Origin of the sequence: Spirabiliibacterium mucosae (assembly GCF_014884965.1) — a bacterium.
Taxonomy (GTDB): domain Bacteria; phylum Pseudomonadota; class Gammaproteobacteria; order Enterobacterales; family Pasteurellaceae; genus Spirabiliibacterium; species Spirabiliibacterium mucosae.
This window is the reverse complement of record NZ_JABTBO010000002.1, coordinates 1-56,578: the sequence shown is the minus strand read 5'-3', so window position 1 is coordinate 56,578 and position 56,578 is coordinate 1. Positions and strand designations below refer to the sequence as shown.

Here is a 56,578-nt window from a genome sequence, read left to right as displayed (position 1 = left end):
GTGCGCTCCAGCGCCACGGCAAAGTTCGGGTGCGCGCCAAAAGAGGCAAAGCAGGTGCCATTGGCGGGATTGAGCAGCACCACGCAAATCACCGGGAACTGCCCGCCGAGCGAGGCATCAAAGGCATAAATCGGGAAGCCCTCCGCCTCAAGGGTGGCAATCGCCTGCTCAATGTGCGGGTAACGCGCGCGCACCGCACTTGGGATTTCGGGCAGCGAGATGCACTCACTGATGATCTTGTTTTTCACAAAGCGCTCAAACACCTCTGAAAGCGCCTGCACTCGCGCCTCATTCTCGCTGTTGCCGGCCGACATCCCATTCGAGACATACAAATTGGCGATAATGCTTTGCGGGAAGTAAATCACCTGCCCGTCGCGCACGCGCTTATAAGGCAGCGCCACAATGCCACGCTCAGCATTGCCCGATTGCAAATCCACCAAATCGCTGGGGGCGAGCTCACCCTCGGGGTCGAAATAATCCCACAATGCCTCATCAAGCAGCCCTTGCGGCATCACATCGCCTGCAAACGGGAACCATTTTTCACTCGGGTAGTGGACAAAATCCCCCGCGGCGATGCGTTGGCCCAAATAAAAATCGGCGAAAAAATAGTTGCTGGAAAGCCGCTCAAAATACTCCCCCAGCGCCGAGGCCAGCGCGGCCTTTTCGCTCGCGCCTTTGCCGTTGGTGAAGCAAAGCGGGCAGTGCTTGTCGCGAATATGGATCGAATACACGTTCGGCACAGGGTTGAGAGCGTTCAAGTGCTCTAATTCAATGCCTAAATCGGCCAATTTTTGCGTGAATTGGGCAATGCTGTGTTCAAGGCTGGCATCTTTGCCGGCGATATGGGTTTGCGCCATGGGAGTTTCCTGCTGATAAAAAGGCGAATAATAGGCAAGAATGGGCCGCAGAGCAACTCAATTTTGTGGCGCGCAGCACATTTTTTGCACAAAGTGATTGAAAAATTCCCAAAAGAAACTATTCTGTGCAGTGATAAACCCCATCACGGGCAACACAACCAAGGAGACTTTTATGGCACAAGGGTGGTATGAACTGAAATTAGCCAAAAACGGCCAATTTGTTTTAATTTGAAAGCGGCCAACAGCCAAGTGATTTTGACCAGTGAAATGTACAAAACACGCGCCGCGGCAGAAAACGGCATCGCCTCGGTGCAAAAAAATGGCGCCACTGACGCGCTTTATGAAATCCGCGTGGCGAAAAACGATAAGCCGTATTTTGTCTTGAAAGCGAAAAATCACCAAGAAATTGGCCGCAGCCAATATTACAGCAGCCAAGCCGTGGCGAAAAAAGGCATTGCCTCCGTCAAACGCAACGCCGCCACCACCGTGGTGAAAGACAAAACCCAAGAGCAAAAAGCCCAAAAAGCCAAAAAGGCATAAACTCTGCAATCCCAGTGGCAGCCTAGGTTGCCGCTGTGTGAAGATCATAAATTAATAATCTCGCAGCGCATTTTGCGCATTTTGTGGCATTTTGTGATAGAATGAACTTATTAGCAGCGAGGTATTTGTTATGGATCAAGAATATAAAGCGTATTTAATCAAAAAAGTTGAAGCGGGTCTAAAAGATATTGAAGAAAACCGCACTATGACTTGGGAAGAAGCTGTCAACAAAGCAAGACAGGCTGCTTTGGAGGATGAAAACCTTAAGCAGAAGATTGCTTAGATGAAAGTCACGATATCGACCACAGCGGCTGGTGATTTAGTCCAAATATATCGATCTATCTCTGATTATGTCGGTTCTATTAGTGCGGAGAAAGTGCTTGACGATATTTACTCGTCAATACTTTTAGCTTTAACTCAGCCCGAAATGGGGGCGCAGGGCGCGGTTCCTAACACAAGAGAGCTTTTTCCTCGTGGTGGAAAGTACCGCGTCGTTTATCAAGTCCGTAAAGATGAGTTGTATATTATCACCATCTTATTATCAAAGAAAAAATACCCTTAGAAAACGCTATTCAAAAGTGCGGTCAAACCGCACTTTTCCCGTCTTCTCGGCGTTTGACAAACGCTAAATAGTCCTCTAACTGTTCAATGGCCGCTTGGCAGCGGGTGATGCGCCCTTGGGTGTGGGCGATGTGCTCATCGCGCACCGCACTTTGCCCCTCGGCCTTGGCGATTTGCTGCGCCTCGAGCTTGGCTTTGAGCCGCGCAAGATAGGTGTAATACAAATCCAGCCGCTCGCGTGGTGGCAAGCTGGCGACTTGCGCGCGCGGCGTGCTGTGGACTTTTGGCGGCGTGGTTGCAGGCGCAGGTTGCACGGCGGCGGCCAGTGCGCGGTATTGGCCGGTGAATTGCTCGGCTAAAAATTCAGCCGCCTGCGCGCTGGTGGCGTGGCGCAGGGCGGTGAGAGTTTGCGCCATTTGCGCTTGCGCCTCGGCCACGGTGTGCGGGTCGGCGGGGAAGAGCACAGGGCTGAAAAACGCCGGCAGCGTTTTCGCCTTGTGGGCATCAAAGTGCGCAATGGCGCGCGCCAAATTCTCAAGCTGTGTGTTCATCCTCCCCCCCCCCTTTTGCGCGCAGTGTAGCACACATCATCAAGCAGGCCAAAAGGCAAAAAGTTCAGCAAAATAAAAGTTTTTTCTCAAAATTGGATCTACGTCACAAAAAATAAAACAAGATTTCGCCCCCAAATTCGAAAGCCAAAACCGCACTTTTATTTGTTTTATTTTCAATAACATAATAAAAACGAAAGTGCGGTCGCGCTATGTGTTAGCCGCACTAAAGGCGATGGCGGAGGCCAAAGTGCGGTTGACTGAACGAGTGATTTTGATAACCAATTGAAATTAAATGATTTAACATTAATGAAACATCTAAATAGTCACGGGGCGAAACCTTGACACACCTTGCGCAAACTGTCATATTCCACACCAACAAGAAAATGAACTGCTATTTCAAGTTTATTTTCACGCAATTGTGTACTAGCGCACAACGCATTTCATTTCAATTTGAGTATTCACTTTAGTAAAAGGACAGACATCATGAAAAAAACTCTTGTTGCTCTCGCTGTTGCTGCCATGGCGGCCACCAGCGCCAATGCTGCTGTAGTTTACAACCAAGACGGCACCAAAGTGCAAGTTAACGGCCAATTCCGTATGCAATTGCAACGCATTGGCAACTCTCGCACCGACCTTTACGACCGCGGCAACCGTTTGGAAGTGATGGCCAACCAAGATTTGGGCAATGGCTTCTCAGCAGTGGGTAAATATCGTTTAACCTTCAACGGCAAAGACGACAAAGACTCCACTGGCTCCACTTTCGGCAACCCAACCACTGACCAACTTTATGCTGGTTTTGAGCAAAAAGACATCGGTCGTTTATACTTCGGCCGCTTGCCAACCAATGGTGATGCCATCATGCTCGGTGACTACCAATTAAGTAGCTCTGGCGGCAGCAACCCATTGACCTCCAGCGCCAAAAAAGGCATCCACTTCAAATCCGCTGATTTCTCAGGCTTCCGTGTGGGTGCAGACTACATCTTCGGCACACCAGATAAAAATGCGGAAGGCCGCGTGCTGAAAAACGGCTATGGTGTGGCAGCTTACTACGACGGTAAACTGGCTGAAGCGACTAAATTGCGTGTGCGTGCTGGTTTAACTCACGACCGCTATGAAAACTCAGACTACAAAAAAGCCTGGCGTGCGGCGGCTGAATTGGCGCAAGGCCCATTTGCGTTGGCTTATAACTACGGTGAAATCCGCGCGAAAGAATTGGGCGTGACTAAAGACAAAGAAACTCGTCACTTTATCGCGGCTAAATACAACATCACCGACATGACCAGCGTGTTTGCCCAATTGAAATTGGAAAAACGTGAAGAAAAATCCAAAGGCTATGTTGTCGGTGTTGACCACTGGTTGAACAAAAACTTTGGGACCTACATCGAGTTTGCGCGCGACAGAAACACCAAAAAAGTCGGCTCAGACTACCAAAACAAATACTTCACAGGCTTCCGTTATATTTTCTAATATAAGGAACATATTGAAAAAGGCTGGGCGACCGGCCTTTTTTATGCCAAGTGCGGTTTCATTGTGTTGCAAAAAAGCGATTTAGTTCACAAAATGAAAGAAAAATGTGATAAAAATTGCGCGAGTGAATAGTTGTTTTTGTTAACTATTTGATTTTTGGTGAGTTAAATATAGTGCAAAAATGGCGTGAGGCTTGACACTGCAAGGCCTTTCTGTCAGTATGAACTCGAATTTATAACCGTTGGACATTTTGCTTGGCAAAAAGTTCAAATTAATAGTTTATTTATGCACTAGCATCGTAAATAAACCAACCTTAACTTAAGTAAAAAGGCAGACTATTATGAAAAAAACATTAGTAGCTTTAGCAGTAGCAGCAGTCGCTGCAACCTCTGCAAACGCAGCAGTTGTTTATGACAACGATGGTTCTAAAGTAGAAGTTAAAGGTTCACTTCGTCTTCTTCTTGCCCGTGAAGGCAACCAACGTGGTGATCTCAAAAACAACGGTTCACGTTTAATCTTAAACGCTCAACAACAATTGGGCAACGGCTTGAGCGCATTCGGTCAAGCTCAAATCCGTTTTGACAAAGACAAAACTGAAGGTGACACTTTCGGTAACCCATCAACTAAACGTTTATTCGCTGGTCTTGCTCAAGAAGGCGTGGGTGCTTTAAGCTTCGGTAAACAAGCAACCAACGGCGACGATGTTCAATTGGGTGACTACACTTACGTTTGGGGTGGCAACAACAACCTGACTGACGAAGCTAACAAATCAGTTAAATTCCGTTCAGCTGACTACAACGGCTTCAGCTTCGGTTTAGATTACATCTTCGGTAACGCTAACAAATACAACAACGAAAACATCGCAGCTGGCAAAGCGAAAGCTGATGATGACAAAAACGGCTACGGTGCAGCAGTATTCTACACCACTCCGTTCTACAACGATGTTAACTTGAACTTAGCCGCAGGCTACGGTCAAGACAAAAACAACGCTGGTGACACTCGCATCAACTGGCGTGCAGCTGCTGAATTCGAATTCGGCCCTGCAGCATTGGCTGGTAACTACGGTTTAAGCAAAACAAAGGTGATGACACTAAAACTACTTACATCTTAGTAGGTGCCAAATACACCATCGCTGACACTTCAACTATCTACGGTCAATGGATGCGTGAAAAACAACTGATGAGCCACGTTTGAACTCATACGTTGCAGGTGTTGACTACAAACTTCACAAAAACGTAGTAACTTTCTTGGAATTTGGCCGCGCTCAAACTATCAAAGACAACGGCGACAAAGACCACGAAAACAAATACGGTGCAGGTTTACGCGTATTCTTCTAATAGAACGCAATGCACAACAAAAAGCCAGCTCACGCTGGCTTTTTTTATGCTGAAAGATTGCCAAAGTGCGGTTTTTCAGGCTAAAATTAACCCAAAATAAAGAGAGGATTTTATGCCAAATGTGATTTTAACCGATACGGTTGCCAGCATCACCGAGTTCAAAAACACCCCATGGCGGTGATCAAAGCCACCAAAGGCCAGCCACTGGCGATTTTGAACCACAATGAACCTGCGTTCTACTGCCTTTCACCACAGGCCTACGCCTACTTGCTTGAACTGGCCGAAGACGCAGAACTGGCCAAGATTGTGCAAGCCCGCGCAGGCGAGGTGAGTTATCCCGTTGATTTGGAAGATTTACTCAAATGAGTTACACCATTGAGTTTATCCCCTCGGCGGAAAAGGAGTTTCGGAAGTTAGATTTAAGCATTCGAAAGCAATTTGTTGAAAAGTTACGCCAGCGGGCTGAAAACCCAAAAGTGCCGAGCGCTAGACTGCACGGCTTGAAGGACTGCTTCAAGATAAAGCTACGCGCATCGGGCTTTCGTTTGGTTTATCAGGTGATTGACGAGCGCATTGTGATCAAAGTGATTGCGGTGGGTAAACGTGAGCGTAATCTTGTTTATCGTAACGCCAAAGTGCGGTTATAAGCATAAATTTCATACCACAAACGGCGCAATCCTTGCTACAATGACGTGAAAGTGAGGAGCGTTATGACAAAGCCATTATCTGAAATTCGCCAGCAAATCACCGCGCTGGACCGCCAATTGCTAGACATTTTAAGCCAGCGCCATCAGCTGGCGTTTGATGTGGTGAAAAGCAAAGAAGAAACCCAAAAGCCCCTGCGCGACATCAACCGCGAGCAGCAGCTGCTCAAAGATTTGGTGGATTATGCCAACGAACACAATTTGGGGCTGGATAGCGATTACATCATCGCCATGTTTCAACGCGTGATTGAAGACTCCGTGCTCACCCAACAGGCCTATTTGCAAAACAAACTCAACGCAGCAGCCCAAAGTGCGGTCAAAGTCGCCTTTTTGGGCGTGCGTGGCTCGTATTCCAACCTTGCGGCGCGGCGCTATGCCAAACGCGTGCAAAAGCAGCTGGCGGAACTCAGCTGCGACAGCTTTAGTGAAATTTTCGACAAAGTCAATTCAGGCGAGGCCGACGTGGGCGTGCTGCCGCTGGAAAACACCACCTCGGGCGCAATTAATGAGGTTTATGACCTGCTGCAACACACGGAGCTGGCTATCGTTGGCGAGCTGGCGTATCCTATCAAACACTGCGTGCTGGTCAGCCAACCGACCGCACTTTCAGTTATCGACACGCTTTATAGCCACCCGCAAGTGCTGGCGCAATGCAGTCATTTTATCCGCGCGCTGGACAACGTCAAAACCCATTATTGCGAAAGCAGCTCGCACGCCATGCAGCTGGTGGCGCAGCTCAACAAACCGAACATTGCCGCCCTAGGCAACGCCGAAGGGGGTGCGCTTTATGGCCTCAACGTGTTGCATGACCACATCGCCAACCAGCCAAACAACATCACGCGCTTTATCATCATCAGCAAAAGTGCGGTCAATGTGTCACCGCAGGTGCAAAGCAAAACCTTGCTGCTGATGAGCACCACCCAAAAAGCCGGCGCCTTGGTTGACGCCCTGCTGGTGTTCAAAAATCACGGCATCCAAATGACCAAGCTCGAATCCCGCCCGATTTACGGCAAACCGTGGGAGGAGATGTTTTATCTCGAAATCATCGCCAACATCCACAACGACAGCACCCAACAAGCCCTGCGTGAGCTCAACGCCGTGTGCCAATACCTCAAAGTCCTCGGCTGCTACCCAAGCGACCTTGTCATCCCGGCCTAAACTGAAAAGTGCGGTTTGACCGCACTTTGTATTTAAACACCGATTTGTGATTTCGATCGGTTTATTTTTGTGCAAAATGCGCCTATAATTCATGCGATTTTTACAAGAGGTGAGTTATGGCAAGTGATAATTACAGTTTGCAGGTGGTGCCGCGCTCTGAACGCAAGGGTGTGGTGGCGTTGACGTTTGTGATGCTGGGGTTGACGTTTTTCTCCGCCAGCATGTGGACAGGTGGGACGCTGGGGACGTCGCTGGCGTTTGATGATTTTTTCATCGCGGTGTTACTCGGCAATTTAATGCTGGGGGTTTACACCTCATTTTTAGGATACATTGGTGCGAAAACGGGCTTAACAACACATATGTTAGCCCGTTATTCGTTTGGGGTGCGTGGCTCGTGGCTGCCGTCTGCACTGCTCGGTGGCACGCAGGTGGGCTGGTTTGGTGTGGGCGTGGCGATGTTTGCCATTCCGGTCAATAAATTCACAGGCATTGATGTCAACACCTTGATTTTGCTCTCCGGTGGGTTGATGACCATCACCGTGTTTTTCGGCATCTCGGCGCTGACCGCACTTTCCGTGGTGGCGGTGCCGGCGATTGCGATCTTGGGGGGGTTATTCCGTCTATTTAGCGATTAGCGACGTCGGCGGCTTAAGCGTGTTGGAGGCCATTGTGCCGCAACAAGTGATGAGCCTGCCGATGGCGATCACGTTGGTGGTCGGCTCGTTTATCAGCGCGGGCACCTTGACGGCGGATTTTGTCCGCTTTGGCAAGCGCGCAAAATACGCGGTGTTGATCACCATGATTGCGTTTTTCTTGGGCAATTCGTTGATGTTTATTTTTGGCGCAGCAGGCGCGGCGGTTAAAGGCGTGGCGGACATTTCCGATGTGATGGTGGCACAAGGCTTGCTGCTGCCGGCAATTATTGTGCTTGGCTTAAACATTTGGACGACCAACGACAACGCCCTTTATGCCTCCGGCCTTGGCTTTGCCAACATCACAGGGGTGAGCAGTCGCATATTGTCGGTGCTCAACGGCATTGTCGGGACACTGTGCGCGCTGTGGCTGTATAATAATTTTGTCGGCTGGCTGACGTTTCTTTCCGCGGCGATCCCACCAATTGGCGGGATTTTGATCGCCGATTATTTAACCCGTCGCAAAGCCTATGCCGATTTTTCAACCGCGCATTTTGTCAACATTAACTGGGCGGCGATCATCGCCGTGGGGGTGGGCGTGATGTGTGGCCACTTTTTGCCGGGCATTGTGCCGCTCAATGCGGTGGTCAGCGGTGCGGTTGCCTATTTGCTGCTTAACCCTGTTTTGCGCAAACAATTTGCCTAAGGAGAGAGTATGTTAGTGACCAATGCCCGCATTGCCGGGCGTGAAGGCGAGTGGGATATCGCCATTGAACAGGGGCAATTTGCCCGCATTACGCCTGCGGCCAACACCGAGCGCGGCGACATTGACGCCCGCGGGCTGATTGCCTACCCGCCGTTTGTAGAGCCGCACATTCACTTAGACGCCACGCAAACAGCAGGGCAGCCGAAGTGGAACCAATCAGGCACGCTGTTTGAGGGAATTGAGCGCTGGGCGGAGCGCAAAGCGCAGCTCAGCGTGGAGGATGTGAAAGCGCGTGCGTGGAAGACGCTGAAATGGCAAATCGCCAACGGCATTCAGCATGTGCGCACCCATGTGGATGTCTCCGACCCAACGCTGACCGCACTTCACGCCATGCTGGAAGTGAAAAAGGAGATCGCCCCGTGGGTTGACTTGCAAATTGTGGCCTTTCCGCAAGAGGGGATTTTGTCTTATCCTAACGGAGCGCAGCTGTTAGAAAAGGCGATGGCTTTGGGCGCGGATGTGGTGGGCGGCATACCGCACTTTGAGTTCACGCGGGAATATGGCGTGGAGTCCATGCACATTGCCTTTGACATCGCGCGGCGCTTTGATGCGCTGGTGGACATTCACTGTGATGAAATCGACGACGAGCAATCCCGCTTTGTGGAAACCGTGGCCGCCTTGGCGCTGAAATTTGATATGGGCGAGCGTGTCACCGCCAGCCACACCACCGCGATGCACTCATACAACAATGCTTACGCCTCGCGCTTGTTCCGCTTGTTGAAGCTTTCCAAAATTCATTTTGTCGCCAACCCGCTGGTGAACATTCACCTGCAAGGCCGCTTTGACAGCTACCCTAAACGCCGCGGTGTCACGCGTGTGAAAGAGATGCTCAAAGCGGGCATTAATGTGTGCTTTGGCCATGATGATGTGTTCGACCCGTGGTACCCACTCGGCACCGCGAATATGCTGCAAGTGCTGCACATCGGGCTGCATATTTGCCAACTGATGGGCTATCAACAACTCAACGACAGCCTGGCGCTGGTGACAGAAAACAGCGCCAAAGCACTCAATTTGCGTGATTACGGCATTAATGAGGGCAACAGCGCCAACTTTGTGCTGCTGCCTGCAGAAAACGGCTTTGACGCCCTGCGCCGGCAGGTGCCAACGCGCTATTCCATTCGCCATGGTAAGATTATCGCGCAAACCGAGCCTGCGAAAAGCATGATTGAGCTTGAAAAAAGTGAGATCATCACCTTCAAATAACCCTGCCTGAAAAAAGACAAAGTGCGGTTTTGTGACCGCACTTTGGTTTTTGTAACAAAATTGTTGTTTTTGCTCAAAGTGTGATCCCTCTCACTTACACAATATGACAATCATCATAGAGTAAGAGCCAAGATCTCTTATAACCTAATGCTGAGATTCGTTATCAGCAACTCTAGTGCATGAAAAGGAGCAACCTATGAAACCATGGAAAAAACTCTTAACTTTAAGCTTGGCCAGTGTGTTGGGTGTGTCGCTGTTTTCCGCTCAAGCGAGCGCCAAAGCTGACAATTGGCCAACGGGGCCTGTGACCATCATCACCCCTTGGGCGGTGGGTGGCTTGGCTGACCAAGTTGCACGCGCGATGACAGAGTTCGGCAAAGCCGAGTTTGGCCAGCCGTTGCTCGCCACCAATATTCTCGGCTCAGGTGGTGCGGTGGCGCTGACAGAATATGTGAAAGAAAAACCAAACTCCGACAAAATGATCTTCGGCGGGGAAGGCAGCTTTGCCATTGCGCCATTGACCATGAAAATCAGCTACAAATTTGATCAATTTGTGCCAGTGATCAACGTGTATTCATCCACTTTTGTGTTTATCTCCAACCCGAAATTAAACATCAAAAACTTTGCTGATTTGGAAAAATACGTTAAGGAAGGCAAGGTGGTGAAAATCGCCGCCAACGGCACCAACTCCTCTGAAGCTTTGCAATCCGCCGCGTTGATTGACGCCATGGGCGGCAAATTCAAAATCATCCCGTATGAAGGCGCCAATGAAGCCTTGACTGCCGTGGTGTCAGGCGAAGTGGACTTTGCCACCACCCACGCCTCACTGGCGAAAGAGTTTGTCAAAGCCGGCAGCGTCAACCCAGTTGTGGCCTTTGACGACAAACCGCTCAAAGATGATGTGTATGATCTTTCAAGTGTGACCGAGCACGGCTTTGATACCTGGATGACCAACATCTGTGCCGTGTTTATGCGTGCGGGCACCGATGAAGCCAATGTGCAAAAAGCCTACACCGCACTGAAAAACATCATGGAAAATGAAAAATTCCAAGGTATCGCGAAAAACATCGGCGTGCGCATTGATATCCAAGACGGCGCTTGGGTGAAAAACTACATTGAATCAACCATGGCGAAAGCGAAAAAATACGCTGAGTTAGTCAAATAAGATTCAATCAATGGGGTAAGCTATGAAAATTGAGATAAAACAAAATTTGGTGGGTGGACTTGTTTTCTTGATGTTTTCGTCACTGCTGTGGTGGCTTATCCCGTCTCAAATTGTGCTAAAAGACACGGCAGAGGCCATCAATTCCCAAACCTTCCCGCGCATCATCGTGGGCTTGATGTGGCTTTGCAGTGTCATTTTAGTCGCCAAAGAAATCCTCCTGCTGGTGCAAAAAAAGCCTGTCAAAGTGGTGGTGTTTGACTTAAGCGAAGAGCTCCGCTCTGTGATTTTGATCGCGCTGTTAATTGCCTACTGGGGGATGCTCAAAGTGCTGCCATTTTTGGCCGCGTCACTGATTTTTGTGATTGCCTTTTTGGCGCTCTCGCGCTGTCGCAACTGGAAATATTACGCCATTGTGTGCACCACGGTGATTTTGGTGAGCGTTGTTTTCGAGCATATTTTGCACGTCAAATTGCCGTAAGGAGTGAGTATGTGGGATCATTTTGTCAATGGATTTGATGCTTTTTTCTCATTAAGCAGCTTTTTATACATCAATTTGGGGCTGTTTTTAGGCATTATTTTCGGCGCGGTGCCGGGCCTGACGGTGATGCTGTGCTTAGTCTTGCTGCTGCCCATCACCTACAATCTCGGCGCGATTGACTCTTTTATGTTCCTGCTTGGCATCTATTGCGCGGGCAGTTACGGCGGCTCAATTTCAGCAATTTTGATCCGCACCCCAGGCACCCCGCACGCCACCGCCACCATGATGGACGGCAACCCGCTCTCGCAAGCAGGGCATTCACAAAAAGCGTTGAACATCGCACTTTATGCCTCCTTTATCGGCGGCACCTTCAGCGCCTTGGTGCTGCTGTTTTTAGCCCCAGAGGTAGCCAAAGTGGCACTGAAAATGGGCTCGCCGGAGTACTTTTTGATTTGCGCCTTTGGCTTGACCATCATCGCCGGTGTCAGTGGCGAGAGCCTGCTCAAAGGGATTATTTCAGGCTGTTTGGGGCTCTTTTTAGCCACCGTGGGGCAAGATCTCATCAGCGGCGGCACCATGCGCTTTGCTTTTGATAATATCTACCTCTACGGCGGGTTTGATTTGGTGATTGTGCTCATCGGCTTGTTCGCGCTGGTGGAAATCATCAACAAAGGCCACTTGCTGGCAAAAGACAAGCCCAATAAAGTGAACCAAAAAATTGAATTTGAAAACGAACGCTTGACCAAAAAAGAGTGGGGCAGAATGTCCAAACCGTTGACGTTCTCCTCCATCATTGGCTCGATTATCGGCATCATCCCGGGCACAGGGGCGTCGATGGCGTCGTTTTTAAGCTACGATGTGGCGCAAAAAGTTTCCAAAAAGCCAGAAGAGTTTGGCAAAGGCTCAATTGAGGGCATTGCCGCAGCGGAATCCGCCAACAACGCCGTGACGGGGGCAACCTTGATCCCACTCTTAACGCTTGGCATCCCAGGGGATGGCGCGGTGGCGATCATGCTTGGCGCGTTGATGATCAACGGGCTTACACCTGGGCCAAACTTATTCCAAAACCACGGCACCACGGTTTATGCCATTATGATCGGGTTGATTTTCGTTAATCTCTTTATGCTGCTGCAAGGCAAATATTTAACCCGTATGTTTGCTAAAGTGGTGAAAGTGCCAAGCCAAATTTTGGTGCCGATCATCGCCGTGTTCTGCTTTGCCGGTGCCTATTCCATCAAAAATTCGATGTTTGATTTAGGCACGGCGATCACCTTCGGCGTGGTGTCGTATGTGATGAGCAAGCTCGGCTTTTCAGCCATTCCTGTCTTGCTCGGCTTGGTGCTCGGCTCAATTACGGAGAAAAACTTCCGCCGCTCGTTGATGATTTCAGACGGCAATTGGGATATTTTCGTCACCCGGCCGTACGCACTGGCGTTTTTCATTTTGTTAGTTTTGGTGCTTTGTATGCTGATTTATAACAACTATAAAAAAGCAAAAAAAGCACGCCATTAAGGGGGAGTTATGGCTCGACCAAATATTTTGTTCTATTTTTCTGATCAACAACGCTGGGACACCATCGGCGCCTACGGCCAGCCGCTGGACGTGACACCGCACTTAGACGCACTCGCCCGCCAAGGCGTGCTGTTTGAAGAGGCCTACTCACCGCAGCCAGTGTGTGGCCCGTGTCGCTCAGTGTTCCAAAGTGGGTTGTGGCCAACGCAAACAGGCTGCTTTCGCAACAACATCGCCTTGCCGTTGGACACCAAAACACTGGCGGATTATTTCACTGAAAACGGCTATGAAACAGCCTACATCGGCAAATGGCATTTAGCCAGTGACGGCGAGCTTGAAGCCACGCCAACGATTGATTACACCATCACCGCCGTGCCGCCAGAGCGCCGCGGAGGCTACAAAGGCTTTTGGCGCGCGGCTGACGTGTTGGAATTTACCTCCCACGGCTACGACGGCTATGTGTTTGATGAAAATATGAATAAATGCGAATTCAAAGGCTACCGCGTGGATTGCATCACCGATTTTGCCCTTGAGTTTTTGGATCAATACGATAACGAAAAACCGTTTTTCATGACGATTTCGCACATTGAGCCGCACCATCAAAACGACCACCACACCTACGAAGGCCCAGAGGGCTCGAAAACTCGCTTTGAGCACTACCAACTGCCGCACGATCTCAAAGTGCTGCGTGGCAATGCCGATGAAATGTACCCAGATTACCTCGGATGCTGCCGCAGCTTGGATGACAACTTAGGCCGCGTAATCGACAAACTCAAAGAAAAGGGCCTGTTTGACAACACCATCATCATTTATGCCTCCGACCACGGCTCGCATTTTATGACGCGCAATAAAGATGAACACTTAAACGGCTATGACGACTACAAACGCAGCTGCCACTCCAGCGCACTGCATGTGCCGTTGATCATCGCAGGCCCAGGCTACCAAGGCGGGCTGCGCATTAAAGAGTTGGTCAGCACCGCCAGCTTGCCGAAAACCTTCCTCGCCATGGCGGGCATTGACGTGGGCGATAAGATGATCGGCGAAAACTTGCACGACGTGGTTGAACACCGCAATCGTGATCGAAAAAACGAAATCTTTGCGCAAATCAGTGAAAGCCGCATTGGCCGCTGCATCCGCACCGAGAAATACCTCTACAGCGTTTACGCGCCTAAAGTACACGGCGGCGCCCAAGGCGGCAGTGATGTGTATTGCGATGATTTTTTATATGATCTCGACAAAGATCCGTATGAACTCACCAACGTTGTCGCCGACCCTGACTACCGCGAGGTAAAAGCACAACTGCGTGAACGCCTGTGCCAACTGATGGAACAAGCCCACGAGCCCCGCCCTGTGATCAAAGACAACGCCTAATAGACAAAGTGCGGTTGGGCAACAAAAAAGCTGAGCGAGAGGCTCAGCTTTTATATGGTTCAGCGTGAAATTACGCGGCCACCATGACCATAGCAGGGCGGATGACGCGGCCGTTGAGGAGGTAACCTTTTTGCAAAACTTGCGTGATTTGGTTGCTCTCAAAGCCGTCGGTTGGGTTCATTGCGATAGCTTGGTGGAGATCAGGGTTGAACGCTTCGCCCACATCGCCGACCGCACTTATGCCAAATTTATTGACGGTGGAAATCAGAGATTTGTAGGTCAGTTCCACGCCGTCGAACATCGCTTTGCTGCCTTCATCAATGTCGGCGGGTTTGGAGGCGATGGCGCGCTCAAGGTTGTCTATCACCTCAAGCAGTTCTTTTGAAAATTTTTCCAAGGCAAAATTATGCGCTTTTTCCACATCTTGCTCGGCGCGGCGGCGTACGTTTTGCAGCTCGGCTTGGTTGCGCAGTTGGAGGTCTTGCAATTGTTTTTTCACATCGTCTTGCTGAGCTTTAAGCGCCTCTTCAAGCTCTTGCACGCGGGCAATCGCCTCTTCAAGGGCGTCGGCTTCTTGCTCGAGCACCGCACTTTCATCGTCTTGCGCTTGGCTGTGTTGCATCTCTGGTGCTTCTTGTGCTTTCTCGCGCGTTTCGTCTTGCGGCTCTTGAGCAGTTGGATTGGCGTGTTTTTCTTGTTCTGACATAATATTCTCCGTTTAAAGTTGCCTGGCTATTCTACCCAAAAAACGCGCCATGCGTAAGGGCGAAGCCGAATTATGCTGTTATTCTAAATGCTTTTTGATAATATAGTGGCAAAAAGTGCGGTTTCAAGGCACGCTGACTTTTACCTTTAAGAAAAACTATGCAACAACACACAGCAGATTCTCAGGCAAAACAACGTTTTAACACCATTGCATTGGTTGGCAGACCGCGCAATCATAACGCATTGCAAATGCATAAAAATATTTATCACTGGCTGCAAGAGCGTGGCCTGCGTGTGTTGGTGGAAGAAGAAATTGCCAAAGAGCTGGCGATTGCAGACAGTGATTGGGCAAGCCTTGAGCGCATTGGTGAGCAGGCGGATTTAGCCATTGTGATTGGCGGTGACGGCAATATGCTGGGCAAGGCACGGATTTTGGCGCGCTTTGATATTGCGGTGATCGGCATCAACCGTGGCCATTTGGGCTTTTTGACCGATATTGATCCGAAAAATGCCTATTCTCAACTCCATGCTTTGCTGGAAGGTGGTGAGTATTTTATCGAAGAGCGGTTTTTGCTTGAGGCGAGCATTGAGCGTGATGGGGTTGAGATCCCGATCAATAATGCGCTCAATGAGGTGGTGATTCACCCTGCTAAAATCGCGCATATGATTGATTTTCAAGTTTATATTGACAATCGCTTTGCCTTTTCTCAACGCTCAGATGGCTTGATTATCTCAACTCCTACGGGCTCCACAGCCTATTCACTCTCTGCCGGCGGCCCAATTTTAACCCCGCAATTAAACGCCATTGCCCTGGTGCCGATGTTCCCGCACACGCTCTCTTCACGCCCGCTGGTGATCGACGGCAACAGCGTGATTTCGCTGCGCTTTGCGCAATACACCGAGCGCCAGCTTGAAATCAGCTGCGACAGCCAGGTGACAGAGCTGTTTTCACCCGATGACAAAATCATTGTGCGCAAAAGCCCAGACACCTTGCGCTTGGTGCATTTGAACGATTACAACTACTTCAACGTGCTCAGCTCCAAACTCGGCTGGCTGAAAAAATTGTTCTAACGATAAAAAACGCTTTACTGTATAAAAAAACAGGATATACTGTATTTAACTGTATAAATGTTCAGTAAGGCGTGATTATGTTACTTCATCTTAGTGTTAATCAATTTGCAATTGTTCACCACCTTGAGCTTAATCTCAAGTGCGGTATGAGTGTCATCACTGGTGAAACTGGGGCAGGGAAATCCATCGCGATTGATGCCCTTGGGCTGTGTTTGGGCGAGCGCTGCGACAGCGCGATGATTCGTCACGGCCAAGAGCGCAGTGATGTGCGCGCTACTTTCAGTGTGGCGGACAACCCACAAGCGAAAGCCTGGCTTGATGAGCATGAATTGTGTGATGAAGACGCGCCAAGCCAATGCACGCTGCGCCGCGTGCTGCGCAGTGATGGCCGCTCAAAAGCGTTTATCAACAATTGCCCCGTGCCCGCCGCGCAGTTGCGTGAACTGGGGCAGTATTTTATTCAAATCAACGGCCAACACAGCACGCAACGCTTGCTGAAAAATGATTATCAACTCAGCCTGCTGGATACATTTTGCCACAACGATGGGTTGCTTGCACAAATGCATGAGGCGTTTCAAGCCTGGCGGGCGGCGAAAAAGGCGCTGCAAACATTCCAACAACAGCGTGAAAGCCAAGCAGCGCAAAAGCAGCTGCTGGAATATCAAGTCAGTGAGCTTGACGAATTTGCCCCGCAAGAAAATGAATTTGAAAGCCTAGAAGAGCAGCAAAGCTGCCTTGCCAACAGTGAGCAGATGACAGAGCTGGCGCAATCAGCGCTGAATTTACTCAGTGACGGGGCAAGCAATATCGAATCAATGCTCTACAAAGCAGGCCAACATTGTGAGGAGCTGGCGCAAATCAGTCAGCAATATGCTGGCTTGCAGCGGTATTTAGATGACGCGCTGATTCAGGTGCAAGAGGCCAGCAGCGAGCTGAGTTCACTGAGCTCCACCATTGAGCAAGACCCGCAATTGCTCGCCGAGGTGGAGCACCGCCTTGCGCAATATCTGCAATTGGCGAAAAAGCACCAAATCAAGCCGCAGCAGTTGTGCGCACAACACGAAAACTTGAAAGCCACCTTAGCGCAGTTAAGCGATGTGAGCGAAAGTGAAGCGAAATTGCAAAGTGCGGTTGAGCAGGCAGAACAGGCTATGAAACAACACGCCGAAACCCTCTCGGCGGCGCGCCGTGAAGGGGCGAAAGCCCTAAGCGATGAACTCAATGCCTTGCTTGCCTCACTGGCGATGGAAAACGCCCGTTTTGCCGTTGAGTTAAGTGATGCACCTGTCACCGCCTTAGGCGCTGATGAAGCAACTTTTATGCTGCAAGCCAACCTTGGCCAAAGTTTGCAGCCGTTGGCGAAAGTGGCCTCTGGCGGTGAGCTGTCACGCATTGCGCTGGCATTGCAGGCCTTGACGGCGGATAAATACGCCATCCCAACCTTGATTTTTGATGAAATCGACACCGGCATCAGCGGCGCGACTGCTACCGTGGTGGGCAAATTGCTGCATCAATTAGGGCAGAAATGCCAAGTGCTGTGCGTGACCCACCTGCCGCAAGTGGCTGCGTTTGGTGATCATCACTTCAGTGTGGAAAAATTCACTCACAACAGTGAAACCATCACCGAGATGACCGCACTTGATGATGAGCAGCGCATTTATGCACTCTCCAAACTGCTGGGTGGTTCAGCGGTGACCAAAACCACGCTGGCTAACGCTAAAGAGCTGTTGCAGCTGGCGAGTTAATTTAGGCATAAAAAAACGGCTCCTGTGAGCCGTTTTGGTGTTTCATTAGTGGTCAAGGTGCAAGAACTGCATATGACGCTCGTATTGGTTGAGCATATCGGTGATGATTTGCTCTTTACTGTAACCGACAAGGTCATACTCTTGGCTGCCTTCCCGCAGGAACACTTCCGCACGGTAGTAGTGCTCTTCACGCGAGTTGGTAATATTCCCCGCCTGACCAAGTGCCAGCACAGGCTTGATGGCTTTGATCAACCGCACTTCATAGATGAAATCTTCTTCGGTGTCTGGGCTGTCATCGCCGTGCACTACGTGGAAGACAAGTTCAGAGCCGTCTTCGTTGCGGTCAATGCGTGAGAAGATGCCTTTGTTTTTCAGCTCATTGGCCACATCCTGCATCGCAGGTTCAATGCTTTGGTGCATAAAGCCGAGTACAGTTTTCTTGCTTGGGAAGTGGACAATACGCGCCAAACGTTCACGCCAAGTGCGGCCGCCTTGGAACACAGGCGCCATGTCAACGTTGCTGGCTTTGCGTTTTTTGCCCTCGCGGCTAAGGCTCAACCACATGGAAGCCATGTAAATTAACAGCACGATGGAAAACGGCAAACCTGCCACCACCGAAACCGCCTGCAATGAGCTAAAGCCACCGGCAAACAACAAGCCAAGTGTGATAAGCCCAGTGGCCGCCGCCCAGAACAAACGCAACCAAATGGGCGCGTCCGCACCTGAGGCGAGGTTTTTCGAGCTTAAGTTCGCCAACACCAAAGCACCGGAGTCGGCTGAGGTGACGAAGAAGATCAAGCCGATCACCACAGCCATAGAGGCCCAGACCGAGGCTAATGGATATTGATCAAAGAGTACAAACATCCCCATGGCAGGGTCATCAAGGGCGATTTGGCCAAGCTCGGTTGCACCGTTGCTGACAAGGTCGATGGCGCTGTTGCCGAAGATTGAAAACCACGCAAAAATAAAGCCCAGTGGGATGAACATTACGCCGAAGACAAATTCACGCAAGGTGCGCCCGCGCGAGATGCGCGCGATAAACAGGCCCACAAACGGCGCCCACGCAACCCACCAGGCCCAGAAGAACACAGTCCACCACGATTTCCATTCAGCGCCGTGCTCGCCTTCATAGGCATAAACATCAAAGGTTTTGGCGATGATAGTTTGGAAGTAGTCACCAATGTTTTCAGTAAATGCGTTGAGCAAGAAGATAGTCGGGCCCATCACAAGCAGGGCGATCAACAAAATGGTCGCGCCGCCCATGTTGATTTCAGACAAACGACGCACGCCTTTTTCCACCCCAGACATGGCAGAAAGCCCCGCCACAACGGTCACCCCGATGATGATGGCAGATTGTACAAATTTGCTGGATTCCACGCCAAACACGTGGGTTAACCCCGCGTTGGCTTGCAGCACGCCGATCCCAAGGGAGGTGGCGATACCCAGCAGTGTACACACCACACCAAAGGTATCAACGCTGTGGCCAAGCCAGCCGTCGGTGCGTTTTTGCCCAAACACAGGCACCAACGCACTGCGCAGCGCCAGTGGCAAGTTTTGGCGATAAGCAAAATAGGCCAGCGCCATGCCGATCAAGGCGTAAATGCCCCAGCCGTGCAAGCCCCAGTGCAAAAAGGTTTGCGCCAGTGCCGCGCGCGCCGCCGCTGGTGTGCCGCCCTCGCCCATGTTGGGTGTGAGGTAGTGCGCTAACGGCTCGGAGGCACCGAAAAAGAGCAAATCAATCCCGATACCCGCAGAGAACAGCATCGCCGCCCACGCCAAGAAGGGGAAGTCAGGTTTGTCGTGATCTTGCCCAAGTTTAATGTCGCCGTAGCGCGACACCCCCACAAATAGGGCAAAAATCGTGTAGGCGGCCACCACGAGCATGTAGTACCAACCGAAGGTGTCAGACACCCAGCGCAGGGAGTTGTCGAGCAACTGGCCACTGGTTTCTGGGAACAAGATGGTAAAAAGAATTAAGGCAATGGATAAAATTGCCGAGGCGAGGAAGACAATTTTATTCACTGACAATTGGGCATTGTCAGCCTCAGTCGCCTTTGTTTGACTGTGCATATACAATTTTCCTTTTGTTGTGTTTATGTGAGTTGACCGCACTTTAAAACCTAAAGTGCGGTTGAGGTTATTTCCGTTTTGGTTCGCCGTGCAGTGGTGCACCGTTGGCGACATAGTAGTCGACTTTAGCGCGCGCCAATGGCGTGTTGCCACGGATGCGATCGGCAATTTTCTCTGCCAACATCACGGTGGTCGCGTTTAAGTTACCCGTGATGATATTTGGCATGATTGACGCATCTACTACACGCAAGCCGTCGATACCATGTACGCGACCTTGGCCGTCAACCACCGCATCGTTGCCTTCACCCATAGCACAAGTACAGGATGGATGGTAGGCGGTTTCGGCGTGGTTACGCACATATTCGTCAAGCTGCGCGTCAGTGGTGATGTCCTCTGTTGGGGTGATCACTTTGCCGCGGTATGGGTCAAGTGCTGGTTGGTTCATAATCTCACGGGTGATGCGAATCGCCGCGCGGAACTCTTCCCAGTCTTGCTCGTGGCTCATGTAGTTGAACAAAATGCTTGGGTGCGCTTTCGGGTCACGCGAGAGCAGCTTGATGCGCCCGCGGCTTAGTGAGCGCATGGAGCCCACGTGGGCTTGGAAGCTGTGGGATTTCGCGGCATTGCGTCCGTCATAGCGTACCGCAATCGGTAAGAAGTGGTATTGAATATTTGGCCATTCAAATTTTTCATCACTGCGGATGAAGCCACCGGCTTCAAAGTGGTTGGTTGCCCCCAAGCCTGTGCCGTTGAACAGCCACTCGGCGCCGATTGCAGGCTTGTTCCACCAGTTAGTGGCAGGGGAGATAGACACTGGCTGCAAGCACTCATATTGCATATAAAGCTCAAGGTGGTCTTGCAAGTTGTTGCCCACACCTGGCAGGTCTAAAATTTCTTTCACACCTGCTTCACGCAACCATTCGCCAGGGCCCACGCCTGAGCGTTGCAAAATTTGCGGGGAGGCAATAGCACCGGCGCACAGCAGCACTTCACGTTTCGCGTAGGCAGTTTTGCTCTCGCCTTTGTGCTCAAATTTCACGCCTTTGGCACGTTTGTTTTCAATAATGATGGTATCGGTCATCGCTTGGGTCAAAATGGTTAAACGATCACGGTGCTTCGCCATGTCGAGATAACCACGCGCTGTTGATGAGCGGCGACCATTTGGGGTGACAAAGCGATCCATCGGGCCAAAGCCCTCTTGTTGATAGCCGTTTAAGTCATCAGTGCGCGGGTAACCTGCATCCACACCCGCTTGAATCATGGCTTCAAACAGTGGGTTAACGTCTTTTTTCGCGGTGGTGACATGCACAGGGCCGTTGCCACCGTGGTAGTCATTGCCGCCGGCATCACGCTGTTCGGCTTTTTTGAAATATGGTAAACAGTCGAGATACGTCCAGTCTTCCAAGCCTGGGATTTTGGCCCAGTGGTCGAAATCGAGCGCGTTACCGCGAATGTAGCACATGCCGTTGATAAGCGATGATCCGCCCAAGCCCTTACCGCGGCCGCAATCCATACGGCGATTGTTCATGTGCGGTTCTGGATCGGTTTTATAGCCCCAGTTGTACATCCGCCCTTGCAATGGCATTGCCAGCGCTGCGGGCATTTGGGTGCGGAAATCTAGGCGGTAATCTGGGTGGCCGGCTTCGAGCAGCAGCACGCTGACGTCGGCGTCTTCGGTCAGGCGCGCAGCAAGCACGTTGCCCGCCGAGCCTGCGCCAATGATAATATAATCATATTCTTGAAAAGTTGACATAAGTTTCCCTTTTGTTGTTATTGTTGATCCAAAATACAAAGTGCGGTCAGCTTAAAACACGCTGACAAAAGGTTCGAGCTCCACTTGCACGGATTTGGTTTGGGTGTAATGCATCAATGTTTGAATGCCGTTTTCACGCCCCACGCCAGATTGCTTATAGCCACCCACTGGCATTGGCGCTGGGGATTCGCCCCAGGTGTTGACCCAGCAAATGCCCGCTTCAATTTGCGCAATGATGCGGTGCGCGCGTTTGAGATCGTTTGTCACCACGCCGGCTGCAAGGCCGTATTCGGTGTTATTAGCGCGCTCAATGGCCTCTTGCTCTGTTTCATAGCTAAGAATGCTCATCACGGGGCCAAAAATTTCCTCTTGCACAATGGTCATGTTATCTAGGCAGTCTGTGAACACTGTTGGTGCCACATAAGCGCCATTGGCAAACTCACCGCCTAAGCGCTCACCACCGCAGAGCAATGTCGCGCCTTGTGCTTTGCCCTTTTCGATAAAGCCAAGCACCTTTTCCATGTGTGGGAAGCTCACCAGCGGGCCAAAGTTGGTATCTGGATTTGTTGGGTCGCCAATCTTTATGCGTTTCACGCGCGCGAGCACTTTTTGCTCAAACTCAGCTTTCAATTTGGCTGGCACAAACACGCGCGTACCGTTGGTGCACACTTGCCCTGAGCTGTAAAAGTTAGCCATCATTGCAATATCAGCCGCTTGGTCTAAATCGGCATCATCACAAATAATCAGTGGGGATTTGCCGCCAAGCTCCATGGTCACCTCTTTCAAGGTGGACGATGAGGCCTGTGCCATCACTTTTTTGCCGGTGGGCACGCCGCCGGTGAACGACACTTTGGCAATATTTGGGTGATCGCTCAACGCTTGGCCGACGCGGTAGTCGCCTTGCACCACATTGAACACGCCATCTGGCAGGCCAGCTTCGGTGAAAATTTCAGCCAGCTTAAGTGCGGTCAGCGGGGTGACTTCACTTGGTTTGAAGATCATCGCATTGCCCGCCGCCAACGCTGGCGCAGCTTTCCACATCGCGATTTGAATAGGGTAGTTCCACGCGCCGATGCCGGCCACTACGCCCAGTGGCTCTTGGCGGGTGTACACAAAGCTGGTTTCCCGCAGCGGGATTTGGCGGCCTTCAATGGCCACGGCTAGGCCTGCGTAATATTCAATCACATCGGCACCAGTGACAATGTCCACCGCTTCGGTTTCAGAGTATGGCTTGCCAGTGTCTTGGGTTTCCAGCGCGGCGAGTTCGTCGTTGCGCGCACGCAGCAGCTCAACGGCCTTGAGCAAAATACGGCTGCGCTCAACTGGCGTCATTGTCGCCCAAATTTTTTGCCCTTTGACCGCACTTTGTACGGCAAGATTAATTTCGTCATTATCGCTTTGTTGAATTTTGGCAAGCACGTCGCCGGTGGCTGGATTAATGGTGTCAAAAGTCTCTGCGTTATTTTTCAGTTCAACATAACGCCCGTTAATATAAGCAGTTTGCGTTTTCATAATGTCCTTTTTTGTTATTTTCAGAGTTATGAATAAAGCAAAGTGCGGTCAAAATGCAATAATAATCAATCGGATATCCATCTTTATTGGCACCGCACTTTGCACATTTTGGCAATGGAATGTTAAGGTGGAAATAACATTTCTGCGAAAAATTAACGGTATTTTAACATAGCGTGACGAATTTGTCACATGGGTGATATTTCGATTCTAAAGTATTAAAAAAGCTAAGCCGAAGCTTAGCTTTGTGATTATTTCTCGCCAACAAGAATTTCATCTTCTTTAATATCATCGCCGTACACTGGCAGCAGCGTTTTTTGGTAGGCTTGTTGCAAGCGCCCGTCGCGCGCAAGTGTGGTGATTTCATCATTGAGCCAGTTGAGCAGCTTGTCGTTGCCTTTTTTTACCGCGGGTGCGATGTATTCCACCTCGCCTAAGCGCGACACGCCCACACTGAAGCCTGGGTTTTCTTTGCTCCACGCCAGTAGCAAGGTGTTGTCATGAGCTACCGCCGCACCGCGTTTGTCGCGCAGCGCCTCAAAGGTTTCGGTGTTTTGCTCAAATTTCAGCAGCTTGATGTCAGGGTAGTGCTTGGTGAAATAGGTATCCGCCGTCGTGCCTTTGTTGACAATCAGCGTTTTGTCTTTCAGCGCATCAACGCTATCAATTGGCGCGTCTTTAGGCGAAACAATGCCCAGGGCGACTTGCATATATGGCTTGGCAAAATCCACCACTTCTGCCCGCGCTGGCGTGTGGGTGAAGTTCGCCAAAATAATATCGACTTTATCCGATTGCAAGTACTCCACGCGGTTGGCGGCTTCGACCACCACAAACCGCACTTTTGCAGCATCGCCGAGCAGATCGTGGGTGATCGCTTTGCCAATTTCGACATCAAACCCTTGGTTTTGCCCTTGTTTATCAACATAGCCAAACGGTGGTTTGTCGCCAAACACGCCAATGCGCACCACGTCATTTTGCTTGATTTGCGCCAGCGCATCGGTGGCTTTGTTGTCATCACAGCCACTTAACACACTACTCAGCGCGCCAAGGCCAATAAAAAGTGCGGTCAGTTTTTTGAAGTGTTTCATCTAAGCTCCTTAGTAGTTAAGCATATTTAAAAAGTGCTGAGCACGTTGCGTTTCAGGGTGGTTGAAAAACTGGTGCGGCGGCGCGATTTCCAAAATCTCGCCGTGATCCATAAACACGATGCGGTCGGCCACCTTTTCGGCAAAGCCCATTTCATGGGTGACAATTACCATGGTCATGCCCTTTTGCGCGAGGGTTAAAATCACATCAAGCACCTCGCGCACCATTTCGGGGTCAAGGGCAGCGGTGACTTCGTCAAACAGCATAATCTCAGGGTTCATGCACAGCGCGCGAACAATTGCGATGCGCTGCTTTTGCCCGCCGGAGAGCTCGCGCGGGTAGGCGAGTTTGCGCGCTTTCAGCCCGACAATCTCGAGCAGGGCATCGGCTTGGGCTTCCACCTCCGCGCGTTGGCGTTTTTGCACCTTGGTTGGGCCGAGCAAAATGTTGTCAATCACGTTCATGTGGGCAAAAAGCTCATAACTTTGGAACACCATGCCAATGTGCTCGCGCGCTTGCTCCCAGCGGATGTCGTGGCCCAAGCGGCCAAAAGGGGCGAGGGTGATGTCACCTTGATTGGGTGTTTCAAGCCCGTTGATGCAGCGCAGCAAGGTGCTCTTGCCGCAGCCAGAGGGGCCTAAAATCACGACCACTTCGCCGGTCTCAACGCTGAGATCAATGCCGTTTAAAATCGGCTTGTCGCCGAAGGATTTGTGGATGTTGTGTAATGTGAGTTTGCTCATAGTCCGTCCTCATGGGCAAAGCGTTTTTCTAAAAAATAAGAAAGCTGGGTTAATGGGTAGCAAATGATAAAATAGAGCGCCATGATCACGCCGTAGATCCAAAGTGCGGTATTTTGCGAGCTCAACAGTGAGGTTTCGATCACCTGCTGGCCGACTTTGATCACCTCCAGCACGCCAATTAGCATTGCCAATGAGCTGGTTTTGATCATCCGCGTGAACAGGTTAATCGCCCCCGGCGTGATGCGGCGGATGCTTTGCGGCAGCGCGATGTAGCGGATAATTTGCCCGCGCTTGAGCCCAAGAGCATAGGCCGATTCAATTTGGTGCTTTTCAATTGACGAAAACGCCCCGCGCACCAAATCGCCCATTTCCGCCGCGCCCCAAAAGACAAACACCATAATGCATACCTGTACATTGTCCCACTGCACGTGGAACCACTTCGCCAGGCCAAAATAGCCAATAAACAGCAGCACCAACAGCGGCATGGTGCGCACCAGCTCGAGATAAAAGCGGCAGACAAGCCTTAGCCAGCGCTTGTGGCTCAGCATTGCAATGCCCACCAGCACGCCCAAAATCAGCGAAAAGAACACCGAGATAAACGAGATTTTGGCGGTGAGCCATAATCCGTCAAGCAAACGGGCAAAATTTTGCCCCTCAAACAGCACATTAATGCCCATACGCCGCCCTCCGTTGCTTGCGCTCAAGCGCGCTGATGCCCCACGACAGCGGCAGCAAAATCAGCAAATAAAACACCACCAGTAAAAAAAGCGCCTCGTTGGTTTTGTAATCCATGCCGATCACATCTTTGGTGATAAACATCAGCTCACCCACGGCAATGGCGCTGACCACGGAGGTTTCTTTGACTAAAAACAAACAATTGGCACCCAAGCTTGGCAGCGCGACGGCGTTGGCTTGCGGCAGCACGACGTGATAAAACACTTGGCATGGGCGCAAGCCTAAACTTTTGCCCGCCTCAATTTGTTTTATCGACACCGCGCCAATGCCCGCACGGAAAGATTCCGCCATGTAAGCACCGCCCAAAAACGCCAGCCCAATCACCGCGCAGGCAAAGCCGCTTAAGCTAATGCCGAGTTTAGTTAAGCCAAAATAGAGGAAAAACAGCTGAATCAACAGCGGCGTGTTGCGCGATAGTTCAATATAGCCTTTGCACAAGGCGCTCAACACCGGCCAGCGGTAGCTTATTGCCAAGGCGCACACAAGCCCAATGACCAGCGACAACACAATCGCCAACCCCGAAAGCGCCAACGTAATCAGCGCCGCGTTGGCAAACTGCGGCACAGCACCGGCCACATAATCCCAATTCATAAAACCCTCACAACTAACATCGAGTGAGATTATGCTAGCGCAATTAGTCGCGATTAATTAATAGGCTTTTTTGATGAGATATAACCAAAAGTTCTAAAAACTTAATCAAGACCAGGAGAAAGATATTATGATCACAAATTCACGGGGATTGAAAAAGGCGACTTTTTGGAAATGACCTCTCGCTTATCTAGTGCGGAGATTCCCAAAAGTCGCCTTTATCTAATATCAATGATAGACGTTAATTGCAGATTTTACAAGACGATGATACCTGTGATCCCCTCAACAAATCCCCCAACAATGAATCCATCTCAGCCAAAATTAAAAGTTCTAAAAACTCAAAGTGCGGTTAGGAGTTCGTCGAGGTATTGGCAGAGCAAAGTGCGGTCGTGGCGGTAGTGGACTTCGCTGTCGTTGAGGGTTTGGGCGATCACTTTTTTGCCCTCAAGGCCTTGGATGCAGGCTTGTGGGTGGGTGATGACGCCTTGCACGGTGCGTTGGATGCGTTGCTCAATCCAACACAAACGATCGTGGAGGTGCAAGTTGGCTGCGGGGCTGTGCTCTGCGCCGAGGTTGTCGATAAACACAATGTGCGCTGCACTTTGGGCGATGGCCTCGGCCAGCTCGGCGGTGAGCAGTGGCGGCATGATGCTGGTGAAAAAGCTGCCCGGCCCAAGCAAAATGAGTTGTGCGTTGGCCACGGCGCTGACGGCCTCATCGGTGGCGGGCACATTGGGCAGCAAAAAAAGTTCGCTTGGGGTGGTGGTGAGCTGGTCAATGTTCACCTCGCCGACCACGGTTTCCCCAGTGGGCATGCGCGCAGCGATGTGCACGGGCAGCTCCGACATGGGGATGAGGTTGGCTTTTACGCGTAAGAAATTGCGCACCAATTTAATACTTTCAAACGGGCGGATGTGCAGATCTTCCAACGCACGGAAGATCAAATTGCCTAAATTGTGCCCTGAAAGCTCGCCTTGGCCTTGAAAGCGGTATTCAAAAATCGCCGCCGCGGTCGACGGCGTGTCGTTGAGTTGCATTAAGCAGTTGCGGATATCCCCCCACGCGATGCCGCCTTGTTGCGCGCGAATGCGCCCGGTGGAGCTGCCGTTGTCGGTGGTGGTGACAATGCCGGTTAAGCGAGATTCTAAAAAGTTTAAACTGGCCATCACCCGCCCAAGGCCGTGCCCGCCGCCAATGGCGACAACAGAGGAAAGCGCGTTGAGGTTAGGGTAGTGCATAACGGCCTGCTTGGTTAATTGTTTGTTTCATTCTAATCAAATTACCCAGGCTTGTCAGTAGCGGTGGTGAAATCTGTGTGCTCACTCACATTTTGAGGGGGCTTGTTGCGCGCATCTTAAGCGATACGCCTAATTAGGGATTGCGTATGCCAGAACAACACTTTAGAATGAATCAAAAGCATTCTCCGAGCTCAGCAGCCTACGTTGAAAAATACGGCTGCCAGCCTGTTAGCAATTTTGCTACGCCGGATACGCTGGAAACGGCCTGTCCGCTCGTGTTTAGAAAGGTGTTTAATGCAACAAATCCCTATCCGTGATGTCGGCGGCACGCTCGTTGACCGATATGCACGGCAATATCACTATCTGCGGCTTTCAATTACCGATGTGTGTAATTTTAAGTGCAACTACTGCTTGCCCGACGGTTACAAGCCAAGTGCGTCGCGCACGCCGTTTTTGCGCGTGGATGAAATCCGCCGCGTGATCAATGGCTTCGCCGAGCTTGGCACCCGCAAAGTGCGGTTGACCGGCGGCGAGCCAACCCTGCGCAAGGATTTCACCGCGATTATCGACACCGTGCGCCAAAACGCGGCGATTGACACCATCGCACTGACCACCAACGGCTACCGCATGGCCAAATCAGTGCATGAGTGGCGTGCAGCTGGCCTTGATGCCATCAATGTGAGCGTGGATAGCCTTGACCCGAAACTGTTTCATCAAATCACGGGGGAAAATTTATTCCACCAAGTGATGGCGGGCATTGAGCGTGCGCTGGAGGTGGGTTATTCGCAAATCAAGGTCAACTCGGTGCTGATGAAAGGGCTCAATGAGCGCGATTTCAACGCCTTTTTGCGCTGGGTGAAAGACAAGCCGATTCAAATGCGTTTTATTGAATTGATGCAAACCGGCGAGATGGACCACTTCTTCTCGCAATATCACCTCTCAGGCGCGGTGTTGATGCAAAAGCTCCAGCAAAACGGCTGGCAGCTGCAACAGCGAGCGCTCACCGACGGGCCGGCCAAAGTGTTCACCCACCCCGATTATGTCGGCAGCATTGGCTTGATTATGCCGTATGCCAAAAACTTCTGCGCCGATTGCAACCGCCTGCGCGTGTCAGCCAAAGGGCAGCTGCATTTGTGCTTGTTTGGTGAAGAGGGCATTGACCTGCGTGATTTGCTGCAAGCTGACAGCCAACAAGCTCAGCTGAAATTGCGCTTGCAACAAGCGCTCGGCAGCAAGCGAGAACATCATTATTTACACCAAGGCGACAGCGGCGTGCGCGCGCATCTCGCCTCAATTGGTGGCTGATTTAAGGTTTTTATGACAACATTTACCCACATTAATGCCAACGGCGAGGCCAATATGGTTGACGTTGGTGACAAACTTGAAACAGCCCGTGAGGCAAGGGCTGAAGCACTTGTGACAATGTCACAACAAACCCTGTCCATGATCATCAACGGCGAGCATCACAAAGGCGATGTGTTCGCCACTGCGCGCATTGCGGGCATTCAAGCCGCCAAGCGCACATGGGAACTGATCCCGCTGTGTCATCCATTGCTGCTCACCAAAGTTGAAGTGCGCCTTGAGCCGATTGTGGAGCGTAACCAAGTGCGGATTGAAAGCCTTTGCCGCTTGCGTGGCAAAACGGGCGTGGAAATGGAAGCGCTGACCGCCGCCAGTGTGGCCGCCTTGACCATTTATGACATGTGCAAAGCCGTGCAAAAAGACATGGTGATCGAACACGTGCGGTTGCTGAGCAAATCTGGCGGCAAGTCGGGCGAATTTAAGGCGGGCGCATGATCACAGTGAAATTTTTTGCCCAAGTGCGTGAGCTGGTCGGCACTGATGAACTCACGCTTGACCGCACTTTTGACACCGCCGAGCAGCTGCGCCAAGCACTGAGCGACAACGGCCCAAAATGGGCGCTAGCGCTGGAAAAGGGCAAATTGCTGGTGGCGATTAACCAAGAACTGCGCGAGCTGGAAAGCCCAATTGCCGACGGCGATGAGGTGGCCTTTTTCCCGCCGGTGACAGGGGGCTAAATGACCGACATTCAGATTGGCGTGCAACAATCGGAGTTTGACCAAAGTGCGGTTTACCGCTGGCTTTCGGCCTTGCCAAAAAGTGGTGCGGTGGTGATGTTTGTCGGCAAAGTGCGCGAAATGAACCTCGGTGACGATGTGCAAACCCTCACCCTTGAGCATTACCCCGGCATGACAGAAAAGGCACTGCGTGAGATTGTCGAGCTGGCCTGCCAGCGCTGGGCGCTGGATCGCGTTAGTGTCATCCACCGCGTGGGCACATTGGCCACGGGCGATGAAATTGTGCTGGTGGGGGTGAGTTGCGCCCACCGTGGCAGTGCCTATCAAGCCAATGAATTTATAATGGATTACCTCAAAACCCGCGCGCCGTTTTGGAAAAAAGAGCAAACCTCACATGGCGAGCGCTGGATTGAAGCGCGCGATTGCGACCAACACAGCGCTGAACGTTGGCAAAAGTAAAAGTGCGGTCACAGCACGGGGCTGACGGTGGCGATAACATTTTGCCAGATGCGGCGATAAAACGGCCACGCCGCCACATCTTCTAGCCGCACTTCAACCGCACTTTGTAAATAGGCCTGCTGGCGTTCAAAAATCGCCTCGCTGGTGGCGGCATCTTGCAGCAAAATGTTGTTTTCATAATTCAAATTAAAACTGCGCATATCCAAATTGGTCGAGCCAATCAGGCTGACAAGCGTGTCGATCGTCAACGTTTTGGCATGCAGCAGCCCACCTTGGAATTCAAAAATCCGCACGCCTGATTGCAGCAAGCGTTTGTAGTGGCTGCGACTGGCGGCTGAAACCACCCACGAGTCATTGCGCCGTGGGAAAATCAGCGTGACATCGACCCCGCGCAATGCCGCGGCACACAGGCTTTCAATTGTCATGGTATCAGGCACAAAATAGGGCGTGGAGAGCACAATCTGTGTTCGCGCACAGTTAAACAGCGTTGAAAACAGCTGCGGGCTGGAGTTGTGGCGCTCGGTTGGGCCGTCGCCAATCACCTGCGCTGGGAAGCCGCTGTCAGGCGCGCGTGATGGCTCAACAGGCACTGTGTGGCTCGGCGGTGTGAACGCCTCACCGCGCGCTGCCAGCCAATCGCTTTCAAACAACAGCTGCATCTGCTTGACCACATCGTCTTCAAAGCGCAGCAAAATATCCACCCACGGGGCAAATTTTGCCTTGATCCGAAATTCAGGATCGGCGCAATTTTGGCTGCCACAATAGAGAATTTGCCCGTCGATTAGCGTGATTTTGCGGTGATTGCGCAAATCCAGCCGGCTGGTGATGATGGTTTTCAGCGGATGATTAATCGGCAACGCCACCGCCAGCTCAGCGCCAGCTTCGCGCATTTTTTGCCAATGACGAGAACGCACAAACAGTCGCGAGCCAAGGCCGTCTACCATCACGCGGCATTTCACCCCGCGCTGGGCGCATGCTACCACTGCATCTGCCACACGCTGGCCAGTGGTGTCGTCGAGCCAAATGTAATAGAGAATATCCACACTGTGCTGGGCGTTTAAAATGTCTTGCGCAAGGCGCTCGCGCGCGCTGTGGGCATCGGCCATCAGTTCGGCGTGATTGCCGGTTAAGGTGTGAAAGCCGTTAATTGAGGCAGCATAGGCAAACGCGGGGCGGTAGGGCTCAAGGATATCGCGCTCGCTTTGGCGTTGGTGGCTGATAAGTGCGGGGTAGTGCTCGCGCAGTTGGCTAAAAAGGGTGCGATACTCTGTGCTAAAACGCCGACCGATGTTGTTTTCACCAAAGAAAAGGTAAAGTGCGGTGCCGATATAAGGCACAATCACCAGCACCACAAACCACGCCAGCCGCGTGCTCGGCTCAAGGTCGTCGCGCAGCAAGATGCGCAGGGTAAAGGTAAAAACCAGCGCAATGTGCAACAGCGTAAGAATTAGCATAACACCCCCAAAAATAGGCAAAAAAAGAGCGCACAAGGCGCTCTTTCATTCAATTACAGCACGTTGACGATAGCTTTGCACAAATAGTCAATGTTGTCGTCGGTGATACCCGCCACGTTGATGCGCCCTGAGCGCACGATGTAGATGGCAAATTCCTCTTTCAAGCGATCCACCTGCTCTGGCGTGAGGCCGCTGAAGGAGAACATGCCGTTTTGCTCATTGATGAACGCAAAGTTTTGTTGCGCGCCGTACTCTTTGAGCAGTTCCACCAATTTGCCGCGCATTTGCTTGATGCGGTTGCGCATTTGGCTCAGTTCATCTAGCCATTGCGCTTTCAATTGCGCGTCACCGAGCACAATCGCCACCGCGTTGGCACCGTGGGATGACGGGTTGGAATAAAGGGTGCGGATAATGGTTTTCACTTGGCTGAAGGCTTTTTCTGCTGTGGCCTGATCCGCTGCGACTAACGTGAAGGCGCCCACACGCTCGTTATACAGCCCAAAGTTTTTCGAATAAGAGCTCGCCACAAGCAATTCTTTGTGGTTTTGCGCAAAGGTGCGCAAGCCAAAAGCGTCTTCTTCAATGCCGTTGGCCAGGCCTTGATAGGCGAAGTCAAACAGCGGTAACCAGCCATTTTTGGCTGAAAGATCGGCTAATTGTTGCCATTGCTCAGGGGTTGGGTCAATCCCGGTTGGGTTGTGGCAGCAGCCGTGGAGCAGCACCACGTCGCCTTCGCTAGCGTTGCTGAGATCGGCGAGCATATTCTCCCAATCCAGGCCATGGGTGTTTTCATCGTAGTAGCGGTATTGGCGAATGGTCATGCCCACGGCGTTGAAGATCGCATTGTGGTTTGGCCACGTTGGCGAGCTGATCCACACATTTTGTGCGCTGGTTTGGCGTTTAATAAATTCTGCCGCCACCCGCAGCGCACCTGTGCCGCCTAAGCTTTGCGCGGTTTTAGCGCGTTTTTGCGCCACAATCTCAGCCCCTTCACCAAAGAGCAGCTCCTGCGTGAGTTGGTTGTAGGCTGGGATGCCATCGATAGTGAGGTAATTTTTCGTTTCTTCACTTTCAAGCAGGCGGCGCTCGGCCTCTTTCACCGCTTTGACAATCGGGGTTTGCCCGTGGGCGTCTTTATACACGCCGATGCCAAGGTTCACTTTTGGGCTGCGTGTTTCGGCTTTAAACGCCTCGCCTAGGCCTAAAATCGGATCCGCAGGCGCGGCTTCAATTTTTTTCAAACATAATGCTTCCTTTTTGTGTTGTATGATGTTGTAAGCTTCTTTTATACGCATTTTGCGCGCAAATGACAACTCATCGGCGCCATTTTATCGCAAATTTTCAATCGCCCACGCGAGGCCCGATTGATAATTCGCCTCCAGCAGCGGTGAGAGCGCCTCAAGTGCGGTGATGACCGCACTTTTATCTGGGTGAGCAATGTTAATGTGCCCCAGTTTACGCCCTGGGCGCACCGCTTTGCCGTACCAATGCAGCTGACTGTGCGGCACACGCAGCCACTCGGCGTTGTGCTCGCTGCCAATGAGGTTGACCATCACACTGGGCATCGTCAACGCAAGGGCTGGCGTTGGCAAATCAAGCAGCGCGCGCAAATGCAACTCAAATTGGCTGATATTCGCGCCTAGCTGTGTCCAGTGCCCGCTGTTGTGCACTCGAGGTGCGAGCTCGTTGACCAGCAATTGCTCGCCGATGACAAAACACTCCATCGCCATCACGCCAACATACTCCAGTGCGGTCAAAATCGGGGCGAGCATTTTCTCCGCTTGGGCTTGTAGTGTGCTTAAGTGCGGTTGCTCGCAATGCACCACGCTGTAGCGCAAAATGCCTTCTTGTTGCAAATTGCGCGTGATGGGGTAAAAACGCATTGAGCCATCCCGAAAGCGCGCGCCGACCAGCGAAATTTCATAATCAAAGGGGATAAATTGCTCCGCAATCACTTCACCGAGCAGCTCATCGCTGATCTGCGCGCGGTTATCAGCGTTGACAATCCACTGTCCGCGGCCGTCGTAGCCACCGGTGCGGCGTTTAACCACCAGTTTTTCACCAATATTATCAAACGCCTCAGTGAGTTCCGCTTGGCTTTCAAGCACGCACCACGGCGAGGTGGCAATGCCGAGCTCATCAAGCAGTTGCTTTTGGGTTAAGCGATCGGCTAGGCGGGCGAAAACGTCTTTGTTGGCAAAGTGCGGGTGTGCGCTCAGTGCGTCGGTCAAGGCGGTGTGCGGCCAGCGCTCAATTTCAGCAGTCACGATCGCACTTTGTGGAATGTCAAAGTGCGGTTCGTCAAACCCCAGCGGGCGGACATCAATGTCCAGCGGTGCGCCTGCGTAGCGCAACATACGGCCGAGTTGGCCGTTGCCGAGCACAAAAATGGGTGGGTACAGTGCGCTTGGCATCACGCTTCCTCCCGTGGGTCTGGGTGGTTGAGCACCTGCTCGGTTTGGCTGGTGCGAAACGCGCTTAAGCGCTCGGCAAGCTCACTGTCGTGATTGGCTAGGATCTGCGCGGCTAATAGCCCAGCATTGGCGGCACCAGCGCCGCCGATCGCCAGCGTGCCGACGGGGATCCCGCGTGGCATTTGCACGATGGAATAGAGGCTGTCGACCCCGCTGAGCATCGAGCTTTTCACGGGCACGCCCAACACAGGCACCAAGGTTTTGGCCGCCAGCATGCCAGGCAAGTGCGCCGCGCCACCCGCACCTGCGATGATGACATGAAAGCCATTTTGTTTCGCTTGCTCTGCGAAGGTGAAGAGTTTATCCGGCGTGCGGTGCGCGGAGACAATTTCGACATGATAAGGGACATTTAAACGGTCAAGCATTTCAGCGGCTTCCCGCATGGTTGGCCAGTCACTTTTTGACCCCATAACAATGGCAACAGGGCAGTTGGGCATAGCAAGCTCCTTGCAAAAAAGTTGTGCACAAAGTGGCGTTAGAATAGCACGAATTGCGCAGAATTTAACCCTGAGGGCGGAAAATTTTTTGCAATGATAGGCTAATATGATTGCAACTTGGCGTCTAAAATTCTATGCTTACGCCCCAATAGTTATTCATTCATTTGGAGCACCCATGCAGCCGAAAGCAAAATACCGCAAAGACTATAAACCCGTCGATTTCACCATCACCGACATTGATTTGGATTTCACCCTTGACCCGCAGCACACTACGGTGGTGAGCAAAAGTGCGGTCAAGCGCATGAACCCGCAGGCAAGCACGTTGCGTCTTGACGGTCACAGCTTTCAATTTGCGGATATCAAACTCAACGGCAAGCCGTTCACAGCCTACAGCCAAGACAGCCAATCGCTCACCTTGGATTTAAACGGCATTGACGCCAGTGCCTTTGAGCTTGAAATCACCACTATTTTGCAGCCGGCCAACAACACCTCACTTCAAGGGCTTTATCAATCAGGCAAAGCATTTTGCACCCAATGCGAGGCTGAGGGCTTTCGCCAAATCACCTATATGTTAGACCGCCCCGATGTGCTGGCGCGCTACACTACCAAAATCACCGCCAACAAAGCGCAATATCCGTTTTTGCTCTCCAACGGCAACCGCATTGCTAGCGGCGAGGCGGGCGACAACCACTGGGTGCAATGGCAAGATCCATTCCCAAAACCAAGCTATCTATTTGCCTTGGTGGCCGGGGATTTTGACTTGTTATCCGACAGCTTCAACACAAAAAGCGGGCGAGAAGTGGCGCTTGAAATTTATGTCGACAAAGGCAACCTTGAGCGTGCTCACTGGGCGATGCAGAGCTTGAAAAAATCCATGCGTTGGGACGAAGAGCGTTTTGGGCTGGAGTACGATCTCGACATTTACATGATCGTGGCGGTGGATTTCTTCAACATGGGCGCGATGGAAAACAAAGGCTTGAATATTTTCAACTCCAAATTTGTGCTGGCCAACCCCGCCACGGCCACCGACAACGATTACCTCGATGTGGAACGCGTGATTGCGCACGAATATTTCCACAACTGGACAGGCAACCGCGTGACCTGCCGCGATTGGTTCCAACTCAGCCTGAAAGAGGGCTTGACGGTCTTTCGTGACCAAGAGTTTTCATCAGATACCGGCTCGCGCTCGGTCAATCGCATCAACAACGTGCGCTTTTTGCGCAGCGTGCAGTTCGCCGAAGACGCCGGCCCGATGGCGCACCCAATCCGCCCTGAAAAGGTGATTGAAATGAACAACTTCTACACCGTCACGGTGTATGAAAAAGGCGCGGAGGTGATCCGCATGCTGCACACCTTGCTCGGTGAGGAGCGCTTCCAACAAGGCATGCAGCGCTACATTGCCGCCAACGACGGCAAAGCCGCCACCTGTGATGATTTTGTGCAAGCGATGGAAGAGGCCAGTGGCATAGATTTGGCCATTTTCCGCCGTTGGTACAGCCAATCGGGCACGCCTGAATTGACCGTGCGCGATGAATTTGACGCGCGCGATGGCGTTTATCGCTTGTATGTCAGCCAAGTGACGCCAGCGACCCACGATCAGCTCGATAAAATCAATTTGCATATCCCACTCAAAGTCGCGCTGTATGACAAGCAAGGTAAAGCGCTGCGCCTTGAAAACGCCAACGGTGCCCAGCGCGATGTGCTCGATGTGACCCAATATGAGCAAACCTTTGAGTTCCACGGCTTGCTTGAAAAGCCGGTTCCTGCGCTGCTGTGTGAATTTTCTGCGCCCGTGAAACTGGATTACCCATACACCACCGAGCAGCTGTTGACGTTGCTTTCCCACGCGCAAGATGATTTTGTCCGCTGGGATGCGGCGCAAACGCTGCTCAACCGTGAAATGCAAGCCAACCTTGAGCGCCTGCGCCAAGGGCAGGCGCTGAGCCTGTCAAACGAATTACTCAACGCATTCCAACACGTATTGGAGCACTATGAAGACGACCTCGAGCTGACCGCACTTATCCTTAGCTTGCCGAAAGAAACCGAATTTGCTGAGCAGTTTAAAGTGATCGACCCGCAAGGGATTCACCATGTGCGCGGCTTTATGTTCAAAACCATCGCCGAACACCTGAAGGCGACCGCACTTCGTATTTATCACCAAATTGATTTGCCAAGCTACCGTGTTGAGCAGCGCGACATCGCCCTGCGCAGCTTGCGCAATTGTTGCTTGAGCTTCCTCGCCGCGACCGATTTTGGCAATGCTTTGGTGCACACCCATTACACTCAAGCGGACAACATGACTGACACCTTGGCGGCGTTGAGCTGTGCCTGTGCCAATCAGCTGGCCTGCCGCGACAAATTGTTGGCAGACTTTGAGCAAAAATGGGCGCACGACGGTTTGGTGATGGACAAATGGTTCATGCTGCAAGCCACTCGCCCAGATGCGGACGTGCTGCAATTGGTGATCAAGCTGATGGATCACCCAAGCTTTGAGTTCACCAATCCAAACCGCGTGCGTAGCTTGGTGGGCAGCTTCTGTGGGCAAAATCCAAACGCCTTCCACACCGTGGACGGCTCGGGCTACCGCTTCTTGGTGGATGTGCTGATTCGCTTGAATAAGAGCAACCCGCAGGTGGCCTCACGTTTGATTGAGCCATTAATTCGCCTGCGCCGCTACGATAACCAGCGCCAAACCTTGATGCGCCGCGGCCTAGAACGCTTGGAGAAAATTGACAACCTCTCCAACGATTTGTATGAAAAAATCGAAAAAGCCTTGAACTAAGGAGGGCGTGTGAACCCACTTTATTCTTTTATTCGCAAGGGGTTGTTCGCCCTCGACGCCGAGCGCGCCCATGAGCTGACGATCAAAACCCTAAGTGCGGTCGGCAAAACGCCCGCGCGCCACTTGCTCTCATTGGGCCAATGCCGCGTGCAAGGCCAGCGCGTTGAGTGCATGGGCTTGCAGTTCCCCAACCCCATTGGGCTGGCCGCCGGCGCGGACAAAAATGGCGAGGCGATTGACGGCTTTGGCGCACTCGGCTTTGGCTTTATTGAAGTAGGTACCGTCACGCCATTGGCGCAAGACGGCAACCCCAAACCGCGGCAATTCCGCCTGCCTGAGGTGCAAGGCATCATCAATCGCAACGGGTTTAACAATCTCGGGGTCGATAATTTGGTTGAAAATGTCAAAAAATCCCATTTTGACGGTATTTTGGGCATCAACATCGGCAAAAACACCGCCACAAGTGTTGAAAACGGCAAAGGCGATTACATCTATTGCTTAAATAAAGTCTATCCACACGCGGATTATATCGCCATCAACATCTCCTCACCCAATTCACCAGGCTTGCGCAATTTGCAATACGGCGACGCGCTGGATGACTTGCTGCAAGGCTTGAAACAGCGCCAAGGGGAGCTGGCGCGCTATCACAACCGCTACGTGCCAATTGCGGTGAAAATCGCGCCAGATTTGAGTGAAGCCGAGCTGGTGCAAATCGCCGACAGCCTTGTGCGCCACCAAATCGACGGCGTGATTGCCACCAATACCACCATCTCACGCGACATGGTGCAAGGCGTTGCCCACAGCGAGCAACAAGGCGGCTTAAGCGGCCAGCCCCTGTGCGCCTTGAGCACGCAGATTATTGCGCGCTTGCACCAAGAGCTCGGCGGCAAGCTGCCGATCATCGGCTGCGGCGGCATCACCAGCCTCGCCACAGGCCAAGAAAAAATCAACGCCGGCGCCAGTCTTTTGCAGCTCTACTCCGGCATGATCTACCAAGGCCCAGCCCTCGTACGGGAATTGGTTGAGCATATTGAATTGAAATAAAAAGTGCGGTCAGTTGACCGCACTTTGCTTTTTAGCGTTTTTTCGCCAAGAGGGTGGCGAAGCGGAGTTTGATGCGGTTGCCGTTTTCGTCGGTTTTGTGCAGTTCGCCGATGTTTTCGTTGTACTCCACGATCTCCCAATCTTGGTAATATTGCTTCAATTCGCCCGTTTTGAAGGTGAATGGGAAGGGCATTGGGCACGGGTAGTCGTCGGTGGACATGGCGGCGACAATCAGGTTGTAGCCGTTTTGGTGGGTGTGCTCTTGCATGTTGACGATTACGCGCGGGATGCTCTCAGCGGGCAAGAACATCAACACCACGGTGGAGATGATAAGATCATAGCGATCTTGAATGGCGGCCTCGGTGATGTCGTAAACGGCGGTGTTGAGCTTATCTAATTGCTCTTTTTCTTTCACGTTGTTGAGAAAGGCGATGCTCGCCTCGTTGCGATCCCAGGCGTCAACCTCAAAGCCCATTTTGGCTAAAAACAGGCTGTTGCGCCCCTGCCCGCAGCCGAGATCAAGCGCTTTGCCCTCACAAATGTGCTCCATGGTGCGCATCACGTCGCTGTGGGTGGCGGTCATGTTGTATTTTTTCGCGCCGAAATTTTTCAGCTCGCAATAAAATTCCAAATAACATTCCAAATCGTCACTCAGTGGCTCAACGCGGTGCCATTGTTGCGGCTCAACAAAGGGCGCTTGATTGTCTTTATCAAAAACATATTCCGCTTGGATATTGCCTTGCTCATCAAGGGCATAGAATTTGAGCGAGCCGTTTAAAATGGTGAGTTTGGCCCAGGTGCCGACTTTGGTGTTGTGCATTTTTTGGAACATATCCGGCAGGGTTTTAGCGGTCCAGACGGGCATTTTTTTATAACAAACTAATTGACTTGGGGTCATGGCGTGTCCTTAAAGATGTATTTTAGATGAATGATTAGAGTGTATAAAAAAAGTGTGCGCCGTGCAATCTATTCCTGATTAATTTAGTCAAGCATACTTAAAAAGTGCGGTTAGAAGTGCTAGAATGCCGCCCTATTTCAATTTTGGAGAAGATTATGGCTGGAGAAAATGAAAGTGCGGTTGCCGCACCGAATATTGATATTACCGAAAGTGCGAAAGAGATCATCAACGGCGTGCAGGGGCTGGATATGCACACTGTGATTTATGATTATGTGATCCCGTACGGCACCAAAATTTTGCTCGCGATTATCATCTACTGGGTGGGCAAGCGCGTGGCACGGGTGTTTAGCAACATTTTAGGCAAGGCGATTGCGCGCTCTAGCGGTGATGAAATGCTGCAAAGCTTTGTGCGCTCGATTAGCTATTTCGCGCTGATGCTGATGGTGGTGATTGCCGCACTGTCGCAAATTGGCGTCAACACCACCTCACTGGTGGCCCTCATTGGTGCCGCGGGCTTGGCGATTGGTTTGTCACTGCAAAACTCGCTGCAAAACTTTGCCGCCGGCGTGATGATTTTGATCTTCAAACCATTTCGCAAAGGAGATTACATTGAAGCCGGCGGTGTGGCAGGCAGCGTCGAGCAAATTGGCCTGCTGGTGCTGGAGTTGCGCACCGTAGATAACAAAACCGTGCTGGTGCCTAATGGCAAAGTGTTTGGCGACAGCATCACCAACTATTCGATTAACGAAACGCGCCGGATTGATTTTATCTTTGATATTGCCTATGAGGCCGACATTCGCAAAGCGAAAGAGGTGCTGGCACTGTGTTTGGAAGAAGAACCACGCGTGCTGCGTCACCCTGAGCCGCTGATTGCCGTCGGTGCGCTGGAGGCGAGCAGCGTGCAGCTGTTTGTGCGCCCGTGGGTGAAAACCAGCGATTATTTTGCGGTGCAATTTGCCTTGACCGAGCGAGTGAAGTTGGAGTTTGACCGCGCGGGGATTGAAATCCCATACGATCAACTCGATATCCGCTTTCCTGAAAAAGAGCTGGCGAAGTTGGAAAACACCTTACACGACACTCACTAAAAAAATCCCCTCAGGTGAGGGGATTTTTATATCAAGTGCGGTCACTCGTTGAAAAGTGCGGTATAAAGCTGCTTTTCAAATTGCACTAGCGGGCGGCGCTTGGTTTTTTGCTCCAAGTCGCCGGTGACATAGCCGCTGACAAACTGCACAAAAGCGATTTTTTCACCGCGCGCGTTGGTGATAAAACCTGCGAGGTTATAAACGCCTTTGAGCGAGCCGGTCTTGGCGATCAAGTTATTTTGAATCGGTGGTGCGATCATCGAGCCACGCCCGCTGATGGTGCCGTCTACGCCTGCAATCGGGAAGGTGGTGAGCAAATCGAGCTTGTCGTCGTGGGCGTTGATGTATTCCAGCACTTGCAGCAGCGTTTGCGGGCTGATTAAATTATGGCGCGAGAGCCCTGAGCCGTCGGCGAGTTGATCGTTGCCAAACTTGATGCCTGCTTGCTTGCGCAGCACGGTTTTAAGCGCAACCGCACTTTGCTGAAAAGACACAGGGCGGTTGTAATAAGCAAAGCCAATGCGGCGGAATAGACTGTCGGCGATTTGGTTGTCTGAGTGCTTCATCATTTTTTTCAGCAGCACAGGCAGCGGCTTGGATTCGACAAACGCTAGCTCCTTGCCTGCGCGTGGCACTAGGCTAACGTTCACGCCGCTGTGTTGAATGCCAAGGCGCTTGAGCTGGCTGTCAACATAAGAGCCCGCGTAGCTGTCTGGGTCTTGCACGGCAAAGCTCAAGCCAAAGGGTTTAGGGTTGCGCGCGATGCAGCCTTTTAATGTATAGCGGTTGTTGTCACTGACGCTGACATCAAAATTGCAAAAGCCCGCGGCTTTCGGGTCAACAATTTGCACTTGGCTGAACACCTGCACAGGAAATTGTGCGGGGATCGTGACACTCACTAGCTCGCCAGGCTTGGCGGAGGCGTCAAGGTTGACGGAAAAGCAGTTGCCGTCCACGCTCGCCGCCGACGGTAGGGCGTTAAAGCACATGGTTAAATCATTCCAAATCCAGCCCAAGCCGCGGTCGTGGCTGGCAAACACGGTGGAATCAAGCCACACATTGCCGTCAATACGGTTGATGCCTTGCTGCTTAAGTTGTGCTAATAACTGATAAAGCTGCCCGCTGGTTAGCGTCGGGTCGCCTGCGAATTTCACGATCACATCGCCTTTGAGTGCGCCATTGGTGACTTTGCCGGTGGTTAAAAGTGCGGTTTTGAAGGTAAAATCATCCCCGAGCAGCAACTTTGCCCCCAGTGCGGTGAAAATTTTCTGCGTGCTGGCTGGCAGCATCAGCTGCTCGTCATTGAGTGAGGCGATGCGTTGGTGATGGTTGAGGTTTTCAGCCACCAGCGCCACTGTGGTGCCTTGTGGCAGAGTAGCGGCGTAGTCCTGCGGGGTGACGGTTGGCCAAGCGCTAAGCGCACAAAACAGCCCGCCAGCGAGAAGGGGTAATCTCATCATAGTGAATTCACATTGCAATTTTTAGATAAAGCCCATAATATAGTGCCAATGACCGTTATTTAAAAGCGAATTTGAACACCTTCAAATTCTTTTACAAAACACCAATTGCTTACGGCAAAGGCGCTTTGCCGTAGGTTTTTTTTGTCTTAACGCAAGGAAGTTATTATGCAACAAATTCCAATGACAGCCCGCGGTGCGGAACAATTAAAACAAGAATTGGAACAACTGAAAACCGTTCGTCGCCCTGAAATCATCAAAGCCATTGCCGAGGCACGTGAGCACGGGGACTTGAAAGAAAATGCGGAATACCACGCTGCGCGCGAGCAGCAGGCCTTTTGTGAAGGGCGCATTCAAGACATTGAAAGCAAACTGGCGAATTGCCAAATCATTGACGTGACTAAACTCAAAAACAACGGCAAAGTGATTTTTGGCGCAACGGTAGTGTTGGTGAATGTGGACACCGACGAAGAAGTGCAATACAAAATTGTCGGCGACGATGAAGCGGATATCAAACAGGGCTTGATTTCAGTCAACTCGCCTATTGCGCGCGGCTTGATTGGCAAAGAGGTGGACGACAATGTGGCGATCACCACCCCAGGTGGGCAGGTGGAATTTGATATTATTGAGGTGATTTATCAAGCCTAAAGCGAAAGTGCGGTTGCAAAAATGCCTTTCAAGCGAAAGGCATTTTGTTTATTTCGGCAAGCGGATTTGCGGCTCGTCGCCCGCACGGTAGAGCACCAGCACGTGCCCGATTAATTGCACCGCTTCAGCACGAGTTTCACGCACAATGGCGTCAATGATCAGCTGCTTGGTTTCGCGATCGCTGCCTGCGATTTTCACTTTAATCAGTTCGTGGTGATTGAGCGCGTTGTCAATTTCCGCCACCACGCCTTCAGTCAGGCCGTTGGCGCCGAGCAGCACAACGGGTTTTAAATTGTGCGCTAGGCCTTTTAAAAATTGCTTTTGTTTGGTTGAAAGTGTCATAGTTACCCTTAGTGTTTCCAGTGTGTGGGAATCTTCAAAAATGTGCTTGAATATAAAAATTTTAGCACCATATTAACATTTAAACCATCATTTGATGCCTTGAGAGAAAAAATGGGAAAGAAAAAACGCTCAGCTAGCTCCAATCGCTGGCTAAATGAGCATTTTAAAGATCAATTCGTTCAAAAAGCGCACAAGCAAAAGCTGCGTTCGCGCGCTTACTTTAAATTAGATGAATTGCAAAGTCGCGATAAATTATTTAAACCTGGCATGACGGTGGTTGACCTTGGTGCGGCACCTGGTGGCTGGTCGCAATTTGCCGTGGCCCAAATTGGTGGGCGTGGGCGCGTGATTGCCTGCGATATTTTGGACATGGACCCGATTGCTGGCGTGGATTTTTTGCAAGGGGATTTTCGTGAAGAGAGCGTGCTGACCGCACTTTTAGATCGCGTCGGCGAGCAAAAAGTGGATGTGGTGATGTCGGATATGGCGCCCAACTTTTCAGGCATGCCGTCGGTGGACATTCCACGGGCGATGTATCTGGTGGAGCTGGCGCTGGATATGTGCCGGCAAGTGTTGGCGAAAAATGGCAGTTTTGTGGTTAAAGTGTTCCAAGGGGAGGGCTTTGATGATTACTTGCGCGAAATCCGTTCACTGTTTACCACCGTCAAGGTGCGCAAGCCAGAGGCCTCGCGGGATCGCTCGCGGGAAGTTTATATTGTGGCAACAGGTTATAAATTGTAGTAATCTATTGCCTTATTTTATCACTATGGGAAATCATAAGAGGTCGTAACTTGAAGAACGATATGATAAAAAATTTAGTGTTGTGGACAGTCATCGGCGTGATTTTGATGTCTGTTTTTCAAAGTTTCAGCTCGGATTCAGATGCGAGAAGCGGCGTTGACTATACGACCTTCATTTCTGATGTGGGCAAAAATCAAGTGCGTGAGGCGCGCTTTGATCAAAACGAAATTACCGTGACCAAAACCAATGGTGATAAATATCAAACAGTGATGCCGCTTTATGACGACAAGCTGCTCGATGATTTGATCAAAAAAGACATCAAAGTGCTCGGCACCCCGCCTGAAAAACGCGGCCTGCTGTCACAAATTTTGATCTCTTGGTTCCCAATGTTGCTGCTTATTGGTGTGTGGGTGTTCTTTATGCGCCAAATGCAAGGCGGTGGCGGCAAGGCGATGAGCTTTGGTAAAAGCCGCGCCAAAATGATGAGTGAAGATCAAAACAAAGTGCGGTTCACCGATGTGGCCGGCTGTGAAGAAGCGAAAGAAGAAGTGGCCGAGGTGGTTGACTTTTTGCGCGACCCAGGCAAATTCCAAAAACTCGGCGGTAAAATCCCGAAAGGCATTTTGATGGTCGGCCCACCAGGGACAGGTAAAACCTTGCTGGCAAAAGCCATCGCGGGTGAAGCCAAAGTGCCGTTTTTCACCATTTCAGGCTCTGATTTTGTGGAAATGTTCGTCGGTGTCGGTGCCTCGCGCGTGCGGGATATGTTCGAGCAGGCGAAGAAAAACGCGCCGTGTTTGATCTTTATTGATGAAATCGACGCCGTCGGCCGCCAACGTGGCGCAGGCCTGGGCGGTGGGCACGATGAACGTGAACAAACCCTAAACCAAATGCTGGTGGAAATGGACGGCTTTGAGGGCAACTCAGGTGTTATCGTGATCGCCGCGACCAACCGCCCAGACGTGCTGGACCCTGCATTGACTCGCCCAGGGCGTTTTGACCGCCAAGTCACAGTCGGCCTGCCGGATGTGCGTGGCCGTGAGCAAATTTTGAAAGTGCATATGCGCAAAGTGCCAGTGGCAGATGATGTCAACCCAATGGTAATTGCCCGTGGCACACCAGGCTATTCTGGTGCGGATTTGGCCAACTTGGTCAATGAAGCGGCATTGTTTGCTGCGCGCACCAACAAGCGCATCGTGACGATGCTGGAGTTTGAAAAAGCGAAAGATAAAATCAACATGGGGCCAGAGCGTCGCACCATGATGATGACCGACAAGCAAAAAGAGTCCACCGCCTACCACGAAGCGGGCCACGCGATTGTCGGCTACTTGGTGCCAGAGCATGACCCTGTGCACAAAGTGACCATCATCCCACGCGGGCGTGCGTTAGGTGTGACCTTCTTCTTACCAGAGGGCGATCAAATCAGCATTAGCCAAAAACAATTGGAAAGCAAACTCTCCACGTTGTATGCCGGGCGGATTGCAGAAGAGTTGATTTATGGCGAGGAAAATATTTCAACAGGGGCGTCAAACGACATTCAAGTGGCCACCAACATTGCGCGCAAAATGGTGACCGAATGGGGCTTTTCTGACAAGCTTGGCCCGGTGCTTTATGCCGAAGATGAAGGCGAGGTGTTCCTTGGCCGCTCAATGGCTAAAGCGAAACATATGTCGGATGAAACCGCGCATTTGATCGACGAAGAAGTGCGCGCGATTGTCAGCCGCAACTACCAGCGTTCGCGCCAGTTGCTCGAAGACAACATGGACATTTTGCACGCCATGAAAGATGCGTTGATCAAATATGAAACCATCGAGCTTGAGCAAATCAAGCAGTTGATGGCGCGTGAAGAAGTCAGCCCGCCAATGGGGTGGGAAGAGGTGAAAGGCAACGCGCCTGAGCCGTCGGACGAGGAGCCGAAATCTTTTGAAGAAGTGAAAGAAGACGAGCAACAAAAAGCCGAAGACGAGCAACCGAAAGACTAATTGACCGCACTTTTAAAAGCACCTTGCGAGGTGCTTTTTTATGCCTGAAAATAAAAAGGCAAAGTGCGGTTTTTTTGCTAGCGTGATCACAAAAATAGCGTTAAAATACGCCAATTTTGTGTGAAAGACACACCCTGATTCACAAGGCTAGTTTATGATCGATCCTAATCTTTTAAGAAGCAATCTGTCAGAGGTTGCAGAAAAACTCAAAATCCGTCGTAATTACACCTTAGACGTCAATCACTATTCTCAACTTGAAGATCAACGCAAAGCCCTGCAAGTGAAAACCGAAACCTTGCAAGCCGAGCGCAACACCCGCTCAAAAGCGGTTGGCGCGGCCAAAGCGCGCGGTGAAGACATTGCGCCATTGCTCGCTGAAGTTGATAAAATGGGCAACGAACTCAATGAGGCCAAGCAAGCCCTTGAGCAAGTGCAAGGGGAAATGCAAGAGATTGCCTTGAGCATCCCGAATTTGCCTGACGATGCAGTGCCTTTAGGCAAAGATGAAAACGACAACCAAGAAGTTTTGCGCTGGGGTGAGCCGAAACAGTTTGATTTTGAGGTGCGCGATCACGTCACCTTGGGTGAAATGGCACAAGGATTGGATTTCGCCACCGGTGCGAAACTTTCAGGCGCGCGCTTTGTGGTGATGCAAGGCCAAATTGCCAAGCTCCACCGTGCACTGGCCCAATTTATGCTTGATTTACATACCGAGCAACACGGCTATCAAGAAACTTACGTGCCCTATCTCGTCAATCACGAAACTCTTTACGGCACCGGCCAGCTGCCAAAATTTGGTGAAGATTTATTCCACACCAAGCCGCTGGAAGGCGAGCAGCCTTATGCACTCATCCCAACCGCAGAAGTGCCCGTAACTAACATTGTGCGTGGTGAGATTTTAGATGAAGACGCCTTGCCAATCAAAATGACCGCGCACACGCCGTGCTTCCGCTCTGAGGCGGGCTCTTATGGCCGTGACACGCGCGGGCTGATTCGTATGCACCAGTTTGACAAAGTGGAAATGGTGCAAATTGTCGCCCCTGAACACTCCATGCAAGCGCTTGAAGAGCTAACAGGGCACGCCGAAAAAGTGTTGCAATTGCTCGAATTGCCGTATCGCAAAGTGCTGCTGTGCACGGGTGATATGGGCTTTGGCTCATGCAAAACCTATGATTTGGAAGTGTGGCTGCCGGCGCAAAATACCTATCGTGAAATATCATCCTGCTCGAATATGTGGGATTTCCAAGCGCGACGCATGCAAGCGCGCTATCGCGTTAAAGGCGAGAAAAAGCCACGCTTGGTTCACACCCTCAACGGCTCGGGCTTAGCCGTGGGGCGGACGTTGGTGGCGGTGATGGAAAATTACCAACAGGCCGACGGCTCCATTGTCATTCCTAAGGTGTTGCGACCTTATATGAACGGCATTGATATTATCGGTGATCATTAATTTTTAAAATCCCTTTTTCATAAAGGGATTTTTTTTGGCTTGAAAACACTGAAACAACAGAAACAACAGGAGAAACAGCAAATGCAAAAAGTAGATCGTTATGGCATCAAAGCGGTGGTGGGTTCCGCCGTGGGGTATGCAATGGACGGCTTTGATTTATTAATTCTCGGCTTTATGCTCTCCGCCATTGGCGCAGACTTAGCCTTAACCAAAGCGCAGCTCGGCTCATTGGTGACCTGGACACTGGTGGGCGCGGTGGCCGGTGGCATTATTTTCGGTGCCTTGAGTGACCGCTTCGGGCGGGTGCGCGTGCTGACCTGGACGATTGTGTTGTTTGCCGTGTTCACAGGCCTGTGTGCCTTAGCGCAAGGTTATTGGGATTTATTGATTTATCGTACCATCGCGGGCATCGGCCTGGGTGGTGAGTTTGGCATCGGTATGGCGTTGGCGGCAGAGGCGTGGCCTGCACGCCATCGTGCGCGCGCCTCCAGCTATGTCGCACTCGGCTGGCAGCTTGGCGTGCTGGCGGCGGCGTTGCTCACCCCATTATTGCTGCCCGTCATTGGCTGGCGCGGCATGTTCTTGGTGGGCATTCTGCCAGCATTTGTGGCGTGGTATTTGCGCTCAAAATTGCATGAGCCTGAAGTGTTTCAAGCCAAGCAACAGCAGCCTCGCCAATCTAAGCTGGAATCTTTCCGCTTGCTGGTGAAAGACCGCCAAACCACCAAAGTGAGTATTGGCATTTGGATTTTGTGCTCGGTGCAAAATTTTGGTTACTACGGCATTATGATTTGGATGCCAAGCTTTTTGTCAAAACAACTCGGCTTCACCTTGGCCAAATCAGGCGTGTGGACGGCCATGAGCGTGCTTGGCATGATGTTCGGCATTTGGGTGTTCGGACAATTGGCGGACCGTATTGGGCGCAAACCAAGCTTTATCTTATTCCAAATTGGCGCTGCGATTGCGGTGATTGCCTACTCCCAACTCACCACGCCAGAATCCATGCTAATCGCCGGCGTGATCATGGGCATTTTTGTCAACGGCATGCTCGGCGGCTACGGCGCGCTGATGTCTGAGGCTTATCCAACCGAAGCCCGCGCCACCGCGCAAAATGTGCTGTTCAACCTCGGCCGCGCGGTCGGTGGCTTTGGCCCGATTGTGGTGGGCGCGATTGTCTCTGCCTACTCCTTCCAAGTGGCGATTGCCTTGCTGGCTGCCATCTACATTGTGGATTTGATCGCGACCGTCTTTTTAATCCCAGAGCTCAAAGGCAAAGCGCTCAGTTAACCCAACCGCACTTTGAGCTAAGCGCAGCAACCGCTGCGCTTTTTCTTTTCACTGCGCTGCTTTTTCTGTTGTTCATCTGTTATAATCACTCAATGACTATTTGTTGAAAGGTTGTTATGAGAGCACTGTTTGCCACCACCGCGCGTGGCTTTGAAGAATTACTGAAATCCGAGCTCACCGCACTTGGCGCCCACAACGCGCGCGTGGCGCAAGGCGGCGTGCATTATCAAGCCGATGATGAAACGCTCTACCGCACGTTGCTTGGCTCGCGCTTGGCGTCACGCATTTTGCTGCCGCTTGTCACCGGCAAGGTGTACAGCGACATGGATTTGTATGCCTTGGTCAGCCAGTTTGACTGGGCAAAGGTGTTCGACAGCCGTTGCACTTTTTTGGTGGACTTCAACGGCACCAATCAGGAAATTCGCCACAGCCAATTTGGCGCGATGCGCGTGAAAGACGGCATTGTCGATCATTTTGAGCGCAAAGGGGAGCCCCGCCCAAATGTAGACAAAGACTACCCCGACATTCGCCTGCACGCCTACCTCAACCGTGATGAGGTGATTCTCTCGCTTGACCTCAGCGGCGAGGCGCTGCATTTGCGCGGTTATCGCCAAGAAAGCGGCCAAGCCCCACTGCGAGAAACGTTAGCCGCTGCGATTATTCTGCGCTCAGGCTGGCAGCACGGCAGCGCGCTGGTGGATCCAATGTGCGGCTCGGGCACCTTGCTGATTGAAGCGGCGATGATGGAGGCCAACATTGCGCCAAATCTCAGCCGCCTGCACTGGGGCTTTGACCACTGGCGTGAGCATGATCAAGCCACCCTCCAACGCGTGCGCGCGGAGATGCAAAGTGCGGTCAAGCATGACGTGCAACCGCACTTTTATGGCTTTGATCTCGACCGCCGCGTGCTGACCAAAGCGCAGCACAATGCCGTGGCCGCGGGGGTGGGCAACCTCATCACCTTCCGCTTTGGCGATGTGGCCGCGCTCACCAACCCAAGCCCTGATTTGCGTGGCACGCTGGTGAGCAACCCGCCTTATGGTGAGCGCTTGGGCGCAACGCCGGCGCTGATTGCCCTTTATTCCGTGCTCGGCCAGCGGCTGAAAGCGGAATTTGCCGGCTGGAACGTATCACTTTTCAGTGGCGAGCCACAGCTGCTCGATTGCGTGCGCCTGCGCTCCCATCGCCAGTTTAAAGCCAAAAACGGCCCGCTCGATTGCGTGCAGAAAAACTACCAAATTGCTGAGCGTGTAGCAGACGCACCAAGTGTAGAAAAACCACAAAGTGCGGTTGAGGTGGCAGCAGATTTTGCCAACCGCTTGCAAAAAAACAGCAAAAAAATCGAAAAATGGGCCGCCCAGCAAGGGCTGGATGCTTATCGCTTGTATGACGCCGATTTGCCCGAATATAACCTCGCGGTCGACCGCTACGGCGATCACATCGTGGTGCAAGAGTATGCCGCGCCGAAAAATATTGACCCTGCCAAAGCCCGCCAGCGCCTGCTTGATGCCGTAACCGCCACCTTGCGTGTGACCGGCGTTGACACCAATAAACTGGTGCTCAAAGTGCGACAAAAACAAAAGGGGAAAAACCAATACGAAAAAATGGCCGAGAAGGGCGAGTATTTTTTTGTCACCGAATACGGCGCAAAATTGTGGGTCAACCTCACCGATTATTTGGATACCGGCCTGTTCTTAGACCACCGCCTGACGCGCAAAATGGTTGGTGAGATGGCCAAAGGCAAGGCATTTTTGAATTTGTTTGCCTACACCGGTTCAGCCACTGTACACGCCGTGCTCGGTGGTGCGAAAAGCACCACCACGGTGGATATGTCAAACACCTATCTCAACTGGGCAGAGCAGAATTTGAACCTCAACGGCTTTGAAGAAAGCCGCACGCATCAAATTATTCAAGCCGATTGCCTGCAATGGCTGGCACAATGCAAAGTGCGGTATGACTTGATTTTTGTCGACCCGCCAACCTTTTCAAACTCCAAGCGCATGCAAGACAGCTGGGATGTGCAGCGCGATCACATCCGCTTGTTCACGATGCTGAAAAATTGCCTGGCCGACGGCGGCACGATTATTTTTTCAAACAACAAGCGCGGCTTTAAAATGGACCACGCAGGCCTGGCGCAACTGGGGCTAAGTGCGGTTGACATCACAGCCAAAACCTTGCCGCTCGATTTTGAGCGCAATAAACAGATTCATAATTGTTGGCGCGTGCAAGCAGCCAGCCAACGCGATTAAAGTGCGGTTTAAAAGGAAGAACGTATGGAAAATATTGTTATTGCGATTGATGGCCCAAGTGGGGTAGGCAAGGGGACGTTGTGCCAGCGTTTGGCGCAGCATTTTAATTTTAATTTGCTCGACTCTGGCGCGATTTATCGCGTGCTGGGCGTGGCGGCGGTGAAACGCGGTGTGGCGCTTGATGATGAAGCCGCACTCAGCCAATTGGCCGCGGGGCTGGATTTGCAGTTTATTGCCACAGAAAGTGCGGTGCAGGTGTTGCTCGACGGCGGTGATGTTAGCCAAGAAATCCGCAGCGAAGCGGCAGGGATCAACGCCTCCAAGGTGGCGGCGCTGCCTAAAGTGCGGTCGGCCTTGTTACAGCGCCAGCGCGATTTCAGCACGCCGCGTGGCTTGATTGCCGACGGGCGCGATATGGGCACGGTGGTGTTCCCGAACGCGCAGATTAAAATTTTCTTAGATGCCAGCGCCCAAGTGCGCGCCCAGCGGCGGTATAACCAACTGCTCGGCAAAGGCGTGATGGCGGACTTTGAGGCGATTTTAAGCGACATTCAAGCGCGTGACGATCGTGACCGCAACCGTGCGGTGGCGCCGTTGAAACCCGCCCCAGATGCCTATTTTTTAGATACAAGTGAATTAAGTATTAGCCAAGTGCTTGAAAAAGCGTTACAATACATCGATCATAACCTTAATTTAAAGGTGTGATGGAAACAGGGTTTAATCATGGATGATTTAACCGATAGTTACAGCCCCATTTGAAAGGACTTCAAGTGGACGTTATTAATTAACTTTGAAGATTAAATATGACTGAATCTTTTGCTCAATTATTTGAAGAATCACTAAAAGAACTTGAAACCCGTCAAGGTTCTATCGTTAACGGTACTGTAGTTGCAATCCAAAAAGGATTTGTATTGGTTGACGCAGGTTTGAAATCTGAATCCGCTATTCCAGTTGAAGAATTCTTAAACGCGCAAGGCGAGCTCGATGTCCAAGTGGGCGACGAAGTGAAAGTAGCCCTTGATGCAGTAGAAGATGGCTTCGGCGAAACTAAACTTTCTCGCGAGAAAGCGGTTCGTCACGAATCTTGGATTGAATTAGAAAAAGCATACGAAGATCAAGCAACCGTTACCGGTGTAATCAACGGTAAAGTTAAAGGTGGCTTCACTGTTGAGTTAAATGGTGTTCGTGCTTTCTTACCAGGCTCTTTAGTTGATACTCGTCCAGTTCGCGACACTGCGCACTTGGAAGGTAAAGAATTAGAGTTCAAAGTGATCAAACTTGATCAAAAACGCAACAACGTTGTGGTTTCTCGTCGCGCTGTGATCGAAACTGAAAACAGCCAAGAACGTGAACAATTGCTTGAAAACCTTGCTGAAGACGCAACCGTGACCGGTGTAGTTAAAAACTTGACAGAATACGGCGCATTCGTTGATCTTGGCGGCGTGGATGGCTTGTTGCACATCACTGATATGGCTTGGAAACGTGTTAAACACCCAAGCGAAATCGTGAATGTGGGCGACGAAATCACTGTTAAAGTATTGAAATTCGACCGTGAGCGCACTCGCGTGTCTTTGGGCTTGAAACAATTAGGCCAAGACCCTTGGGTTGCGATCGCTGAAAATCACCCAGTTAATAGCAAATTGACTGGTAAAGTGACTAACTTGACTGACTACGGCTGCTTTGTTGAAATCTTAGACGGCGTTGAAGGTTTGGTTCACGTTTCTGAAATGGATTGGACCAACAAAAACATTCACCCATCTAAAGTCGTGAACGTAGGTGACGAAGTTGAAGTGATGGTATTAGAAATCGATGAAGACCGTCGTCGTATTTCTTTAGGTTTGAAACAATGCAAACCAAACCCATGGCAACAATTCGATGAAACCCACAAAAAAGGCGATCGCGTTGAAGGCAAAATCAAATCGATCACTGACTTTGGTATTTTCATCGGCTTGGAGGGCGGCATCGATGGCCTTGTTCACTTGTCTGACATTTCTTGGAATGTGCCAGGTGAAGAAGCTGTTCGCAACTACAAAAAAGGCGACGAAGTGGCCGCTGTTGTGTTGCAAGTCGACGCTGTTAAAGAGCGCATCTCTTTGGGTATCAAACAATTAGAAGATGATCCGTTCAACAACTTCATCGCAGCCAACAAAAAAGGCGCTATCGTGAAAGGTAAAGCCATTGAAGTTGACGCTAAAGGCGTGAAAGTTGAATTAGAAGGCGGTGCTGAAGGTTATGTTCGTGTAGCTGATCTTTCTCGTGACCGCATTGAAGACGCCACCAGCGTGGTGAACGTGGGCGACGAAGTGGAAGCGAAATACACTGGTGTTGACCGCAAATCACGTTTAGTTCACTTGTCTGTTCGTGCCAAAGACGAAGCGGAAGACAGCGCTGCAATTGCTAATGTGAATAAGCAAGAAGAAGCTATTCCAAACGCAATGGCAGAAGCGTTCAAAGCCGCGAAAAGCGAATAATCGAAACGTGTAACACGCAGGCGAGCACGGCTTGCCTGCTTTTATTGAGGGCATCGTTATGACAAAATCTGAACTTATTGAATGTTTGATTATGCAAAATCAAACTGTCCCTGTTAAAAGTGTAGAAAACGGCGTGAAAGCCATCCTTGAGTTGATGTCGCAAACATTGGATCAAGGTGGGCGCATTGAAGTACGCGGCTTTGGCAGCTTTTCATTGCACTACCGTCAACCGCGCTTGGGCCGCAACCCAAAAACAGGCGAGAAGGTCGATTTGGATGCGAAATATGTCCCTCATTTCAAAGCGGGCAAAGAGCTCAGAGAGCGTGTGAACGCAGCAAGATAACAAAAACGGTGTTGAATACACCGTTTTTTATTGCCCCACGTCGCATTTTGTGCGCTTGGCTGTGAAAATCTCTACAAGCGATTGCGAATTTTTGGCATAATAGTCAACAGTGTTTTTACTGTCTGGAGAGCAAGATGATTAAATTTTTCCTAGGGTTTGTGATTATTCTCGCCATTGTGATTGTGGCTGTCACCATTGGGGCAGACAACGATCAAGTCATCACATTTAACTACATCATCGCCAAATCCGAGTTGCAACTGTCATCTTTGGTGGCCATTTTATTTGGCCTGGGCTTGTTGCTTGGCTGGCTCATCAGCGCCTATTTTGTGTTGCGTTTGAAAATGAAAAACATGAGCCTCAACCGCCAAGTGAAACGCCAAGCACAGCAAATTTCTGAACTCAACGTGAGCCACAAGCCACAATAATCGATGCTGGAATTACTCTTCCTGCTGTTGCCCATCGCCGCACTTTATGGCTGGTATATGGGCTATCGCAGTGCGCGAAAAGGCCAAGATGACGTCCGTAACAAACTGTCGCAAGACTATGTCACTGGCGTCAATTTGCTTTTGTCTAACCAACAAGACAAAGCCGTCGGCCTTTTTTTGGATATGCTGCAAAAGCAAGAAGCCGAAAACGACATCGACAGCACCTCTCAATTTGAAGCCTCACTGACACTGGGCAACCTATTTCGCACCCGTGGTGAGGTGGACCGCGCCATTCGTATTCACCAAAGCCTGCTTGATGACCCCAACTTACTCGATGAACAAAAGCTGTTGGTGAAACAACAACTGGCCTTTGATTACGTCCGCGTGGGCTTTTTTGACCGCGCTGAAAACCTCTACATCAGCTTGATTGATGAGCCGGAATACGCCGAAAATGCCCTCAAAGAGCTGGCCAAAATCTATCAAAAAATGAAAGAGTGGAAAAAGGCCATCGATGTGGCAGAAAAGCGGCAGAAGGCCTTCCCAAAACACAATAACGTGGAGCTGGCGCACTATTATTGTGAATACATTGCCAGCCATGAGCTTGACGACAAAGAAAAAACCGCACTTTGGCAAAAAGCGCTGCAAGTATCGCCTAATTGTGTCCGTGCCAGCCTTGAGCTGGGTGTTAATGCCATGCGCGAGCATGATTACGCCCAAGCGATCAGCTATTTTGAACAGATTTTAGACCAAAACCCCGTGTTTATCAGCGAAGCACTGGTACACCTGCATTGGTGCTATCACCAGCGTAATGAATTAGACAATTTCGAGCTCTTTTTGATCAAAGCCCGCCAGGTGATTAAAAGTGGTCAGCTTGAGCTGGCACTGGCTGAAATTATCGAGAAAAAGAGCGGTGAGCAAGTGGCGCAAACCCACCTTTATGAGCAGCTGGCCCACATCCCAAGCATGGAAATCTTTCAGCGTTTGCTGCAATATGACTTGAATAATGTCGACACCGCCCGCGCGCAAAGCAGCCTGACCCGCTTGCAGCAAATTGTCAGCGACAAAATGGAAAAAAATTATCAATACCACTGTACTAATTGCGGTTATCACAGCCATCGTTTACTATGGAACTGCCCATCGTGTAACCAATGGGAAACCATAAAGCCAACCGACGGTATTTATCAAAAAATCAATCAATAAGGGGATTTCAATGGACAGCAAGGTGATTGTTGCACTCGACTACGAAAAAGAGAAAGACGCGTTGGCGTTGGTTGACCAAATCAACCCTGAAATTTGCCGCCTGAAAGTCGGCAAAGAGATGTTCACCACACTGGGCACGCAGTTTGTGAAACAACTGCACGCGCGTGGCTTTGATGTGTTTTTGGATTTGAAATTCCATGATATCCCCAACACAGTGGCACGTGCCGTGCGCTCTGCGGCTGATTTAGGGGTGTGGATGGTGGATTTGCACGCCAGCGGTGGCTTGCGCATGATGGAAACGGCCAAGCAAATCCTTGAGCCTTATGGCAAAGACGCGCCAAAAATCATCGCCGTGACCGTGCTCACCAGCATGGAAGATGCCGATTTGCTGCAAATTGGCCTCAACGCCTCACCAATGGAGCAGGTGATCCGCCTAGCGCGCCTGAGCCAACGCGCAGGCCTTGATGGCGTGGTGTGCTCACCGCAAGAAGTGGAAATTTTGCGCGCCAATTGCGGGCAGGATTTCACCCTCGTCACCCCAGGCATTCGCCCAGCCGGCGCCGATTTTGGTGACCAACGCCGCGTGATGACACCATCTGAAGCCATTCGCCAAGGCTCGGATTACCTCGTGGTTGGCCGCCCAATCACACAAGCCGCCAATCCGCTGGCCGTGCTTGAGCAAATCAACGCCGAAGTGAGCCAAGCACGCCATGGCTAACCCGCTGGTTTATTCCACTGAAACAGGGCGGGTGAAGGCGCAACCCGCCCAAGAAGCCGTGCCGCAAGGCGACGGCGTGGTGCGCATTGCCCGCCAAGTCAGTGGTCGCAAAGGCAAAGGCGTGAGTGTGATCACAGGCTTAGGGTTGGATAAAGCTGCGCTGGCCACACTGGCCAAAGAGCTGAAGAAAAAGTGCGGTTGCGGCGGCGCGGTGAAAGACTTCACCATTGAAATTCAAGGCGACAACCGCGAATTACTTAAACAACTGCTCGAACAAAAAGGCTGCACCGTTAAACTCGCTGGCGGCTAGAGAAATGAAAGGAAGCATCAACGCTTCCTTTTTTATTGTTTAATGAAAATAGGCAATGCCCATCACCGAGAGTAAACAGAGCAGTGCGGGGATGAAAAAGTGCGGTTTAGGGCCACGGCGGCTGAACGCTTTGGCTGCAAAAAAGATATAACCCAGCAGCAAGCCGAGCTTGATCCAAAGCCAGGTCATCAGTGGGTAGCCGAGATAGAGCAGCATGGCGCCAGTGAGTAGTAACAGCGTGTCCGCCACATGGGGTAGTACACGCAGTGCCAATCGCGCACGCCAATTCAGACCAGCATATTGCATCACACCGCGGATCACAAGCAAAGCCAACGCCACAAAGGCAAAAATCACGTGCCCCATCAGCACAGAATCAAAAGCCATAAAACACTCCAACAGAATAACAAAGGGGCGATTATAGCACGCATTTTGCGCAATCAGAATCCACGATTGCTGAATATTCACGCAATCCTACTTTATTCTCAAAAACGTTTTTGATAACCTAACTTTTTCTTTATAACAAGGATAATAATAACAATGGACATTAATTTTATTGAAATCTTAGGTTATATCGCAACCGCTTTTGTCGCGGGCTCGTTTTTGTTGAGCAAAATGATGGCCCTGCGCGTGGTCAACTCTATCGGCGCTATTTTATACATTATCTACGGCGCGTTGATTGGCTCGGTGCCCGTGATGCTGCTTAACTTGTTTGTCACCGCGGTGAACTTCTACCAAATTTAT

The 56,578-nt window shown here is 51.2% G+C and carries 55 protein-coding genes, 2 pseudogenes and 1 riboswitch (1 of these 58 cut by a window edge); of the genes and pseudogenes, 38 read left to right on the top strand and 19 right to left on the bottom strand.

The window, feature by feature from the left end; translation table 11 throughout:
* Positions 1-857: the beginning of a 30S ribosomal protein S12 methylthiotransferase accessory factor YcaO gene (gene ycaO, locus HPC37_RS01115; RefSeq protein WP_208121415.1), read on the bottom strand. 898 nt of this gene lie to the left of the window's left edge; the window shows 857 of its 1,755 coding nt (coding positions 1-857); it begins with the start codon at positions 855-857; its stop codon lies beyond the left edge, outside the window.
* Between the two features lie 172 nt (positions 858-1,029).
* Here ycaO and HPC37_RS01110 point away from each other — a divergent pair.
* The 3 genes and pseudogenes from HPC37_RS01110 to HPC37_RS01100 all read left to right on the top strand — a co-directional run bounded on the left by HPC37_RS01110 (position 1,030) and on the right by HPC37_RS01100 (position 1,959).
* Positions 1,030-1,397: pseudogene (locus HPC37_RS01110) on the top strand (YegP family protein).
* A 130-nt stretch (positions 1,398-1,527) separates the two neighbouring features.
* Complete coding sequence (locus HPC37_RS01105) at positions 1,528-1,680, top strand: hypothetical protein (RefSeq protein WP_208121414.1); 153 nt, start codon at positions 1,528-1,530, stop codon at positions 1,678-1,680.
* Positions 1,681-1,959: a type II toxin-antitoxin system RelE/ParE family toxin gene (locus HPC37_RS01100; RefSeq protein WP_208121413.1), complete on the top strand. Its 279-nt coding sequence runs from the start codon at positions 1,681-1,683 to the stop codon at positions 1,957-1,959.
* Positions 1,960-1,981: 22 nt separating this feature from the next.
* Here HPC37_RS01100 and priC read toward each other — a convergent pair whose 3' ends face one another.
* Positions 1,982-2,509 carry a primosomal replication protein PriC gene (gene priC / locus HPC37_RS01095; protein ID WP_208121412.1) on the bottom strand — a complete coding sequence of 176 codons (528 nt, stop codon included), beginning with the start codon at positions 2,507-2,509 and terminating at the stop codon, positions 1,982-1,984.
* 483 nt (positions 2,510-2,992) lie between these two features.
* On the opposite strand from priC, the gene HPC37_RS01090 reads away from it, so the two are divergent.
* From HPC37_RS01090 to HPC37_RS01035, 12 genes and pseudogenes are all read left to right on the top strand, one after another.
* Positions 2,993-3,976, top strand: a complete 984-nt coding sequence (locus HPC37_RS01090; RefSeq protein WP_208121411.1) for a porin — start codon at positions 2,993-2,995, stop codon at positions 3,974-3,976.
* A gap of 340 nt (positions 3,977-4,316) precedes the next feature.
* A complete protein-coding gene (locus tag HPC37_RS01085) occupies positions 4,317-5,087 on the top strand; it encodes a porin (protein WP_208121410.1) in 771 nt (256 codons plus the stop codon).
* A 79-nt stretch (positions 5,088-5,166) separates the two neighbouring features.
* Positions 5,167-5,313, top strand: coding sequence for a hypothetical protein (locus HPC37_RS01080; protein ID WP_208121409.1), 147 nt, complete (start codon positions 5,167-5,169; stop codon positions 5,311-5,313).
* 171 nt (positions 5,314-5,484) lie between these two features.
* A complete protein-coding gene (locus tag HPC37_RS01075; RefSeq protein WP_235961240.1) occupies positions 5,485-5,679 on the top strand; it encodes a plasmid stabilization protein in 195 nt (64 codons plus the stop codon).
* Entirely contained in the window at positions 5,676-5,960 is a 285-nt protein-coding gene (locus tag HPC37_RS01070) for a type II toxin-antitoxin system RelE family toxin (protein WP_208121408.1), read from the top strand. Before HPC37_RS01075 ends, HPC37_RS01070 begins: the two co-directional genes overlap by 4 nt.
* Before the next feature lie 63 nt (positions 5,961-6,023).
* Positions 6,024-7,175, top strand: coding sequence for a chorismate mutase (locus HPC37_RS01065; protein ID WP_208121407.1), 1,152 nt, complete (start codon positions 6,024-6,026; stop codon positions 7,173-7,175).
* 116 nt (positions 7,176-7,291) lie between these two features.
* Positions 7,292-8,513: pseudogene (gene codB / locus HPC37_RS11140) on the top strand (cytosine permease).
* Positions 8,514-8,522: 9 nt separating this feature from the next.
* The gene (locus HPC37_RS01055; RefSeq protein WP_208121406.1) at positions 8,523-9,776 is read left to right on the top strand and encodes a cytosine deaminase; all 1,254 of its coding nucleotides are present in this window, start codon (positions 8,523-8,525) and stop codon (positions 9,774-9,776) included.
* Between the two features lie 196 nt (positions 9,777-9,972).
* Positions 9,973-10,941: a tripartite tricarboxylate transporter substrate binding protein gene (locus HPC37_RS01050; RefSeq protein ID WP_208121405.1), complete on the top strand. Its 969-nt coding sequence runs from the start codon at positions 9,973-9,975 to the stop codon at positions 10,939-10,941.
* 22 nt (positions 10,942-10,963) lie between these two features.
* Positions 10,964-11,419, top strand: coding sequence for a tripartite tricarboxylate transporter TctB family protein (locus tag HPC37_RS01045; RefSeq protein WP_208121404.1), 456 nt, complete (start codon positions 10,964-10,966; stop codon positions 11,417-11,419).
* A 9-nt stretch (positions 11,420-11,428) separates the two neighbouring features.
* Positions 11,429-12,931: a tripartite tricarboxylate transporter permease gene (locus HPC37_RS01040; protein ID WP_208121403.1), complete on the top strand. Its 1,503-nt coding sequence runs from the start codon at positions 11,429-11,431 to the stop codon at positions 12,929-12,931.
* Between the two features lie 9 nt (positions 12,932-12,940).
* Entirely contained in the window at positions 12,941-14,302 is a 1,362-nt protein-coding gene (locus HPC37_RS01035; protein ID WP_208121402.1) for a sulfatase family protein, read from the top strand.
* 70 nt (positions 14,303-14,372) lie between these two features.
* On the opposite strand, the gene grpE is transcribed toward HPC37_RS01035, so the two are convergent.
* On the bottom strand, positions 14,373-15,008 hold the full coding sequence (gene grpE, locus HPC37_RS01030) for a nucleotide exchange factor GrpE (RefSeq protein ID WP_208121401.1): 636 nt from the start codon (positions 15,006-15,008) through the stop codon (positions 14,373-14,375).
* 158 nt (positions 15,009-15,166) lie between these two features.
* Here grpE and HPC37_RS01025 point away from each other — a divergent pair, with 158 nt between their 5' ends.
* On the top strand, positions 15,167-16,078 hold the full coding sequence (locus HPC37_RS01025; protein WP_208121400.1) for an NAD(+) kinase: 912 nt from the start codon (positions 15,167-15,169) through the stop codon (positions 16,076-16,078).
* A gap of 77 nt (positions 16,079-16,155) precedes the next feature.
* The gene (gene recN, locus HPC37_RS01020; protein ID WP_208121399.1) at positions 16,156-17,823 is read left to right on the top strand and encodes a DNA repair protein RecN; all 1,668 of its coding nucleotides are present in this window, start codon (positions 16,156-16,158) and stop codon (positions 17,821-17,823) included.
* A gap of 45 nt (positions 17,824-17,868) precedes the next feature.
* Here recN and betT read toward each other — a convergent pair whose 3' ends face one another.
* The 8 genes from betT to yvcK form a co-directional block, all read right to left on the bottom strand.
* Complete coding sequence (betT, locus tag HPC37_RS01015; RefSeq protein ID WP_208121398.1) at positions 17,869-19,893, bottom strand: choline BCCT transporter BetT; 2,025 nt, start codon at positions 19,891-19,893, stop codon at positions 17,869-17,871.
* Between the two features lie 67 nt (positions 19,894-19,960).
* Positions 19,961-21,646 carry a choline dehydrogenase gene (gene betA / locus HPC37_RS01010; RefSeq protein WP_208121397.1) on the bottom strand — a complete coding sequence of 562 codons (1,686 nt, stop codon included), beginning with the start codon at positions 21,644-21,646 and terminating at the stop codon, positions 19,961-19,963.
* Positions 21,647-21,697: 51 nt separating this feature from the next.
* Positions 21,698-23,158 carry a betaine-aldehyde dehydrogenase gene (gene betB, locus HPC37_RS01005; protein ID WP_208121396.1) on the bottom strand — a complete coding sequence of 487 codons (1,461 nt, stop codon included), beginning with the start codon at positions 23,156-23,158 and terminating at the stop codon, positions 21,698-21,700.
* A 248-nt stretch (positions 23,159-23,406) separates the two neighbouring features.
* Complete coding sequence (locus tag HPC37_RS01000) at positions 23,407-24,243, bottom strand: cysteine ABC transporter substrate-binding protein (RefSeq protein ID WP_208121395.1); 837 nt, start codon at positions 24,241-24,243, stop codon at positions 23,407-23,409.
* 9 nt (positions 24,244-24,252) lie between these two features.
* The gene (locus HPC37_RS00995) at positions 24,253-24,984 is read right to left on the bottom strand and encodes an amino acid ABC transporter ATP-binding protein (RefSeq protein WP_208121394.1); all 732 of its coding nucleotides are present in this window, start codon (positions 24,982-24,984) and stop codon (positions 24,253-24,255) included.
* Entirely contained in the window at positions 24,981-25,661 is a 681-nt protein-coding gene (locus HPC37_RS00990) for an amino acid ABC transporter permease (RefSeq protein WP_208121393.1), read from the bottom strand. Before HPC37_RS00990 ends, HPC37_RS00995 begins: the two co-directional genes overlap by 4 nt.
* Positions 25,651-26,310, bottom strand: coding sequence for an amino acid ABC transporter permease (locus HPC37_RS00985; RefSeq protein ID WP_208121392.1), 660 nt, complete (start codon positions 26,308-26,310; stop codon positions 25,651-25,653). Before HPC37_RS00985 ends, HPC37_RS00990 begins: the two co-directional genes overlap by 11 nt.
* A gap of 335 nt (positions 26,311-26,645) precedes the next feature.
* Positions 26,646-27,545, bottom strand: coding sequence for a uridine diphosphate-N-acetylglucosamine-binding protein YvcK (gene yvcK, locus HPC37_RS00980; RefSeq protein WP_208121391.1), 900 nt, complete (start codon positions 27,543-27,545; stop codon positions 26,646-26,648).
* A gap of 171 nt (positions 27,546-27,716) precedes the next feature.
* Positions 27,717-27,851, top strand: a riboswitch (molybdenum cofactor riboswitch).
* Between yvcK and moaA the strand changes: the two genes are divergently transcribed.
* From moaA to moaE, 4 genes are all read left to right on the top strand, one after another.
* Positions 27,840-28,850 carry a GTP 3',8-cyclase MoaA gene (gene moaA / locus HPC37_RS00975; RefSeq protein ID WP_208121390.1) on the top strand — a complete coding sequence of 337 codons (1,011 nt, stop codon included), beginning with the start codon at positions 27,840-27,842 and terminating at the stop codon, positions 28,848-28,850. Its footprint overlaps the riboswitch before it by 12 nt.
* Positions 28,851-28,862: 12 nt before the next feature.
* Entirely contained in the window at positions 28,863-29,342 is a 480-nt protein-coding gene (gene moaC, locus HPC37_RS00970; RefSeq protein WP_208121389.1) for a cyclic pyranopterin monophosphate synthase MoaC, read from the top strand.
* Positions 29,339-29,584, top strand: a complete 246-nt coding sequence (gene moaD, locus HPC37_RS00965) for a molybdopterin synthase sulfur carrier subunit (RefSeq protein WP_208121388.1) — start codon at positions 29,339-29,341, stop codon at positions 29,582-29,584. Before moaC ends, moaD begins: the two co-directional genes overlap by 4 nt.
* Positions 29,585-30,043, top strand: a complete 459-nt coding sequence (moaE, locus tag HPC37_RS00960; protein ID WP_208121387.1) for a molybdopterin synthase catalytic subunit MoaE — start codon at positions 29,585-29,587, stop codon at positions 30,041-30,043. It abuts the gene before it with no gap.
* 8 nt (positions 30,044-30,051) lie between these two features.
* Here moaE and cls read toward each other — a convergent pair whose 3' ends face one another.
* The 4 genes from cls to purE all read right to left on the bottom strand — a co-directional run bounded on the left by cls (position 30,052) and on the right by purE (position 34,408).
* On the bottom strand, positions 30,052-31,497 hold the full coding sequence (gene cls / locus HPC37_RS00955; RefSeq protein WP_208121386.1) for a cardiolipin synthase: 1,446 nt from the start codon (positions 31,495-31,497) through the stop codon (positions 30,052-30,054).
* 53 nt (positions 31,498-31,550) lie between these two features.
* Positions 31,551-32,738: an amino acid aminotransferase gene (locus HPC37_RS00950; RefSeq protein ID WP_427915930.1), complete on the bottom strand. Its 1,188-nt coding sequence runs from the start codon at positions 32,736-32,738 to the stop codon at positions 31,551-31,553.
* An 87-nt stretch (positions 32,739-32,825) separates the two neighbouring features.
* Positions 32,826-33,914, bottom strand: coding sequence for a 5-(carboxyamino)imidazole ribonucleotide synthase (gene purK, locus HPC37_RS00945; RefSeq protein ID WP_208121384.1), 1,089 nt, complete (start codon positions 33,912-33,914; stop codon positions 32,826-32,828).
* The gene (purE, locus tag HPC37_RS00940) at positions 33,911-34,408 is read right to left on the bottom strand and encodes a 5-(carboxyamino)imidazole ribonucleotide mutase (RefSeq protein ID WP_208121383.1); all 498 of its coding nucleotides are present in this window, start codon (positions 34,406-34,408) and stop codon (positions 33,911-33,913) included. The genes purK and purE overlap by 4 nt, the downstream gene beginning before the upstream one ends.
* Before the next feature lie 175 nt (positions 34,409-34,583).
* Here purE and pepN point away from each other — a divergent pair, with 175 nt between their 5' ends.
* A complete protein-coding gene (gene pepN / locus HPC37_RS00935; protein WP_208121382.1) occupies positions 34,584-37,190 on the top strand; it encodes an aminopeptidase N in 2,607 nt (868 codons plus the stop codon).
* A gap of 9 nt (positions 37,191-37,199) precedes the next feature.
* The gene (gene pyrD, locus HPC37_RS00930; protein WP_208121381.1) at positions 37,200-38,234 is read left to right on the top strand and encodes a quinone-dependent dihydroorotate dehydrogenase; all 1,035 of its coding nucleotides are present in this window, start codon (positions 37,200-37,202) and stop codon (positions 38,232-38,234) included.
* Positions 38,235-38,265: 31 nt separating this feature from the next.
* Here pyrD and tehB read toward each other — a convergent pair whose 3' ends face one another.
* Positions 38,266-39,132, bottom strand: coding sequence for an SAM-dependent methyltransferase TehB (tehB, locus tag HPC37_RS00925; protein ID WP_208121380.1), 867 nt, complete (start codon positions 39,130-39,132; stop codon positions 38,266-38,268).
* Between the two features lie 155 nt (positions 39,133-39,287).
* On the opposite strand from tehB, the gene HPC37_RS00920 reads away from it, so the two are divergent.
* A complete protein-coding gene (locus HPC37_RS00920) occupies positions 39,288-40,217 on the top strand; it encodes a mechanosensitive ion channel family protein (RefSeq protein WP_208121379.1) in 930 nt (309 codons plus the stop codon).
* Positions 40,218-40,258: 41 nt separating this feature from the next.
* Here HPC37_RS00920 and dacB read toward each other — a convergent pair whose 3' ends face one another.
* Complete coding sequence (gene dacB, locus HPC37_RS00915; protein ID WP_208121378.1) at positions 40,259-41,677, bottom strand: serine-type D-Ala-D-Ala carboxypeptidase; 1,419 nt, start codon at positions 41,675-41,677, stop codon at positions 40,259-40,261.
* Between the two features lie 165 nt (positions 41,678-41,842).
* Here dacB and greA point away from each other — a divergent pair, with 165 nt between their 5' ends.
* Positions 41,843-42,322 carry a transcription elongation factor GreA gene (gene greA / locus HPC37_RS00910; protein WP_208121377.1) on the top strand — a complete coding sequence of 160 codons (480 nt, stop codon included), beginning with the start codon at positions 41,843-41,845 and terminating at the stop codon, positions 42,320-42,322.
* Positions 42,323-42,370: 48 nt separating this feature from the next.
* Here greA and yhbY read toward each other — a convergent pair whose 3' ends face one another.
* Positions 42,371-42,664, bottom strand: coding sequence for a ribosome assembly RNA-binding protein YhbY (yhbY, locus tag HPC37_RS00905; RefSeq protein ID WP_208121376.1), 294 nt, complete (start codon positions 42,662-42,664; stop codon positions 42,371-42,373).
* A 111-nt stretch (positions 42,665-42,775) separates the two neighbouring features.
* On the opposite strand from yhbY, the gene rlmE reads away from it, so the two are divergent.
* The 12 genes from rlmE to yciH all read left to right on the top strand — a co-directional run bounded on the left by rlmE (position 42,776) and on the right by yciH (position 55,837).
* On the top strand, positions 42,776-43,405 hold the full coding sequence (rlmE, locus tag HPC37_RS00900; RefSeq protein ID WP_208121375.1) for a 23S rRNA (uridine(2552)-2'-O)-methyltransferase RlmE: 630 nt from the start codon (positions 42,776-42,778) through the stop codon (positions 43,403-43,405).
* Positions 43,406-43,467: 62 nt separating this feature from the next.
* Entirely contained in the window at positions 43,468-45,387 is a 1,920-nt protein-coding gene (gene ftsH, locus HPC37_RS00895; RefSeq protein WP_208121374.1) for an ATP-dependent zinc metalloprotease FtsH, read from the top strand.
* 154 nt (positions 45,388-45,541) lie between these two features.
* The gene (serS, locus tag HPC37_RS00890; RefSeq protein WP_208121373.1) at positions 45,542-46,834 is read left to right on the top strand and encodes a serine--tRNA ligase; all 1,293 of its coding nucleotides are present in this window, start codon (positions 45,542-45,544) and stop codon (positions 46,832-46,834) included.
* A gap of 81 nt (positions 46,835-46,915) precedes the next feature.
* Positions 46,916-48,121 (top strand): MFS transporter, encoded by a 1,206-nt coding sequence (locus HPC37_RS00885; RefSeq protein WP_208121372.1) that lies wholly within the window; start codon positions 46,916-46,918, stop codon positions 48,119-48,121.
* A 116-nt stretch (positions 48,122-48,237) separates the two neighbouring features.
* Positions 48,238-50,370, top strand: a complete 2,133-nt coding sequence (gene rlmKL, locus HPC37_RS00880; protein ID WP_208121371.1) for a bifunctional 23S rRNA (guanine(2069)-N(7))-methyltransferase RlmK/23S rRNA (guanine(2445)-N(2))-methyltransferase RlmL — start codon at positions 48,238-48,240, stop codon at positions 50,368-50,370.
* A gap of 24 nt (positions 50,371-50,394) precedes the next feature.
* A complete protein-coding gene (cmk, locus tag HPC37_RS00875; protein ID WP_208121370.1) occupies positions 50,395-51,075 on the top strand; it encodes a (d)CMP kinase in 681 nt (226 codons plus the stop codon).
* A 98-nt stretch (positions 51,076-51,173) separates the two neighbouring features.
* Entirely contained in the window at positions 51,174-52,841 is a 1,668-nt protein-coding gene (gene rpsA / locus HPC37_RS00870) for a 30S ribosomal protein S1 (RefSeq protein ID WP_208121369.1), read from the top strand.
* A 58-nt stretch (positions 52,842-52,899) separates the two neighbouring features.
* Complete coding sequence (locus HPC37_RS00865; RefSeq protein ID WP_208121368.1) at positions 52,900-53,184, top strand: integration host factor subunit beta; 285 nt, start codon at positions 52,900-52,902, stop codon at positions 53,182-53,184.
* A 134-nt stretch (positions 53,185-53,318) separates the two neighbouring features.
* Positions 53,319-53,609, top strand: coding sequence for a LapA family protein (locus HPC37_RS00860; protein ID WP_208121367.1), 291 nt, complete (start codon positions 53,319-53,321; stop codon positions 53,607-53,609).
* Between the two features lie 3 nt (positions 53,610-53,612).
* On the top strand, positions 53,613-54,809 hold the full coding sequence (lapB, locus tag HPC37_RS00855) for a lipopolysaccharide assembly protein LapB (RefSeq protein WP_208121366.1): 1,197 nt from the start codon (positions 53,613-53,615) through the stop codon (positions 54,807-54,809).
* Positions 54,810-54,819: 10 nt separating this feature from the next.
* On the top strand, positions 54,820-55,527 hold the full coding sequence (gene pyrF, locus HPC37_RS00850) for an orotidine-5'-phosphate decarboxylase (protein ID WP_208121365.1): 708 nt from the start codon (positions 54,820-54,822) through the stop codon (positions 55,525-55,527).
* A complete protein-coding gene (gene yciH / locus HPC37_RS00845) occupies positions 55,520-55,837 on the top strand; it encodes a stress response translation initiation inhibitor YciH (RefSeq protein ID WP_208121364.1) in 318 nt (105 codons plus the stop codon). The genes pyrF and yciH overlap by 8 nt, the downstream gene beginning before the upstream one ends.
* A 39-nt stretch (positions 55,838-55,876) precedes the next feature.
* Here yciH and HPC37_RS00840 read toward each other — a convergent pair whose 3' ends face one another.
* Entirely contained in the window at positions 55,877-56,221 is a 345-nt protein-coding gene (locus tag HPC37_RS00840; protein ID WP_208121363.1) for a SirB2 family protein, read from the bottom strand.
* 153 nt (positions 56,222-56,374) lie between these two features.
* Between HPC37_RS00840 and HPC37_RS00835 the strand changes: the two genes are divergently transcribed.
* A partial coding sequence (locus HPC37_RS00835) for a YgjV family protein (protein WP_208121362.1) occupies positions 56,375-56,578 on the top strand: 204 nt, incomplete at its 3' end.

What these genes read in the sequence shown, in the direction of transcription:
- tehB (WP_208121380.1), bottom strand. Translation starts at nt 39,132, where the DNA reads ATGACCCCAAGTCAATTAGTTTGTTATAAAAAAATGCCCGTCTGGACC.
- yciH (WP_208121364.1), top strand. Translation starts at nt 55,520, where the DNA reads ATGGCTAACCCGCTGGTTTATTCCACTGAAACAGGGCGGGTGAAGGCG.
- HPC37_RS00985 (WP_208121392.1), bottom strand. Translation starts at nt 26,310, where the DNA reads ATGAATTGGGATTATGTGGCCGGTGCTGTGCCGCAGTTTGCCAACGCG.
- HPC37_RS01045 (WP_208121404.1), top strand. Translation starts at nt 10,964, where the DNA reads ATGAAAATTGAGATAAAACAAAATTTGGTGGGTGGACTTGTTTTCTTG.
- pepN (WP_208121382.1), top strand. Translation starts at nt 34,584, where the DNA reads ATGCAGCCGAAAGCAAAATACCGCAAAGACTATAAACCCGTCGATTTC.
- HPC37_RS00885 (WP_208121372.1), top strand. Translation starts at nt 46,916, where the DNA reads ATGCAAAAAGTAGATCGTTATGGCATCAAAGCGGTGGTGGGTTCCGCC.
- grpE (WP_208121401.1), bottom strand. Translation starts at nt 15,008, where the DNA reads ATGTCAGAACAAGAAAAACACGCCAATCCAACTGCTCAAGAGCCGCAA.
- HPC37_RS01000 (WP_208121395.1), bottom strand. Translation starts at nt 24,243, where the DNA reads ATGAAACACTTCAAAAAACTGACCGCACTTTTTATTGGCCTTGGCGCG.
- HPC37_RS00920 (WP_208121379.1), top strand. Translation starts at nt 39,288, where the DNA reads ATGGCTGGAGAAAATGAAAGTGCGGTTGCCGCACCGAATATTGATATT.
- HPC37_RS01100 (WP_208121413.1), top strand. Translation starts at nt 1,681, where the DNA reads ATGAAAGTCACGATATCGACCACAGCGGCTGGTGATTTAGTCCAAATA.
- HPC37_RS01075 (WP_235961240.1), top strand. Translation starts at nt 5,485, where the DNA reads ATGGCGGTGATCAAAGCCACCAAAGGCCAGCCACTGGCGATTTTGAAC.
- betT (WP_208121398.1), bottom strand. Translation starts at nt 19,893, where the DNA reads ATGCACAGTCAAACAAAGGCGACTGAGGCTGACAATGCCCAATTGTCA.
- yvcK (WP_208121391.1), bottom strand. Translation starts at nt 27,545, where the DNA reads ATGCACTACCCTAACCTCAACGCGCTTTCCTCTGTTGTCGCCATTGGC.
- HPC37_RS01070 (WP_208121408.1), top strand. Translation starts at nt 5,676, where the DNA reads ATGAGTTACACCATTGAGTTTATCCCCTCGGCGGAAAAGGAGTTTCGG.
- HPC37_RS01025 (WP_208121400.1), top strand. Translation starts at nt 15,167, where the DNA reads ATGCAACAACACACAGCAGATTCTCAGGCAAAACAACGTTTTAACACC.
- lapB (WP_208121366.1), top strand. Translation starts at nt 53,613, where the DNA reads ATGCTGGAATTACTCTTCCTGCTGTTGCCCATCGCCGCACTTTATGGC.
- HPC37_RS01055 (WP_208121406.1), top strand. Translation starts at nt 8,523, where the DNA reads ATGTTAGTGACCAATGCCCGCATTGCCGGGCGTGAAGGCGAGTGGGAT.
- rpsA (WP_208121369.1), top strand. Translation starts at nt 51,174, where the DNA reads ATGACTGAATCTTTTGCTCAATTATTTGAAGAATCACTAAAAGAACTT.
- HPC37_RS01105 (WP_208121414.1), top strand. Translation starts at nt 1,528, where the DNA reads ATGGATCAAGAATATAAAGCGTATTTAATCAAAAAAGTTGAAGCGGGT.
- ftsH (WP_208121374.1), top strand. Translation starts at nt 43,468, where the DNA reads ATGATAAAAAATTTAGTGTTGTGGACAGTCATCGGCGTGATTTTGATG.
- greA (WP_208121377.1), top strand. Translation starts at nt 41,843, where the DNA reads ATGCAACAAATTCCAATGACAGCCCGCGGTGCGGAACAATTAAAACAA.
- HPC37_RS00840 (WP_208121363.1), bottom strand. Translation starts at nt 56,221, where the DNA reads ATGGCTTTTGATTCTGTGCTGATGGGGCACGTGATTTTTGCCTTTGTG.
- pyrF (WP_208121365.1), top strand. Translation starts at nt 54,820, where the DNA reads ATGGACAGCAAGGTGATTGTTGCACTCGACTACGAAAAAGAGAAAGAC.
- rlmKL (WP_208121371.1), top strand. Translation starts at nt 48,238, where the DNA reads ATGAGAGCACTGTTTGCCACCACCGCGCGTGGCTTTGAAGAATTACTG.
- serS (WP_208121373.1), top strand. Translation starts at nt 45,542, where the DNA reads ATGATCGATCCTAATCTTTTAAGAAGCAATCTGTCAGAGGTTGCAGAA.
- cls (WP_208121386.1), bottom strand. Translation starts at nt 31,497, where the DNA reads ATGCTAATTCTTACGCTGTTGCACATTGCGCTGGTTTTTACCTTTACC.
- priC (WP_208121412.1), bottom strand. Translation starts at nt 2,509, where the DNA reads ATGAACACACAGCTTGAGAATTTGGCGCGCGCCATTGCGCACTTTGAT.
- yhbY (WP_208121376.1), bottom strand. Translation starts at nt 42,664, where the DNA reads ATGACACTTTCAACCAAACAAAAGCAATTTTTAAAAGGCCTAGCGCAC.
- HPC37_RS01040 (WP_208121403.1), top strand. Translation starts at nt 11,429, where the DNA reads ATGTGGGATCATTTTGTCAATGGATTTGATGCTTTTTTCTCATTAAGC.
- moaD (WP_208121388.1), top strand. Translation starts at nt 29,339, where the DNA reads ATGATCACAGTGAAATTTTTTGCCCAAGTGCGTGAGCTGGTCGGCACT.
- HPC37_RS01035 (WP_208121402.1), top strand. Translation starts at nt 12,941, where the DNA reads ATGGCTCGACCAAATATTTTGTTCTATTTTTCTGATCAACAACGCTGG.
- HPC37_RS01090 (WP_208121411.1), top strand. Translation starts at nt 2,993, where the DNA reads ATGAAAAAAACTCTTGTTGCTCTCGCTGTTGCTGCCATGGCGGCCACC.
- cmk (WP_208121370.1), top strand. Translation starts at nt 50,395, where the DNA reads ATGGAAAATATTGTTATTGCGATTGATGGCCCAAGTGGGGTAGGCAAG.
- HPC37_RS01065 (WP_208121407.1), top strand. Translation starts at nt 6,024, where the DNA reads ATGACAAAGCCATTATCTGAAATTCGCCAGCAAATCACCGCGCTGGAC.
- HPC37_RS00860 (WP_208121367.1), top strand. Translation starts at nt 53,319, where the DNA reads ATGATTAAATTTTTCCTAGGGTTTGTGATTATTCTCGCCATTGTGATT.
- betA (WP_208121397.1), bottom strand. Translation starts at nt 21,646, where the DNA reads ATGTCAACTTTTCAAGAATATGATTATATTATCATTGGCGCAGGCTCG.
- HPC37_RS01085 (WP_208121410.1), top strand. Translation starts at nt 4,317, where the DNA reads ATGAAAAAAACATTAGTAGCTTTAGCAGTAGCAGCAGTCGCTGCAACC.
- HPC37_RS00990 (WP_208121393.1), bottom strand. Translation starts at nt 25,661, where the DNA reads ATGGGCATTAATGTGCTGTTTGAGGGGCAAAATTTTGCCCGTTTGCTT.
- moaE (WP_208121387.1), top strand. Translation starts at nt 29,585, where the DNA reads ATGACCGACATTCAGATTGGCGTGCAACAATCGGAGTTTGACCAAAGT.
- HPC37_RS00995 (WP_208121394.1), bottom strand. Translation starts at nt 24,984, where the DNA reads ATGAGCAAACTCACATTACACAACATCCACAAATCCTTCGGCGACAAG.
- dacB (WP_208121378.1), bottom strand. Translation starts at nt 41,677, where the DNA reads ATGATGAGATTACCCCTTCTCGCTGGCGGGCTGTTTTGTGCGCTTAGC.
- moaC (WP_208121389.1), top strand. Translation starts at nt 28,863, where the DNA reads ATGACAACATTTACCCACATTAATGCCAACGGCGAGGCCAATATGGTT.
- purE (WP_208121383.1), bottom strand. Translation starts at nt 34,408, where the DNA reads ATGCCCAACTGCCCTGTTGCCATTGTTATGGGGTCAAAAAGTGACTGG.
- HPC37_RS01050 (WP_208121405.1), top strand. Translation starts at nt 9,973, where the DNA reads ATGAAACCATGGAAAAAACTCTTAACTTTAAGCTTGGCCAGTGTGTTG.
- HPC37_RS00865 (WP_208121368.1), top strand. Translation starts at nt 52,900, where the DNA reads ATGACAAAATCTGAACTTATTGAATGTTTGATTATGCAAAATCAAACT.
- rlmE (WP_208121375.1), top strand. Translation starts at nt 42,776, where the DNA reads ATGGGAAAGAAAAAACGCTCAGCTAGCTCCAATCGCTGGCTAAATGAG.
- moaA (WP_208121390.1), top strand. Translation starts at nt 27,840, where the DNA reads ATGCAACAAATCCCTATCCGTGATGTCGGCGGCACGCTCGTTGACCGA.
- recN (WP_208121399.1), top strand. Translation starts at nt 16,156, where the DNA reads ATGTTACTTCATCTTAGTGTTAATCAATTTGCAATTGTTCACCACCTT.
- betB (WP_208121396.1), bottom strand. Translation starts at nt 23,158, where the DNA reads ATGAAAACGCAAACTGCTTATATTAACGGGCGTTATGTTGAACTGAAA.